Source organism: Streptomyces guryensis, assembly GCF_021261325.1.
Classification (GTDB): domain Bacteria; phylum Actinomycetota; class Actinomycetes; order Streptomycetales; family Streptomycetaceae; genus Streptomyces; species Streptomyces guryensis.
Genome location: NZ_JAJSBI010000032.1, coordinates 1 through 55,808 on the forward strand (window position 1 = coordinate 1; position 55,808 = coordinate 55,808).

The 55,808-nt window shown below is 71.1% G+C and carries 50 protein-coding genes and 8 pseudogenes (1 of these 58 running past the window's edge); 34 read left to right on the top strand and 24 right to left on the bottom strand.

What is annotated here, in order from left to right:
* Together LJ657_RS40500 and LJ657_RS40505 are read right to left on the bottom strand one after the other, a co-directional pair.
* Positions 1–606: maltotransferase domain-containing protein (locus LJ657_RS40500; protein ID WP_232654697.1), on the bottom strand; the 606-nt coding region annotated here is incomplete at its 3' end.
* 87 nt (positions 607–693) lie between these two features.
* Positions 694–993 (bottom strand): DUF5133 domain-containing protein, encoded by a 300-nt coding sequence (locus tag LJ657_RS40505; RefSeq protein ID WP_232654698.1) that lies wholly within the window; start codon positions 991–993, stop codon positions 694–696.
* Positions 994–1,313: 320 nt separating this feature from the next.
* Between LJ657_RS40505 and LJ657_RS40510 the strand changes: the two genes are divergently transcribed.
* A complete protein-coding gene (locus LJ657_RS40510) occupies positions 1,314–1,826 on the top strand; it encodes a pep a2 (RefSeq protein ID WP_232654699.1) in 513 nt (170 codons plus the stop codon).
* Entirely contained in the window at positions 1,823–3,967 is a 2,145-nt protein-coding gene (glgX, locus tag LJ657_RS40515; protein WP_232654700.1) for a glycogen debranching protein GlgX, read from the top strand. The genes LJ657_RS40510 and glgX overlap by 4 nt, the downstream gene beginning before the upstream one ends.
* A gap of 24 nt (positions 3,968–3,991) precedes the next feature.
* Here glgX and LJ657_RS40520 read toward each other — a convergent pair whose 3' ends face one another.
* Positions 3,992–4,795, bottom strand: a complete 804-nt coding sequence (locus tag LJ657_RS40520) for a VOC family protein (RefSeq protein WP_232654701.1) — start codon at positions 4,793–4,795, stop codon at positions 3,992–3,994.
* A 166-nt stretch (positions 4,796–4,961) separates the two neighbouring features.
* On the opposite strand from LJ657_RS40520, the gene LJ657_RS40525 reads away from it, so the two are divergent.
* On the top strand, positions 4,962–5,297 hold the full coding sequence (locus LJ657_RS40525) for an ANTAR domain-containing protein (RefSeq protein WP_232654702.1): 336 nt from the start codon (positions 4,962–4,964) through the stop codon (positions 5,295–5,297).
* A gap of 31 nt (positions 5,298–5,328) precedes the next feature.
* On the opposite strand, the gene LJ657_RS40530 is transcribed toward LJ657_RS40525, so the two are convergent.
* Positions 5,329–6,123: a SigB/SigF/SigG family RNA polymerase sigma factor gene (locus LJ657_RS40530; RefSeq protein ID WP_232654703.1), complete on the bottom strand. Its 795-nt coding sequence runs from the start codon at positions 6,121–6,123 to the stop codon at positions 5,329–5,331.
* A gap of 235 nt (positions 6,124–6,358) precedes the next feature.
* Here LJ657_RS40530 and LJ657_RS40535 point away from each other — a divergent pair, with 235 nt between their 5' ends.
* The 4 genes from LJ657_RS40535 (at position 6,359) to LJ657_RS40550 (ending at position 9,204) form a co-directional block, all read left to right on the top strand.
* Positions 6,359–6,811, top strand: a complete 453-nt coding sequence (locus LJ657_RS40535) for a MarR family winged helix-turn-helix transcriptional regulator (RefSeq protein ID WP_232654704.1) — start codon at positions 6,359–6,361, stop codon at positions 6,809–6,811.
* Positions 6,808–7,668: an ABC transporter ATP-binding protein gene (locus LJ657_RS40540; RefSeq protein WP_232654705.1), complete on the top strand. Its 861-nt coding sequence runs from the start codon at positions 6,808–6,810 to the stop codon at positions 7,666–7,668. Before LJ657_RS40535 ends, LJ657_RS40540 begins: the two co-directional genes overlap by 4 nt.
* A complete protein-coding gene (locus LJ657_RS40545) occupies positions 7,628–8,488 on the top strand; it encodes an ABC transporter permease (protein ID WP_232654706.1) in 861 nt (286 codons plus the stop codon). The genes LJ657_RS40540 and LJ657_RS40545 overlap by 41 nt, the downstream gene beginning before the upstream one ends.
* Before the next feature lie 194 nt (positions 8,489–8,682).
* Positions 8,683–9,204 carry a hypothetical protein gene (locus tag LJ657_RS40550; RefSeq protein ID WP_232654781.1) on the top strand — a complete coding sequence of 174 codons (522 nt, stop codon included), beginning with the start codon at positions 8,683–8,685 and terminating at the stop codon, positions 9,202–9,204.
* A gap of 12 nt (positions 9,205–9,216) precedes the next feature.
* Here the strand turns inward: LJ657_RS40550 and hemC are convergent, their stop codons facing one another.
* Positions 9,217–10,152: a hydroxymethylbilane synthase gene (hemC, locus tag LJ657_RS40555; protein WP_232654707.1), complete on the bottom strand. Its 936-nt coding sequence runs from the start codon at positions 10,150–10,152 to the stop codon at positions 9,217–9,219.
* A 78-nt stretch (positions 10,153–10,230) separates the two neighbouring features.
* On the bottom strand, positions 10,231–11,415 hold the full coding sequence (locus LJ657_RS40560; protein WP_232654708.1) for an MFS transporter: 1,185 nt from the start codon (positions 11,413–11,415) through the stop codon (positions 10,231–10,233).
* A gap of 120 nt (positions 11,416–11,535) precedes the next feature.
* Between LJ657_RS40560 and LJ657_RS40565 the strand changes: the two are divergent.
* The 6 genes and pseudogenes from LJ657_RS40565 to LJ657_RS40590 all read left to right on the top strand — a co-directional run.
* Positions 11,536–12,222: pseudogene (locus tag LJ657_RS40565) on the top strand (DUF5937 family protein); the annotation flags it as partial.
* 300 nt (positions 12,223–12,522) lie between these two features.
* Complete coding sequence (locus LJ657_RS40570) at positions 12,523–13,317, top strand: ANTAR domain-containing protein (RefSeq protein ID WP_232654782.1); 795 nt, start codon at positions 12,523–12,525, stop codon at positions 13,315–13,317.
* 204 nt (positions 13,318–13,521) lie between these two features.
* Positions 13,522–15,684, top strand: coding sequence for a SpoIIE family protein phosphatase (locus tag LJ657_RS40575; RefSeq protein WP_232654709.1), 2,163 nt, complete (start codon positions 13,522–13,524; stop codon positions 15,682–15,684).
* 129 nt (positions 15,685–15,813) lie between these two features.
* Complete coding sequence (locus LJ657_RS40580; RefSeq protein ID WP_232654710.1) at positions 15,814–16,515, top strand: nucleotidyltransferase family protein; 702 nt, start codon at positions 15,814–15,816, stop codon at positions 16,513–16,515.
* Positions 16,512–16,796 carry a BON domain-containing protein gene (locus LJ657_RS40585; RefSeq protein WP_232654711.1) on the top strand — a complete coding sequence of 95 codons (285 nt, stop codon included), beginning with the start codon at positions 16,512–16,514 and terminating at the stop codon, positions 16,794–16,796. The genes LJ657_RS40580 and LJ657_RS40585 overlap by 4 nt, the downstream gene beginning before the upstream one ends.
* A complete protein-coding gene (locus LJ657_RS40590; protein WP_232654712.1) occupies positions 16,793–17,545 on the top strand; it encodes a metallophosphoesterase family protein in 753 nt (250 codons plus the stop codon). Before LJ657_RS40585 ends, LJ657_RS40590 begins: the two co-directional genes overlap by 4 nt.
* A gap of 23 nt (positions 17,546–17,568) precedes the next feature.
* Here the strand turns inward: LJ657_RS40590 and LJ657_RS40595 are convergent.
* Both LJ657_RS40595 and LJ657_RS40600 read right to left on the bottom strand, forming a co-directional pair.
* Positions 17,569–18,932, bottom strand: a pseudogene (locus LJ657_RS40595) (FAD-dependent oxidoreductase).
* 77 nt (positions 18,933–19,009) lie between these two features.
* A complete protein-coding gene (locus LJ657_RS40600; protein ID WP_232654713.1) occupies positions 19,010–19,294 on the bottom strand; it encodes a DUF3040 domain-containing protein in 285 nt (94 codons plus the stop codon).
* Positions 19,295–19,450: 156 nt separating this feature from the next.
* Between LJ657_RS40600 and LJ657_RS40605 the strand changes: the two genes are divergently transcribed.
* Positions 19,451–19,927: an SRPBCC family protein gene (locus tag LJ657_RS40605; protein WP_232654714.1), complete on the top strand. Its 477-nt coding sequence runs from the start codon at positions 19,451–19,453 to the stop codon at positions 19,925–19,927.
* Between the two features lie 65 nt (positions 19,928–19,992).
* The gene (locus LJ657_RS40610; protein WP_232654715.1) at positions 19,993–20,472 is read left to right on the top strand and encodes a flavin reductase family protein; all 480 of its coding nucleotides are present in this window, start codon (positions 19,993–19,995) and stop codon (positions 20,470–20,472) included.
* A gap of 164 nt (positions 20,473–20,636) precedes the next feature.
* On the opposite strand, the gene ligD is transcribed toward LJ657_RS40610, so the two are convergent.
* Positions 20,637–21,617, bottom strand: coding sequence for a non-homologous end-joining DNA ligase (ligD, locus tag LJ657_RS40615; protein ID WP_232654716.1), 981 nt, complete (start codon positions 21,615–21,617; stop codon positions 20,637–20,639).
* Between the two features lie 576 nt (positions 21,618–22,193).
* On the opposite strand from ligD, the gene LJ657_RS40620 reads away from it, so the two are divergent.
* Complete coding sequence (locus tag LJ657_RS40620) at positions 22,194–22,370, top strand: hypothetical protein (RefSeq protein WP_232654717.1); 177 nt, start codon at positions 22,194–22,196, stop codon at positions 22,368–22,370.
* A 68-nt stretch (positions 22,371–22,438) separates the two neighbouring features.
* Here LJ657_RS40620 and LJ657_RS40625 read toward each other — a convergent pair whose 3' ends face one another.
* The gene (locus LJ657_RS40625) at positions 22,439–23,122 is read right to left on the bottom strand and encodes a response regulator transcription factor (RefSeq protein WP_232654718.1); all 684 of its coding nucleotides are present in this window, start codon (positions 23,120–23,122) and stop codon (positions 22,439–22,441) included.
* A 227-nt stretch (positions 23,123–23,349) separates the two neighbouring features.
* Between LJ657_RS40625 and LJ657_RS40630 the strand changes: the two genes are divergently transcribed.
* From LJ657_RS40630 to LJ657_RS40650, 5 genes are all read left to right on the top strand, one after another.
* On the top strand, positions 23,350–23,658 hold the full coding sequence (locus LJ657_RS40630; RefSeq protein ID WP_232654719.1) for a hypothetical protein: 309 nt from the start codon (positions 23,350–23,352) through the stop codon (positions 23,656–23,658).
* Positions 23,659–24,246: 588 nt separating this feature from the next.
* Positions 24,247–24,987 carry a response regulator transcription factor gene (locus LJ657_RS40635; RefSeq protein WP_232654720.1) on the top strand — a complete coding sequence of 247 codons (741 nt, stop codon included), beginning with the start codon at positions 24,247–24,249 and terminating at the stop codon, positions 24,985–24,987.
* A gap of 356 nt (positions 24,988–25,343) precedes the next feature.
* Positions 25,344–26,576, top strand: coding sequence for a cytochrome P450 (locus LJ657_RS40640; protein ID WP_232654721.1), 1,233 nt, complete (start codon positions 25,344–25,346; stop codon positions 26,574–26,576).
* Between the two features lie 70 nt (positions 26,577–26,646).
* On the top strand, positions 26,647–26,841 hold the full coding sequence (locus LJ657_RS40645) for a ferredoxin (protein ID WP_232654783.1): 195 nt from the start codon (positions 26,647–26,649) through the stop codon (positions 26,839–26,841).
* Positions 26,838–28,022, top strand: a complete 1,185-nt coding sequence (locus LJ657_RS40650) for an NAD(P)/FAD-dependent oxidoreductase (RefSeq protein ID WP_232654722.1) — start codon at positions 26,838–26,840, stop codon at positions 28,020–28,022. The genes LJ657_RS40645 and LJ657_RS40650 overlap by 4 nt, the downstream gene beginning before the upstream one ends.
* A gap of 3 nt (positions 28,023–28,025) precedes the next feature.
* Here the strand turns inward: LJ657_RS40650 and LJ657_RS40655 are convergent.
* Positions 28,026–28,586, bottom strand: a pseudogene (locus LJ657_RS40655) (DUF3152 domain-containing protein); the annotation flags it as partial.
* Between the two features lies 1 nt (position 28,587).
* Between LJ657_RS40655 and LJ657_RS40660 the strand changes: the two are divergent.
* From LJ657_RS40660 to LJ657_RS40675, 4 genes and pseudogenes are all read left to right on the top strand, one after another.
* A pseudogene (locus tag LJ657_RS40660) lies at positions 28,588–28,827 on the top strand (winged helix-turn-helix domain-containing protein); the annotation flags it as partial.
* 44 nt (positions 28,828–28,871) lie between these two features.
* On the top strand, positions 28,872–30,356 hold the full coding sequence (locus LJ657_RS40665; RefSeq protein ID WP_232654784.1) for a sensor histidine kinase: 1,485 nt from the start codon (positions 28,872–28,874) through the stop codon (positions 30,354–30,356).
* On the top strand, positions 30,353–30,853 hold the full coding sequence (locus LJ657_RS40670) for a GerMN domain-containing protein (protein ID WP_232654723.1): 501 nt from the start codon (positions 30,353–30,355) through the stop codon (positions 30,851–30,853). Before LJ657_RS40665 ends, LJ657_RS40670 begins: the two co-directional genes overlap by 4 nt.
* Before the next feature lie 39 nt (positions 30,854–30,892).
* Complete coding sequence (locus LJ657_RS40675; RefSeq protein WP_232654724.1) at positions 30,893–31,423, top strand: MarR family winged helix-turn-helix transcriptional regulator; 531 nt, start codon at positions 30,893–30,895, stop codon at positions 31,421–31,423.
* Positions 31,424–31,436: 13 nt separating this feature from the next.
* On the opposite strand, the pseudogene LJ657_RS40680 reads toward LJ657_RS40675, so the two are convergent.
* Positions 31,437–32,179: pseudogene (locus tag LJ657_RS40680) on the bottom strand (MFS transporter); the annotation flags it as partial.
* 1 nt (position 32,180) lies between these two features.
* Here LJ657_RS40680 and LJ657_RS40685 point away from each other — a divergent pair.
* The 4 genes and pseudogenes from LJ657_RS40685 to LJ657_RS40700 form a co-directional block, all read left to right on the top strand.
* Positions 32,181–32,371 (top strand): annotated as a pseudogene (locus LJ657_RS40685) (helix-turn-helix transcriptional regulator); the annotation flags it as partial.
* A gap of 31 nt (positions 32,372–32,402) precedes the next feature.
* Positions 32,403–32,780 (top strand): DoxX family protein, encoded by a 378-nt coding sequence (locus LJ657_RS40690; RefSeq protein ID WP_232654725.1) that lies wholly within the window; start codon positions 32,403–32,405, stop codon positions 32,778–32,780.
* Complete coding sequence (locus LJ657_RS40695; protein ID WP_308117124.1) at positions 32,781–33,248, top strand: peroxiredoxin; 468 nt, start codon at positions 32,781–32,783, stop codon at positions 33,246–33,248.
* Positions 33,249–33,326: 78 nt separating this feature from the next.
* Positions 33,327–35,660 (top strand): SpoIIE family protein phosphatase, encoded by a 2,334-nt coding sequence (locus LJ657_RS40700; protein WP_232654726.1) that lies wholly within the window; start codon positions 33,327–33,329, stop codon positions 35,658–35,660.
* On the opposite strand, the gene LJ657_RS40705 is transcribed toward LJ657_RS40700, so the two are convergent.
* The 3 genes and pseudogenes from LJ657_RS40705 to LJ657_RS40720 all read right to left on the bottom strand — a co-directional run bounded on the left by LJ657_RS40705 (position 35,661) and on the right by LJ657_RS40720 (position 38,380).
* Positions 35,661–36,095, bottom strand: a complete 435-nt coding sequence (locus LJ657_RS40705; protein ID WP_232654727.1) for a cupin domain-containing protein — start codon at positions 36,093–36,095, stop codon at positions 35,661–35,663.
* A 785-nt stretch (positions 36,096–36,880) separates the two neighbouring features.
* A complete protein-coding gene (locus tag LJ657_RS40715) occupies positions 36,881–37,492 on the bottom strand; it encodes a DNA polymerase ligase N-terminal domain-containing protein (RefSeq protein ID WP_232654728.1) in 612 nt (203 codons plus the stop codon).
* A gap of 56 nt (positions 37,493–37,548) precedes the next feature.
* Positions 37,549–38,380 (bottom strand): annotated as a pseudogene (locus tag LJ657_RS40720) (aldo/keto reductase).
* Positions 38,381–38,458: 78 nt separating this feature from the next.
* On the opposite strand from LJ657_RS40720, the gene LJ657_RS40725 reads away from it, so the two are divergent.
* Entirely contained in the window at positions 38,459–39,541 is a 1,083-nt protein-coding gene (locus tag LJ657_RS40725; protein ID WP_232654729.1) for a LacI family DNA-binding transcriptional regulator, read from the top strand.
* Between the two features lie 166 nt (positions 39,542–39,707).
* Here the strand turns inward: LJ657_RS40725 and LJ657_RS40730 are convergent, their stop codons facing one another.
* From LJ657_RS40730 to LJ657_RS40745, 4 genes are read right to left on the bottom strand one after another with little or no spacing between them, the layout of a single operon-like run.
* A complete protein-coding gene (locus tag LJ657_RS40730) occupies positions 39,708–41,087 on the bottom strand; it encodes a glycoside hydrolase family 32 protein (protein WP_232654730.1) in 1,380 nt (459 codons plus the stop codon).
* Positions 41,084–41,938: a carbohydrate ABC transporter permease gene (locus tag LJ657_RS40735; protein WP_232654731.1), complete on the bottom strand. Its 855-nt coding sequence runs from the start codon at positions 41,936–41,938 to the stop codon at positions 41,084–41,086. The genes LJ657_RS40730 and LJ657_RS40735 overlap by 4 nt, the downstream gene beginning before the upstream one ends.
* Before the next feature lie 14 nt (positions 41,939–41,952).
* Positions 41,953–42,906, bottom strand: a complete 954-nt coding sequence (locus LJ657_RS40740; RefSeq protein WP_232654732.1) for a carbohydrate ABC transporter permease — start codon at positions 42,904–42,906, stop codon at positions 41,953–41,955.
* On the bottom strand, positions 42,903–44,312 hold the full coding sequence (locus LJ657_RS40745) for an extracellular solute-binding protein (RefSeq protein ID WP_232654733.1): 1,410 nt from the start codon (positions 44,310–44,312) through the stop codon (positions 42,903–42,905). The genes LJ657_RS40740 and LJ657_RS40745 overlap by 4 nt, the downstream gene beginning before the upstream one ends.
* Positions 44,313–44,562: 250 nt before the next feature.
* Here LJ657_RS40745 and LJ657_RS40750 point away from each other — a divergent pair, with 250 nt between their 5' ends.
* A complete protein-coding gene (locus tag LJ657_RS40750; RefSeq protein ID WP_232654786.1) occupies positions 44,563–46,122 on the top strand; it encodes a glycoside hydrolase family 32 protein in 1,560 nt (519 codons plus the stop codon).
* A gap of 51 nt (positions 46,123–46,173) precedes the next feature.
* Positions 46,174–46,498: pseudogene (locus LJ657_RS40755) on the top strand (TauD/TfdA dioxygenase family protein); the annotation flags it as partial.
* 9 nt (positions 46,499–46,507) lie between these two features.
* Here LJ657_RS40755 and LJ657_RS40760 read toward each other — a convergent pair.
* The 3 genes from LJ657_RS40760 to LJ657_RS40770 all read right to left on the bottom strand — a co-directional run bounded on the left by LJ657_RS40760 (position 46,508) and on the right by LJ657_RS40770 (position 50,360).
* Positions 46,508–47,551: an LLM class flavin-dependent oxidoreductase gene (locus LJ657_RS40760; RefSeq protein WP_232654787.1), complete on the bottom strand. Its 1,044-nt coding sequence runs from the start codon at positions 47,549–47,551 to the stop codon at positions 46,508–46,510.
* Positions 47,552–47,650: 99 nt separating this feature from the next.
* Entirely contained in the window at positions 47,651–49,156 is a 1,506-nt protein-coding gene (locus LJ657_RS40765) for a metallophosphoesterase family protein (RefSeq protein WP_232654734.1), read from the bottom strand.
* A gap of 280 nt (positions 49,157–49,436) precedes the next feature.
* Entirely contained in the window at positions 49,437–50,360 is a 924-nt protein-coding gene (locus LJ657_RS40770; RefSeq protein ID WP_232654735.1) for an MHYT domain-containing protein, read from the bottom strand.
* 414 nt (positions 50,361–50,774) lie between these two features.
* Here LJ657_RS40770 and LJ657_RS40775 point away from each other — a divergent pair, with 414 nt between their 5' ends.
* The gene (locus LJ657_RS40775; RefSeq protein WP_232654736.1) at positions 50,775–51,299 is read left to right on the top strand and encodes a hypothetical protein; all 525 of its coding nucleotides are present in this window, start codon (positions 50,775–50,777) and stop codon (positions 51,297–51,299) included.
* 263 nt (positions 51,300–51,562) lie between these two features.
* Positions 51,563–53,956: a M4 family metallopeptidase gene (locus tag LJ657_RS40780; RefSeq protein ID WP_232654737.1), complete on the top strand. Its 2,394-nt coding sequence runs from the start codon at positions 51,563–51,565 to the stop codon at positions 53,954–53,956.
* A 58-nt stretch (positions 53,957–54,014) separates the two neighbouring features.
* Here the strand turns inward: LJ657_RS40780 and LJ657_RS40785 are convergent, their stop codons facing one another.
* The gene (locus LJ657_RS40785) at positions 54,015–55,214 is read right to left on the bottom strand and encodes a glycoside hydrolase family 64 protein (RefSeq protein ID WP_232654738.1); all 1,200 of its coding nucleotides are present in this window, start codon (positions 55,212–55,214) and stop codon (positions 54,015–54,017) included.
* A 159-nt stretch (positions 55,215–55,373) separates the two neighbouring features.
* Positions 55,374–55,808, bottom strand: partial view of a dienelactone hydrolase family protein gene (locus LJ657_RS40790; protein WP_232654739.1) — the 3' portion only. Its footprint extends 321 nt past the window's final position; only the last 435 of its 756 coding nucleotides appear in the window; the start codon falls outside the window, past its right edge; the stop codon is at positions 55,374–55,376.

A 55,808-nucleotide genomic window follows, 5' to 3' on the forward strand; every position in this document is an offset into this window, starting at 1 on the left:
GGCGCCGTACAGGGCGCGTTCGCGTTCCACCAGCAGGGGCAGGGTCTGTGAGGCGGTGACGAACTCCCGCAGCGGATGCCGGGCCAGCACCTCGTCCACCTCCGGCGTCAACGCCGCCGCCAGACGGGTGGCCACCGGCAGCGAGTCGTCGCGCAGCGTCTCCGCCGCAGCCAGCACCGCGGCGCGCCCCGGTCCCTCGGGCACCCCGGCGGCCAGCTTCTCGTGCAGGTCGCCCCCTTCCTCCAGCACCAGTCCGGTGTCGATGCCGGCCGGGATCTTGATGCGGGCGGTGCGGCGCCACGTGGCCACCGGGTCGCTCCAGGCCTCCACCCGGTACGTCCAGTGGCCCACGGAGGTCGGCATGACCTCGGCGGCCCAGCGGTCGGAACCGGGGGCCACCTCCCGCATCGGCGTCCACGGGCCGTGCTGGCCCTCCGGATCGGTCAGGACGACGTTGGCGGCGACCGCGTCATGGCCTTCGCGGAACACGGTCGCGGTGACCTCGAACGCCTCTCCCGCGACCGCCTTGGCCGGGCGCCTTCCGCACTCCACCGCCGGGTGGACGTCCCGCACCGGGATGCGGCCGATGGCCGGAATCGCACTCATGGGTCTCACCTCCGCCGTGCTGGAGACCGGGCCCGGGGCCCGGTCGAGGGATACAAGCTGCGCGATACGCGCTGAGCCGCAGGGGGTCTACCTCCCTGCGGCGAGATGCTGTTGTGCCTTGGGGGGCCCGCGCCGGTCGGCCGCACCCGTACGGGGCCGCTCGTTCTGCTCCCGGAGATAGGCGCCCAGGGTGGACCCCAGATAGCGCTCGGCGGCGTCCGCGGCCTCGCGGGCGCAACGCTTGCCCATCAGCACGCACAAGGTGTAGCCCGAGTCCTCGAAGGTGGCGCGCACCGCGCGGTCGGCGGGAGACGCGAGCATGACGCGTTCCCAGGCCCGGTACCGCCGCAGTTGCCGGGCCACTTCGGCTTTGGCCGGTAGCAGCATGACGCTCTTCACTTTCTCCGGGGCTCGATCGCACGTCTCCCGACCGTCGGGCGGTAGCCGTGCGTGGGCACGCACGGATCCGTTACGGCTATCGAGTTCTTCACACATGGTGCACGGGCGGCGACTCAGCGTCTTGTTGGATCTTCAACCATGTCGGGCGGGCCTTCGTCACCCCGGGTGTGCGCTCGTGTTGCACGAATGGTCTAGTTCGCCCACTCTTGAGGTGACTCAGAAGCGATCAACGCTCACGCTTCGCGTTCGGGGCTCGTCCCACAGGGGCGAGAAGGAGCGGGAGCTTCGCGGGTGAGGAGCCAACGAAGATGAAGACCGCAGTGCCCTGCTACTACCACCTCGACGTGGAAGTCAGCCCCGAACGGGTCGGACAGGTACGGCGCATCCTGGCCGCGCATCTCCGCCTCTGGGACCTCGAGACCCTGGTCGAGCCCGTCACCAGTGGCGCCGAACTGCTGCTGAAGGCCATCGACGAGCACGCGACGGACAAGAACACATCGATCGAGATGTGGTGGAACGGACAGCATCTGATCACCGCCGTGGGAGAGAACGACTGCGACCTGCGCCCCGACCAGGACCTGAGGGCCTGTCTCCAGCGGATCGCCGCGATGAGCGACGGCTGGGGCTGCTGCGCCACCGACACCGGCAGCAAGGTCATCTGGTTCTCGCAGCGCGCCAGGGCCGGCGAACGGATGCCCCTGGTGCCCGTGGCCCCCGCGCCGAGCCTGCGCGAGGTGCTCCAGGTACCCCGCGAGATGCCGGCCGTGGCTCTCGCCGGGCAGGTGCGCGAGCCGGACGGCATCCTTGAGGATGCCCGGTGACGGCGAAGCGCCGCCGCAAGCCAGGGGTGCCCGTCTGGAGCGGGCACCCCTACCCATTGGGTGCCTCCTACGACGGGAAGGGCACCAACTTCGCGCTCTTCAGCGAGGTGGCCCAACGCGTCGAACTCGTCCTCGTCGACGACACGGGCGAGCGCCGCGTCCCGGTGACCGAGGTCGACGGCTTCGTCTGGCACTGCTACCTGCCGGACATCGGACCGGGACAGCGCTACGGCTACCGGGTGCACGGCCCCTGGCACCCGCAGCTGGGCCACCGCTGCAACCCGGCGAAGCTGCTCCTCGACCCGTACACCAGGGCGGTGGACGGGCAGGTGGACAACCACGCCTCCCTCTTCGAGCGCGCACCGCACGGCCGCTCCCGGCCGGACAGCGCCGGACACACCATGCTCGGCGTGGTCACCGACCCGGCCTTCGACTGGGGCGACGACCGGCCGCCGCGGCAGCCGTACGCCGACAGTGTCATCTACGAGGCCCACGTACGGGGCCTGACCCGCACCCACCCCGACGTCCCGCCCGAACTCCGCGGTACCTACGCCGGCCTCGCGCACCCCGCGATCCTCGACCACCTGACGGGACTGGGCGTGACCGCGGTGGAGCTGATGCCGGTGCACCAGTACGTCCAGGACGGGGTGCTCCAAGGCCGGGGCCTGTCCAACTACTGGGGCTACAACACGATCGGCTTCTTCGCCCCGCACAACGCCTACGCCGCCCACGGCACCCGCGGTCGGCAGGTCACCGAGTTCAAGTCGATGGTGAAGGCGCTGCACGCGGCCGGCCTCGAAGTGATCCTCGATGTCGTCTACAACCACACCGCCGAGGGCAACGAGAAGGGCCCCACGCTCTCCTTCCGCGGCATCGACAATGCCTCGTACTACCGTCTGGTGGACGGCGACTGGGGCCACTACTACGACACCACCGGCACCGGCAACAGCCTGCTGATGCGGCACCCCTACGTACTGCAGCTGATCATGGACTCGCTGCGGTACTGGGTCACCGACATGCACGTCGACGGCTTCCGCTTCGACCTCGCGGCCACGCTGGCCCGCCAGTTCCACGAGGTGGACCGGCTGTCGGCGTTCTTCGACCTGATCCAGCAGGACCCGGTGATCAGCAGGGTCAAGCTGATCGCGGAGCCGTGGGACGTGGGGGAGGGCGGCTACCAGGTGGGCAACTTCCCGCCGTTGTGGTCCGAGTGGAACGGCAAGTACCGCGACGCCGTACGGGACTTCTGGCGCGGCGGCGAGCACACGCTCGGCGAGTTCGCCTCCCGGCTGACCGGCTCCGCGGACCTCTACGCGCACAGCCGGCGCCGCCCCCGGGCCAGCGTCAACTTCGTCACCGCGCACGACGGATTCACCCTGCGCGACCTGGTCTCGTACAACGACAAGCACAACGAGGCCAACGGCGAGGGCAACCGGGACGGCGAGAACGTCAACCGGTCCTGGAACTGCGGCGCCGAGGGCGACACCGACGACCCGGGCGTGCTGGAGCTGCGCGCCCGGCAGCAGCGCAACTTCCTGGCCACCCTGCTGCTCTCGCAGGGCATCCCGATGCTGAGCCACGGCGACGAACTCGGCCGCACCCAGCACGGCAACAACAACGCCTACTGCCAGGACAACGAGGTCTCCTGGATCGACTGGGAGCTGACCGAGGAGCAGCGGGACCTCGCCGGGTTCACCCGCCATGTCGTCGCACTGCGCGCCGCCCACCCGGTGCTGCGCCGCCGCCGGTTCTTCCGCGGCGAGACCGCGACCCACCCGCGCCAGCCGCTGCCCGACCTGGTGTGGCTGGCGCCGGACGCACAGGAGATGACCGAGGAGGACTGGCAGCGCTCCGACGCGCACTCCGTCGGCGTGTTCCTCAACGGCGACGCCATCGCCGAACCCGACCCCTGCGGCCGCCCCGTCGTGGACGACTCGTTCCTGCTCCTGCTGAACAGCTACTGGGAGCCGGTGGAGTTCCGGCTGCCGGACGTCACGTACGGCGAACGCTGGACGACCGTGATCGACACCGCCGTCCCGCAGGGCGGACCCGACGAGACCGAGCACAAGGCCGGCTCCCGCATGTCCGTCGAGGCACGGAGCCTGGTCCTGCTCACCCGTCCCTCCCGCACGGCCCGCTGAACCCCGGGCGGCCGCCGGCGGCGCTCAGCGTTCGGGGTACGAGGTCACCGTGAACTGAGCGCCGTCGGCATCGCGCAGCACGGCCTCGTCGCTGCCCTTCGACAGGACGCTGCCGCCATGCACTTCGGCGGCCCGTACACAGGCCGCCACGTCCTCTACCGCGAAGTGGATCTGCCAATGGGGCCGGATGGTGGGATCGGGCGCCGCTCCCAGGGCCCCGGACTCGATGCGCGCCACGATGTCGCCCTGGCTGCGCAGCACCACCTCGCCGCCCTCGTACTGGACCTCGCAGCAGCCGGACCGCTCGGTGGCCCAGTCCAGCACCTCACCGTAGAAGATCGCGGCGTCGAAGGCGTCGCGGGTGTGCAGCCTGATGAAGGTCGGGGCCGCGTGCCGCCACTTCTCCCAGTCGGCGACCAGCGCACCCTCCCAGATCCCGAACGTCGCTCCGTCCCGGTCGGCCAGCAGCGCCGCCCGGCCCGGCGGGAAGGAGAGCGGCCCGACCGCGGCCGTACCGCCCCGCTCCTGGGCCCGCGCCACGGCCTCGTCCGCGCTGGCCACGGCGAAGTACGGCGTCCAGGCCACCGCCATCTGCCACATGTCGGCGACGGCGGCGATCCCGGCCACCGGTGTTCCGTCCACCAGTGCCATCCGGAAGCGGTCACCGAGCTTGGCGGAGCGCCACTCCCAGCCCAGTACGGCGCGGTAGAAGTCCTCGGTGGCGTCGACGTCGCGGCTGGTGAGGCTCACCCAGCACGGCGCCCCGGACACGGAGGCCGAGCTGACGATGCGCGTCGCGCCGCGAGGGCGTGAGGTGTCGTGGTTCATGGCAGTTGCGTCCTGGTCTCGTCGACCGGCAGCCACCGGTCTGGTTCCAGTGTCCAACCGGAACCGCACGATGCGCCTGCCGAGTACCCCGTGAGTGGGGCCGAAACGGGTGGCGTGGCCGTCTGCCGCCGGTGGCAGCGGGCACAGTCGGTGCCACTATGGATGAGTGGCACAGGTACCGCATGACCCTGCCGACGAGACCGATCGCATCTTCGCGCTGCAGGAAGAAGTCGATCAGCTGAAGGAGGCCGTCGTCTCGCACGCCGTCGTGGACCAGGCGATCGGGATGATGGTCGCGCTGGGCCGGGTGACGCCGGACCAGGGGTGGGCCGTGCTGAAGGACGTCTCCCAGCACACGAACATCAAACTGCGCAACGTCGCCGAACTCATCCTCATCTGGGGACGCAACGGAGACCTGCCCCCCGAGATCAAGGCCGGACTCGAAGACGCCCTCGACCGCTACGGCCCCACGCAGATCCCCGAGGCACCACCGGAACGGTGAGCCGCCGGGGTGCGGCCGAACGGCGCAACGGTCAGCCGGTCTCCGCGAGGAGTTCGTCCCTGAGCTGGTCGAAACAGCCGCTGAGCAGCCTTGAGACATGCATCTGCGAGATGCCGAGCTGCTGGGCGATGCGGCTTTGCGTCATGCCCCCGAAGAAGCGGAGGTACAGGATGGTGCGCTCGCGCTCCGGGAGCGCCTGGAGGCAGGGCCGGACCGCCACCCGGTCGACGACGACGTCGTAGGCCGGATCGGGGCCGCCGATGGCGTCCGTCAGGGCGTACCCGTCGGTGCCGGGCATCTCGGCGTCGAGCGAGAGCGCGGTGAAGCACTCCAGGGCTTCCATCCCCGTACGCACCTCGCCCTCGCTCAGATGCGCGTGCCGGGCGATCTCGGCGACGGTCGGTCGGCGTCCCGGGGTCGTCTGGGACAGCTCCTTGGCGGCCTGCCGCACCCTGTTGCGCAGGTCCTGGACCCGGCGCGGCACATGCAGCGTCCACATGTGGTCGCGGAAGTGCCGTTTGATCTCGCCGGTGATGGTCGGCACCGCGTACGCCTCGAAGGCATGGCCGCGGCCCGGGTCGTAGTGGTCGACGGCCTTGACCAGTCCGAGGGCCGCGACCTGGTACAGGTCCTCCAGGGACTCTCCGCGCCCCTTGAACCGGACGGCGATCCGCTCCGCCATCGGCAGCCAGGCCTGGACCAGGTGGTCCCGCAGCTGCCTGCGTTGCGGCCCTTCGGACAGCCGCGCGAGCCGGGCGAAGTCTTCGGCGGTGTCGGGGGCGTCGTCGTGCGGGTGGGGTTTCGTGCTGGCGGTGGCGACACGCATGGTGCGCACCTCCCTGAGGCGGTGCATGGGGGGGACGGGCGCCATGGGAGATGCGGACTCGGACCTGTGAAGACATCCGGGGCCGACCGGCTCCCACGGACGTGCCTCCTGTCCGAAGCACTTCCTATTGGTGCCCGGAATATGCACATCACAAACAAAGGGGGCATTACGGAAATCCTGTGCGCTTGACCGTTCCTTGGGTTCATTACCTCTGCTAAAGAGTTAATCTGCCGATGTGGAAACGGACACCTTCCCGGACGAGCTGATCGACGCCCTCGTCGGAGTCCAGCGGCTCGTCCGCCGCCGCCTGCGCCCGCAGATCGCCCCACAGCTGCGCGGCGCCGAGGTCGAGCTGCTGCGCCTGGTCGTCACCCGGCCCGGCATCGGCATATCCGACGCCGCCAAGGAGCTGTATCTGGCGGGCAATTCGGTCTCGACGCTGGTCAACCAGTTGTCCCGGCAGGGCTATCTGGTCCGGGAGACCGACCCCGCCGACCGGCGTGCCGCCCGGCTGATGCCGACCCCCGCGGCCGAGGCCCGGCTCGCCGAGTGGCGCAAACGGCGCGCCGAACTCGTACGCGGCGGGCTGTCCCGTCTCGACGACACGGACCGGGACGCACTGCACACGGCGATCCCCGCCCTGCGCAGGCTGGCCGACACCCTGCACGAGGAGGCCGAACAGACATGACGCGGAACGCCGACACCGGGCAGGCCGGGGCCGTCACCTGCACCGGACTCGCCTACGCCTTCGGTGAGACGAACGCGGTCGACGGACTGGAACTCTCTGTGGCAGAGGGCGAGGTCTTCGGCCTGCTCGGACCCAACGGCGCCGGAAAGACGACAGCGATCCGCTGCATCACCACCCTGCTGCCCGTCCCCGCCGGGATGGTCCAGGTGTTCGGCCATGACGCCGCCAAGGACCGGATGGCCGTACGGCGCCTGCTGGGCTACGTGCCGCAGCAGCTGTCCGCCGACGCCGGACTGACCGGTCGCGAGAACGTCGCCCTGTTCGCCCGCGTCTTCGACGTGCCCCGCGGCGAACGCGCCGAGCGCGTCGGCCAGGCCCTGGCGGCCGTCGGCCTCACCGACGCCGCCGACCGGCTGACCGGCACCTACTCCGGCGGCATGGTCCGCCGCCTCGAACTCGCGCAGGCACTGGTCAGCGCGCCCCGGCTGCTGATCCTCGACGAGCCGACCATCGGCCTCGACCCGATAGCCCGCACCGGAGTGTGGGACCACATCAACGCCGTGCGCGCCGCCACCGGTATGACCGTGCTGGTGACCACCCACTACATGGACGAGGCCGACCAGTACTGCGACCGGGTCGCCCTGATGCACCGCGGCCGCATCCGGGCCCTCGGCACCCCGGACGAGCTCAGGGAGGGGCTCGGCGAGCGCCGGCGCGCCGAGGGCGCGGCGGCCACCGACCCGCTGCCCACGCTGGAGGACGTCTTCCGTGACGTCGCGGGCAGCGGACTCGACGACCAGGCAGGAGGTTTCCGCGATGTCCGAAGCACCCGCCGCACCGCGCACCGCGTCGGCTGACCCCCACCCCGCACCCGGCATCGACCTGCTGCTGCGGCCGCCGCGGCCCCGTGCGGGCTGGCGGCTGCTGCCCGCCCGCGTGATCGCGATGTGCGCCGTCGAACTGCAGAAGCTGCGCCACGACCGCACCGAGCTGTACACCCGCGCCGTGCAGCCCGCCCTGTGGCTTCTGATCTTCGGTCAGACCTTCACCCGGATCAAGGCGATCCCCACCGGCGGCATCCCCTACGTCGACTACCTGGCACCCGGCATCATCGCCCAGTCCGCGATGTTCATCGCCATCTTCTACGGCATCCAGATCATCTGGGAGCGCGACGCCGGCATCCTCAACAAGCTCCTGGTCACGCCTACCCCGCGCTCGGCCCTGATCACCGGCAAGGCGTTCGCGGCCGGAGTGAAGTCGCTGATCCAGGCCGTCGTCGTCATCCTCATCGCCGCACTGCTCGGCGTGGTGCTGACCTGGAACCCGCTCAAGCTGCTGGGCGTCGCCGCGATCGTGGTCCTCGGGTCTGCCTTCTTCTCCTGCCTGTCGATGAGCATCGCCGGAATCGTCCTCAACCGCGACCGCCTCATGGGCTTCGGGCAGGCCATCACGATGCCGCTGTTCTTCGGCTCCAACGCCCTGTACCCCGTGTCCGTCATGCCCGGCTGGCTCCAGGCCGTCAGCAAGGTCAACCCGCTGAGCTACCAGGTCGACGCCCTGCGCGGCCTCCTCCTCGGCACCCACGCGCATGTGGGCCTTGACTTCGCGGTGCTGCTCGTGGCCGCCGCGCTCGGCATCACCGCGGCCTCCTCGCTCCTCGGCCGGCTGGCCCGCTGAGCACGGCCCTCGGAACGTGATGTGCCCCACGCACGCGTGCGCGTATGTGGGGCCCGTTCCCACCGTTGTTCCTGCGCACGGCTTGATCAGTGATCAAAGGGGGTGAATGCGCTGGCCACAGCGCATTCTGCTCATTTGACAGTGCACTGAGCCCACAGATAGGAAGCTGCTCTCTGAAGTCGATGAGGTGGACTGTGTACGAGCCGAACGTGGTCGGGGACTGGCAGGAGTACGACGAGCATGCCGGTCTGCGTGTCCGCGTCCACCGTCTGGAAGCCGCCGAGCCCCCGCGCGGACGGGACGACGCGGCGGACGGGCTGACGTACTTCAGCCTCCGGGTCACCGTCGAGAACCGCGGCAGCGGCCACTCCACCATCCACCTCGACGACGGCCAGATCGACGTGCGGATCGGCCCCGAAGGCGAGGCCGCGTTCATCGACTGGCGCAACTCGCAGTTCATCGAGGGCTACGACGTCTACCCGCTGCGCCGCGCCACAGCCGTACTGTTCGCGGCCGCCCCCGAGGCATCCCTCAGCCAGGTCGACATCCAGATCCAGTTGCGGGTCGACGACGAGTGGGCCGACCGCCGGCTGTGGGCGGGCGGCATCGGGCTGCACGAGGAGCCCGTCGGCACCCACCCGCCCTCGACCCGGGACGTCCTGGCCCACCAGGTGAGCAACTTCCTGCGAGACCAGGCGGAGGAGGGCACGGCCTGAGCTGTGGCGGCCTCAGTGCGGGATGCCGTCGATGATCTCGCGGGCACCCTGGCGCAGCAGCGCCACGGCCACCGACGTGCCCAGGGTCGCCGGATCGAGCCGGCCGGCCCACTCGTGGGCGTTCAGGCGGATCTTACCGTCCGGGGTGAACACACAGGCCCGCAGGGACAGTTCGCCATTGGCCTCCACGCGCGCGTACCCGGCGATCGGGCTGTTGCAGTGCCCCTGCAGGACATGCAGGAACATCCGCTCCGCGGTGGCCTCCCGGTGGGTGTCCGGGTCGCCGAGCCCGCTGACCGCGTCGATCAGGTCGGTGTCGCCCTCCCGGCACTGCAGGGCCAGGATGCCGGCGCCGATCGACGGCATCATCGCCTCCGGTGACAGCACCTCGCTGATCACGTCCCCGCGCCCGATGCGCTCCAGCCCCGCCGCCGCGAGCAGCAGCGCGTCCGCCTCACCGGCCGCCAGCTTCGCGAGCCGCCGGTTGGCGTTGCCGCGGAACGGCACGCACTCCAGGTGCGGGTGGGTCGCCGCGAGCTGGGCGACGCGACGCACCGCGGAGGTGCCGATCCTGGTGCCCTCCGGAAGCCTGCCCAGCGTGAGGCCGTCCGGGTGCACCAAGGCGTCACGCACGTCGTCCCGCTTCAGGAACGCGGCGAACGTCGTGCCGGCCGGAAGCGGTCGGTCGGCGGGCACGTCCTTGAGGCAGTGCACGGCGAGATCGGCCTCGCCCGCGAGCAGCGCGGCGTCCACCTCCTTGGTGAACGCCCCCTTGCCCTCCACCTGGGACAGCACACCCATCCACTTGTCACCGGTTGTCTTCACCGGCACGACCTCGGTGCGCACACCGGGATGCAGGACGGCCAACTCGGCGCGCACACGCTCCACTTGGGCCAGCGCCATGGGGGAGTCGCGGGAGACGATACGGATCAGTTCGGGGACGGACATGCCGACACGATAGACCGTCGCCAGGGGGTGCCCGACCGCTACTGCCCCATTGGAGGCCCGAATCACCGATCCCCTCGATCACCCCGGCTCCACGACACCCGACGACCCCGCGGACTCCGGCCAGGTCAGCAGCGCCAGGGCCCCCGCCGTGAGCAGCCCGCCGGCCAGAAAGGCGCCGCGCACTCCGACGAGGGGCAGGAGAACGCCGCCCAGCAGGGACCCGGCGGCCACGCCCACATTGAACGCTGCCGAGTTGGCCGCCAGCGCCGACTCGGTACGGCCCGGCGCCACCCGCAGCACCTGGCTCTGCGTCGCCATGAAGACGGGCGCCACCGAGGCGCCCAGCAGCATGAACAGGGCGACCGTCGCCCCCCGGCTGCTCCCGGCCGCGTACAGGCCGAGCAGCGCCGCCGCCTGCGCGGCCACCGGCACGGCGAGCGTGGCGCGCGGGAGACGCTCGAGGAGCGGCCCGGTGAGCGCGACACCGGCCAGAGCGGCCACCCCGAACGCGAACAGCACGGCGCTCACCGCGTCCTCGCCGAACCCGCTGACGTCGTCGAGGAAGGCGCCGACATACGTGAACCCGGCGAACACCCCGGTCACCGACAGCGCGGTGGTCGCGACGACGACGAGAAACCGGTGCCGGTCCGGACCGGCACCGTACGCCGCGTGACTCTCCTGGGGACGGGAGGCCGGCAACAGGGCGGCGATGACGACGAGTGAGACGAGCGCGAGCGCCCCGAGCACCGCGAACGGCGCCCGCCAGCCGCCGTGTCCGCCCAGCCACGTCCCGGCCGGCACGCCGAGTACCGTGGCCAGCGAACCACCGACCGACAACAACCCCATGACGCGGCCGCGCCGTTCGGGCGGGAACAGACCGACCGCGACCGGTCCCACCAGCACCCAGAACGACGCCTGCGCCACCGCGGTGACCATCCGCGCGGCCATCAGCAGCCCGTACGAGACGCTCCCCAGCGCCGACACCCAGCTGGCCGCGGCAAGCAGCCCCAGGAGTCCGGTGAGCAGATACCGGCGCGGCACCGAGCGAGTGATGCGGGCGGCCGGCAGCGACACCACGGCCACGGTCAGGCCGTAGCCGGTGACCAGCGCGCCCACCGCGCCGAGCGAGACCCGCAGATCGGCCGCCATGAACGGGAGCAGGCCCACCGGGAGGTTCTCCGCGGTGTTGAAGGTGAACGCCGCCAGCATCAGCGCCGCGACGACGGCGGCCCTGCGCCGAGCTGTGAGACCTACGCTGCCCATCCAGGTGCCCTCCGGGGTGTCGGGAAACAGCCGGGCAAGCGTGCCGGGGCCGGGCGAGCGCTTCTACTGTTTCGATCCGGACCGAATCGGATCCGCCGGGAACCGCTCACGGAGGCCGTCTTGCCGCTGATCCTGCACCTGGGCGCCGTCGACCTGACACGCTGCCGGTTCGCGATCTCGCCGCTGTGCCAGACCCACGAGGCCCTGCGCATGCTGCGCCGACCCGCCCGGCACGGCTACCACCACGCCTGGCTGCGCCGTCTGCGCCGTACGCTCGCCGGGCTCGACCTGTCGCCCCTGTGGCTGTTCGTCTCACGGGTCGGCGGCTACACCCCGGACTTCCTGGGCGCGCCTCCCGACGAGCCGTACCCCTCCATCGAAGACGAACTGGCCCGGATGCGCGCCACCGACCCGGCTCTGGCCCGCGTGGAGATGGTCCGCTCGCTCGCCGGCACGCCGGGCCTCGCCGAGTCACCGCAGGGCCGCGCCGCACTCGACGACCCCGCCCAGGCCGTGCGCCGCCTGGCCGACCTCACCGAACTCGCCTGGCACGCCCTGATCGCCCCGGACTGGCCCCGCCACCGTGCCGTCCTCGCGGCCGACATCGCCCATCGCTCACGGGAGGCGGCCGACGGCGGCCTCGACGCGCTGCTCGCCGGCCTGCACCCCGGCATCGGCTGGGCCGGCCACCGGCTCACCCTCAGCATGTACCGCGACCACGCGGACGCACAACTCCCCGACGGGCGGGGCATCCTGCTCATGCCCAGCGTGTTCGTCTGGCCGGACGTGGTCAGCGGTTTCGCCCGCGCCGCGCGGCAGCGGCAGCGACTCGTTCTCGACTTGACCGACGTCCAGTTGGTGAGCGCCGCCGCCCGCCGAACCCTCCGGATCGCCACCGACCATCTGGCCCACGAGCCGCTGGCCGTGGTCGCCGCGACGCCCTCGATCCGCGGTGTGCTGGAGCAGTCGAACCTCGCCGGCATCCGCCTGTACGACACTCTCGCCGACGCGCTGGCCTCCCCGCCGCGGCCGTCCCCCACCCGCAACGAGCCGACGGCGAGCGGGACCGGCAGGACGCCCGCGGAAGCCGGGAATCTGCCACGAGAGGTGTTCGGACTGCGCGCCAAGGCCCGCTCCAGCGGCCTCATCGGTATCGCCCAGGGCATCCTGATCGAACGCTATGACCTGCCGGACCCGCCTGCCGCGTTCGCCCTGCTGCGGGAGGCATCCCAGAACCTCAACGTGCCCCTGCGCGTGCTCGCATCCGCCGTGATCACGGCCCCGCCGCCCCAGACGACCCGAAAGTGGTTCACCGGACGCACCACCCACGCCGCGCCCCCCGCCGCCGCGTTGCTGCACACCTACGGCGTCGATGCCTCCGACCGGCGGCGGGTTCTCACCTCCGCTCTCGACGAGGCGGTGGCTCTGTCCGACGCGGACGCGGGCGAACTGCATCTGACCGACCTGGCCCAGGACGACGCGCTCGTCCTCGAGGAGCATCAGGGGCTCGACGCCCCCTACTGGGACCAGGTCTCCCTCGTCACCGAGCCGCCGCCCGTGTGCGCCCAGGCACAACGGCGGGGCGAGGCCGTCACCGTCGTCGACGTTGCCGAAAGCCCCGACCTCTCGGCCCACCCGGCAGGCCGCGCGCTCCTCGAGGCCGGCAGCCACGCCGTCCACAGCAGGCCGCTGACCACCGCCGACGGACGCTGCACCGGCACGCTGACCCTGCACCGGGACCCGACGGGCGCCTGGCTGACGGGTGAGCAGGAGCGGGCCCTCGGCACCCTGGCGGCGGAGGTGGCGGCCTGGCGCTCCTGGTACCGACGGGCCGTGGTGCTGGACGCACTCGAATACCTCCACCAGCACCGAGGAACGGTTCTCACACAAGACGAAAGATGACGGCGGCAGCACACGTCCTGTGTCTGATCGCCACAGAAGGCAGGACACGGGCGGATCGATCAGCCGCGAGCGGCGCCCGTCGGCACCCTGCTTTTGTGTGGCTCCACCTGGGAACTCGTCGAACGCAAGAAACGCCGACCCGGCACGGGTCGCAGACCGACCCGACGGGCACCTCGGGCACCGGATGTTCGACAGGAGGGCGCGGTGAGCCAGAGCGACGCCACGACGGATACCGCATCCGAGCCGGTCGACACGGTGCTGCTGGACGTGGTCCGGGAGTGCGGTGCGTCCAGGGGCCTGCTCTACGTCCTGCCGAGGAACGGTGACGCCCTGTGGCTGGTGGCGCTGACGGGGACGCCCCGCGAAATGGCCGTTCCGTGGACCCGGGTGGGCCTGGCGGACACGATTCCGGTGGCGGACGCCGTGCGGGCCGGCCGCCTCGTGTGGATCGGCGACATGGAGGACATGGCCCGCCGCTACCCGCGCACCTCACTCGTGCTGCCGTACGCCTTCGCCCTGGCGGCCGCCCCTCTCGCCGCACGGGGCTCGGTCGTGGGCGGGCTGGTGCTGCTGTGGCCGGCCGCTCATCCGGCGCGGCTCAGCGGTGCGGAGCGCGCGGCCATCGATGCCGGTTGCCGGCGACTGGGGCCCCTGCTGCACCGCGCGGCCGACCGCGACGGGCTGCGTCCGCGGGGTGAACCGCGGATCCTGCCGCACCCTTCGCGGGCCCGTGCCCTGCGGGTCGAGGGGAGCGAGCAGGCGGCGTTCATCGCCCGGTTGCCGGGCGGTGCGTGCGCGTTGGACGACACCGGCCGGTTCACCTTCGTGACGCCCGAGGCGTCGCTCCTCCTCGGTGCCGACGCCGACACCCTGCTGGGCGCCCTGCCATGGGAAGCGCTGCCTTGGATGGACGTCCCCGAGATCGAGGACCACTACCGGGCGACGCTGGTGAGCGAACGGCCCACCACCTTCAGCGCGGTGCGCCCACCGGACACCCGCCTGACCTTCGCGCTGTACCCGGACCCGTCCGGCATCAGTGTGCGGATCACCCGCAGCGACCTGCGCGACGAACTGTCGCCGACCGCGGGGGGTTCCCAGAGTCCCCCCGCCAGGACGACAGAGCCGACCGCGGGTGGACCCAGCCGGGCCGGCTCCCTCTACCACCTGATGCACATGGCCGCCACACTCACCGAGGCTCTCGGCGTGCAGGACGTGGTGGACCAGGCGGCCGACCAGCTCATGCCCGCCCTCGGCGCCACGGCCATGGCTGTGATGGCGCCACGCGGCGGCAGGCTGAGGATCCTCGGCCACCGCGGCTACGACGCCGAGCTCATGGAACGCTTCGACAACTTGCCCCTGAACGCCGACACGCCCGCCGTACGCGTGATGGAGACCGGCAGCCCGCATTTCTTCAGAAGCTTTTCCGCACTCCGGCGGTCGTATCCCGCAGCCGTCCAATTCGACGACAAGGCGTCCTGGGCGTTTCTCCCACTCATCGCCTCGGGCCGGGCCGTCGGTTCGCTCGTCCTCGCCTACGACCGCCCCCGGCAGTTCCCGGCGACCGAGCGCGCGGTGATCACCGCGCTGGCCGGCCTCGTCGGCCAGGCCCTCGAACGGGGTCGTCTCTACGACACCCAGTTCGCCGTGGCCCATCAGCTCCAGGCCGCACTGCTGCCCCGTCACCTGCCCTCCCTGCCCGGGCTGCGAGTCACCGCCCGCTACCGTCCGGCCGGTCATGGTGTGGAGGTCGGCGGTGACTTCTACGACCTCATCCGCCTCAGCGACACCACCGTCGCCGCCGCGATCGGTGATGTCCAAGGGCACGACATCGACGCGGCGGCCCTGATGGGACAGGTCCGCACCGCAGTGCACAGCCAGGCGGCGGCCGGTGCCTCCCCGGGAGACGTGCTCGGCCGGACCAACCGGCTGCTCGTCGGGCTGGACCCAGGTCGGTTCGCCAGTTGCCTCTACGCCCACCTGGATCTCGGCCGCCACGGCCTCTGCCTGGCCAGCGCAGGCCACCCGCCCGCCGTACTGCGGCACCCGGACGGCCACACCGACGTACTGAGCCCCCCTCCCGGACTGCTCCTCGGCATCGACCACCAGGCCGACTACCTGGCCGCCGAATTCCCCCTGCACCCCGGCTGCGACCTCGTCCTGTACACGGACGGGCTCATCGAACGGCCGGGCGTCGACCTGGACGACGCCATCAGCGCACTCGCGGAGCTCGTCGCACGCACCGATCCCCGAGATCCCGACGCCCTGGCCGACGCACTCATCCGGCACGCCTCCGATCCAGCCGACGACCTCGCCCTGCTCATCGTCCACCTCAACGGGCCCCCGCCTGACCAGGCCGGGGCCGACTGACACCGTCCGCCGACCGGGATCCGGACCGTGTCGCGCCGTGGCCCGGGGGTACCCGGGCGTACACGCGAGCAGGGGCAGAGAATTCTGCTCGTGCCCTGCCCGACGCCGGGAAGTGCGAAGGGAGCGCCCATGGTGCACAACGCGCACGACACGGCCCGCACCGACGACTCGGGCCCTTCCGACGTGCGGCTCGCCCCGGGAAAGCCGCCGCCTGCCCCGCCGACCGAGAATGACCTGCCCCCTGACCGCACCCAGGCGATCCTGGAAGCGGCCAAACAGGTCGCCGCTCTCCTCAAGCGGAAGGACCACGGATTCGCGCTGGCCGGGAGCGTGGCGGCCTACGCCCACGGCAGCAGCGGAAGGCTGCAGCACGACGTCGACTTCTGCGTCCTTCCCGACGACGCCGACGCCGTGGCGGCCACGCTGCGCGAGGGCGGTCTCACCGTTCGCGCGGCTCCGGAGGACTGGCTGCTGAAGGCCGGCTGCCTCGGCCAGAGCGTCGACATCATCTTCGAACTGTCCCACCGGCCCGTCACCCCGGAACTGCTCTCACGCGCCCGGGAACTGCCCGTCGACTCGGTGCACATGCCGGTGCTCTCGCCGACAGACGTGCTGGTGAGCCTGCTCAACGCCTTCTCGGAACACCACTGCGACTTCGGGGCCGTACTCCCCGTCGCCCGCTCGCTGCGGGAGAAGGCCGACTGGAAGGAGGTACGGCGAAGCTGCGGGGACCAGCCCATGCCCGCGGCCTTCCTGTTCCTCCTGGACCGCCTGAGCGTCATCGATCCCGAGCCGGAGCATCGACCCGGATCCTCGAAGGTACAGCCATGAACGAGCACACGGTCCGGTCCCGATCCGGCGCGCCGACCGTGGGCCTCGACTACCGCGTCGCCCACCTGACCGAATGTTTCGCGGCCGGCCTCCCCGGCGAACTCGGTGTACGAGCCGAACTGCGCGGCGAGGCCGTCCTGCTCACCGGCACGGTCCCCTCGGCCCGGTGCCGTGAGGACATCATGCGCATCGCCCGTGAGGCCTTCCCGGACGTGCCGCTGCACTGCGACATCGTCACCGCGCGAACCGCCCCGCCCGACGACGCGGAGGACCTCGAATGACCCGCGTGGCAGCCGTCGGGGACATTCACCTGGGGCCGGAGAGCCACGGTGTGCTCCGCCCCGCGTTCGAGACGCTGCCCGGCTGCGCCGATGTCCTGCTGCTGGCCGGCGATCTCACCCGCCACGGCACACCGGAAGAGGCGCTGGTCGTGGCCCAGGAGCTCAAGGAACTGGCGGTCCCGGTCGTCGCGGTCCTCGGCAACCACGACCATCACGGCGGATGCCCGGACGAGGTGACAGCCGTCCTCGAGGACTACGGCGTGCGGGTCCTGGAAGGGCGCTCCACCGTGGTCACCAGCGGCGGCACCCGGGTCGGGATCGCGGGGACCAAAGGGTTCGGGGGCGGATTCGCGGGCAGGTGCGCGGGAGAGTTCGGCGAGCCCGTCATGAAGGAGTTCGTCCGATACTCACGCCGGTGCGCGGACGGCCTGCGGGCCGGACTGCGGGAACTGGCCGCGGCGGAGTGCGACGTGCGGATCGCGCTGACCCATTTCTCGCCCGTACCGGACACGCTGGCGGGAGAGCCTCTGGAGATCTATCCGTTCCTCGGAAGCTATCTGCTGGCCGAGGCGATAGACGCCGAGGGCGCCGAACTCGCCGTCCACGGACACGCCCATTCCGGCACCGAGCACGGGATGACCAGCGGCGGAGTGCAGGTGCGCAATGTGGCACAGCCCGTCATCCGGCGGGCGTTTCACGTCTACAACCTCCCGGCGCGTGAAACGTACCGGGAAGCGGAGCGCCTCTGACCGGCTGTGCGCCTCACGCGGTCTCAGATGTCGCGCTGCTCCAACGGACGTACGGCCGGGCCCTGCAGGAGCCGCCCGTCCGGGGCGAAGCGGGAGCCGTGGCAGGGGCATTCCCAAGCCTGTTCCGCGCCGTTGAAGGCCACCAGGCAGCCGAGGTGGGTGCAGCGGGCCGAGACCGCCTGCAGCTGACCGCTCTCGTCTCGGTGGACGGCGAGCTGCCGCGCGCCCACCCGCACCACGGCCCCGCCGCCCCGCGGAATGTCCGCCGCCGCAGGCCCCGAGATCCTGGGCAGCCGGTCGCCGACGAAATGCCGGGCCACATGCGCCTGATGCTTCAGGAACGACGGTCCCTCGCGGACCACGGAGATCAGGCGGCGCGGATCGTAGAGGCCGGCCCACGGAACCTCGCGACCGTCGATGAGGTCGCTGAGCAGACGGCTCGCCATGATGCCGCCGCTCAGCCCCCAGCCGCCGAAGCCGGTCGCCACGTAGGCGTGGCGGCTGCCCGGCCGGAACGGCCCGACGAGCGGCACGGAGTCGGTGTCGTCGTTGTCCTGCGTGGCCCGGCGGTGGCTGGCCTCGGACCTCCGGGAAGTGGCCGTCGGCCCACGCGGAGAGCCGCGCGAATAGCTCCTCGACATCGGGGGTGCCGGGAGAGAAGTGCTCGCCAGTGACGATCAGCAGGCGCTTTCCGTCGCGGTACGGCGCGCTGCGCACGGACCGCGTGTTCTGCTCCGGAGTGATGTACATGCGTCGCGGCGCCCGGTCCTGGTCGATGGTGCCGGCCACGACCAGCTCGCGGGGCGGGGAGAGCCGGGTGAAGAGCAGGGCACGGTCGAAGACCGGATAGCGGGTGGCGATCACGACCTCGGCGGCGCGCACCGACACACCCGCGTCCGTCGCAAGGACGCAGGGCTCGCCACTGCCAGGCCCGCCTCCCGCGCAGCTTCCGCCTCCGCCTGCAGCTCTCCCACGAGCCGGGGGTGCTCGGCGTAGGTGTATGCCGCAGCCTCTTCCCAGCCGCTGTCGACGCCGAGTTCCTCGACGATCTCGGCGGCATGCCGGATCGCAGCATTCTGTGAGTCCGCGTACAGGCGGGCCCCTGCGGGGCCGCGGGTGCGGCGCAGGTGGTCGTAGGCCAGCGTGTGCAGAGCGGTCAGCTTGGCGGTGGTGTGGCCGGTGGCCCCCGCGGCGAGACGGTCCGCTTCCAGTACGGCCACCTCGCGTCCCCGCTGGACCAGTTCCCATGCCGTACTCAGGCCCGCGATGCCGCCGCCGACCACCGCGACGTCGACGGTGACATCACCGGACGGCGGGGTGGAGCGGGCTCGCCCGGCGGCGCCGTCTCGAGCCAGTACGATCCGCGGAGTCCCGTCTCAGCGGTCATGGCCACCGAGTTCCCGCACGGTGCTTCGGACACGCAGGTCCGCACATCCCGCCGGGCGAGCGGCACGACCGACGTGCTCACGACGTGGTGCGCCCTCCGCCTCCGGTCGCACGGCGCAGCAGCCGGAAGGCCTGCAGCAGCGTGAAGGGCCACAGGCCGGCGAAGCACCAGATGACGACCGGGTCCGCGGTGCGGATCCCCATGACGGCGAGGAACAGCGAGCCGCACGCCAGCAGCGCCACCGAGAGCGGAAGCCGGAGCCGGGAGCCCGGGTGGCGGCGCATGCTCCGGACCAGGCGACGGTCGCAGCTCAGTTCCGTTTCGATGTTCCGCAGGGCAAGACGTTCGTGCGATGACAGCACGACGTCATGGGGTCTCGGTACTCAGCCATGACCCACCGGGTCCCCCGCACGGGCTGCCCGACGCCTTTCCGGGGTACCCGGTGCCACGCACACGCGCAGGAGGCCGGCCGCCCGGTGCGACCGGACTCCTGGCAGGGAGCGAGCAGGGAGGCATCGATGGGCGCGGTCAGGAAGGCAGTGGACGTGGAGGTTCCGCTGCGCATGGCGTACGACCAGTGGACTCAGTTCGAGGAGTTCCCGAACTTCATGGAGGGCGTCGACGAGGTCAGGCAGCTCGACGACCGGCACAACCACTGGACCACCAGCATCGGCGGGGTGCGGCGCGAGTTCGACACGGAGATCGTCGACCAGCTCCCGGACGACCGGATCACCTGGCGGTCGGTCGGCGGCGACACACAGCAGAGGGGGTCGGTCCGCTTCGAGCGACTCGACGACACGCACACCCGGGTGGAACTCGTGATGGAGGTCGAAGCCAGCGGGGTGGTGGAGCAGAGCGCGGACGCGCTGGGTCTGATCGACCGGCGGGTGAAGGGGAACCTGCACCGCTTCAAGGACTACGTGGAGCGTGAGGGCGGCGCCACCGGCGGCTGGCGTGGCCGCATCCGGCCCGAGAACCCCGGCACACCTCTCTGACGTCCGGCGTGCCGTGGCTCCGCCATGGCTCTCCGGCTCGTTGACGACGGTGAGGAGCGAGGGACATGACGGACGTCGATGCGTTCATGAGCCGGTTGAGTCCCGACATGTGCGTCGTCACGGCCGTGGCGGGCGGAGAGCGGTCGGGCTGTCTGGTCGGCTTCTCCTCCCAGTGCTCCATCCGGCCGGTGCGGTTCGTGGTGTGGATCTCCAAGGCCAACCACACCTACGCGGTGGCCCGTGCCGCGGACTGCCTGGCTGTCCATCTGCTCACCCGTGAACAGTATGCGCTGGCAGCGCTGTTCGGCGGGCAGACGGGCGACCGGACCGACAAGCTCGCGCACGTGCCGTGGACGCGTGGACGGGGTGGCTCGGTCATCCTGGACGAAGCAGCCGCATGGTTCGTCGGCAGTGTCGAACAGCGCGTCGACGGCGGCGACCACGTCGGATTCGTCCTGACGCCCGAGGATTGGGGCAGCCGCGCGGACGGACCTCTTCTCCGGCTCGACGACGCCAAGGACATCAGCCCCGGCCACCCCGCGTGACGACGCATCCACCGTCAACCGAGGGGCCCCGACAACGGCACACCGGCCAGGCGTAGGCGGTCGTCTGCGTTCTCAGCCGGCTGTCCAAGCCGGGCAGCACCGCCAGTGGCCGGTCGTGACGGCCTGCCAGGCGGAGGCAGAGGCGGAGGCGGAGGGGGAGGGGGTCAGACAGCGTCGTCCGGGAGGTCGGCCGAGGCGTCCTCAGGCGCCAGGTCGGGTCTCAGTCGCAGCCAGGACGGCTGGCGCAGCAGGCCTGCCCGGGTGCGGGTGCTGTAGCGGACTTCTCCGATCAGCCGCGGTACGACCCAGTGGGCTCCCGCGACCGGCGGCACCGGATCGAAGGGGCACACGTCGGTCGCGGCGGTCCGCAGCAGCGCGGCGAGCTGCGACCGCTCGGCCTCGCTCCAGCCGGTGCCCACATTTCCGACGTACCGCAGGCGTCCCGCGGCCCGCTGCCCCACCAGGACGGCGCCGGGCAGCCCCGACAGCCGCCCCTTGCCGGGCAGCCAGCCCCCCACGACGACGTCCTCGCTGTGCATGTTGCGGATCTTGATCCAGGCGCGGGAGCGTACGCCGGGCTCGTACGCCGAGTCCAGCCGTTTGCAGACCAGGCCCTCCAGACCGTGCTCCCGGGTGGCCCGCAGAGCCTGTTCACCGTGGCCGACCAGCGCGGCCGGGGTGGACCAGAACGGGCCGTTGAGCCCGAGCCGCACCAAGTGCCCGCGCCGCCGGGCATAGGGGAGCGCGGTGAGGTCCTGGCCTCCCAGGTGCATCACGTCGAACAGGACGAGGTGCACGGGCGCCTTCGCCGCCTGCCGTGCCGCCCTGCCGGGCGCGTGCGCCAGCCCCATGCGGGGCTGTAGCAACTGGAAGTCGGCGCGGCCCTGTTCGTCCAGCGCCAGCACCTCCCCGTCGAGTACGGCGGGCGTAGCACCGAGCGCCTCGGCCAGTGGACGCAGCTCGGGATAGGCACGGGTGATGTCCTCCCCGGACCGCGCGCGCAGCAGGACGCTGCCGTCCCCTTCGAGGTAGGCGACCACGCGCTGGCCGTCCTGCTTGGTCTCGTAGGCCCAGCGGGCGTCCTGCGCTGCGGGCGGAAGGGAACCGGGCGTGGCGAGCATGGGTGAGATCAGGGGGAGCGTCACGGGGTGAGTTGTCGACGGCGCGGCCTGCCGTCATTCGCCCCGGCGGCCGGGTTCCCCTGAACGGCGCTGCCCACGGCCCGGGCACTGACGGCGCTGACTGCAGACTGCTCGCCGCTGTCAGCAGATCGTCGAGGCCCACTCGGCGGAAGAACTCGGCGCGGATGCGGTCGGCCACTGCCGAGACGACATCGCTGCCGTCGCGGCTCGGATCCACATGGACCCGGAACGGCCGCCTGCCGGGCGGCAGTTCGACGGTCCGGACGACGGCCTCCGCCACATCGGCCACGTCGGCGTCCGGCGGTATCAGCCCGGCCAGCCGCGCATTCACGTCGTCCATCAGCGCCTTGTGGCGGTCGTCGTAGGCGGAGGCCCGGTCGGCGTCGGCCGGTGAGCCGGCATGCGCGAAGTGCTTGGTGCCCGAGGTGAAGGCACCCGGGACGATGATCGCGTCGGCCGGCTGGTCGGGGGTGAAGGCCTCGGACGGGCCCAGCACCATGTGCCCGGCGTTGTGGATCAGAACGTCGAGGCGCACCTGTTCGTCGAGGACGCGGGCTCTCCGACCGGTTGCGCGACAGCGTGCTCGATTCGCTGACCCGCCCGGGCGACACGGGTGAGCCGGGAGGGCCGGACAGCGCGGTCCCGGTCGCCGCCGCGACGCTCGCAGCCCGGCTGCGGGCCGAACAGTCCCCGGTGTTCACGCCGGCGGAGTCGGCTCTGCTCGAACAGTGGCTGGACAAGCTCTCCGCACGTTGAGCCTGCTGCCTGCTGCCTGCTGCCTGCTGCCTGCTGCCTGCTGCCTGCTCCCCGCTCCCCGCTGCCCCTCAGCGCTCCGCGGCCGGCGACGCCTGTACGAGCCCCGACTGGTAGGCGATGACGACGAGTTGGGCGCGGTCGCGCGCACCCAGCTTCGTCATCGCGCGGTGCACATGGGTGCGTACGGTCAGCGGGCTGACGAAGAGCTTCTCGCCGATCTCCTCGTTGGAGTGGCCCTCCGCCACCCAGGCCATCACCTCCCGCTCGCGTACGGTGAGCGCCCCGAGGCCCTCGGACGCCGCCGGCCGCGCCCCCTGCGCGGGGCCGGACAGGAAGCGCGCGATCAGCACGCGTGTGGCGAGCGGGGAGAGCAGCGACTCGCCCACCGCCACGGTCCGGATGCCGTCGAGCAGCGCGTCCGCGGTCACGTCCTTGCCGAGGAAGCCGCTCGCACCGGCCCGCAGCGCCTGGGCGACGTACTCGTCGATCTCGAACGTGGTGAGGATCAGCACGCGCGTGCCCGACAGTTCGGGATCGGCGCAGATCGCCGACGTGGCGGCCAGGCCGTCGGTGCCGGGCATGCGGATGTCCATCAGGACGAGGTCGGGGCGGTGCACGCGCGCGAGGGCGACGGCCTCGGCGCCGTCAGTGGCCTCGGCGACCACTTCCATGTCGTCGCAGGAGTCGATCAGGATCCGGAACGTGGCCCGCAGGAGGGCCTGGTCGTCGGCGAGCAGCACGCGGATGGTCATGGTGTCCGTTCTTGTCGTCTCATGGTTCCCGTTCCATGCGTCACGGGTTCTTGGCGTCAGGGAGCGGTGTGGGATGTGAGTCGCGGCGGCGGTGGCGGTGCCGTCGTCCGTGACGGCGAGGGACAGTTGCTCGTGGCCGTAGTGGACGTCCACCCCGGGCGCGTGCCGACTTGGGCGTGGTCGGGGCCACGTCGCGCGACTCGTGTGCGATACGTATGCCCTCCTCCGTGACCCGGTGCCGTGCCTTGTCCTCCCGGCTGCGCTCGGCGTACTCGGCGTGGGCCTGGACGGCTTTCAGGCAGGCCCCCCGCATCGGGACGGCGTTGCCGGTGGCCACCGGCGGCAGCAGTCAGGCGCCGGGGTCCAGCGTCTTGAGCGGCCGGGGACAGACGTGGGGACCGACGCGGACAGCCGTCGTCACCCCCAGCCCGAGCGTGGCGAAGAAGAACCACCGGATGGTCCCGCGGCCGGTGGTGACGGCAGGCCGCAACGGCGTGATCATGACCGGCGCCGACAGCAGTGGCGTGAGCAGATGACCCAGCGCGCCCGGCGTCGGCCGCCGTGAGCGCGGCCCCCGTCACCACGGTGCGGGGGTGGGTGCGCTGCCGGCACAGGGCCCGGCAGGAGGGCGCGGCCGGGACGATGGCCGGGCCCACGGCGTCCGGCCGATGCGGGCCGGGCACGCGGATCTCGCTGCCGAGCGGGAAGGCGGCGAAGAGGAACGCGACCGTCATGGTGTCGACGGTGCGCGCGTGTTCGTCCGCGTGTCGCTGCCAAGGGATGCTCATCGCGTCTCTCCGGTCGGGTCCTGGAAGCCATGGTGGGCGATGCCCGCCGGGAACGACGGGTGAGGGCCGGCCGTGTCCTGCGACACGAACCGCCCTCTCGGAGGAAGGGGACGAGGTCAGACGCAGGCGGACTCCCGCCCGACCGGCTCGGCCGCGGGCGGATCGCGCAGGCCCTTGTGGGTGAGCGCTCGTCCCGTCGTGGCGGGAGTGCGCTGGAGCCTTAGGCCTGGTCGGTGATCGGGTTGCTTGCGTCAGGCAAGCATAGATAGATTACTTGAGTCAAGCAATAGAAGAGATTTACTTGAGTTAGGCAAGCAGAACGGTAGGGTGAGTGACATGCCTCCCTCGTCCCCCGACGGCACCATCGGTGAGAGGCCGGCGCTCGCTCGCGGGGCCGGGCAGCATGTCCTGGTCGTCGCGGGTGAACCGGAGCTCGCCGAACTGCTGACGACCACCCTGGAGTTGGCGGGCTACCGCATCAGCCTGGCCGACACCGGTGCCGAGGCCCTGGCGCGGGCCATGGAGAACCGCTTCGACCTCGTGGTCCTCGACGCCACGCTGCCGGACCTGGCGGGCCTCGGCCGGGAGCGCCGCCCCCCGGCCGCGCACCGCCCCCCGGTCCTGTTCCTGACCGCGTACGACTCCCTGGATCGGCTTGTGCCCGAACTGGGCCTGGGGGAGAAGGACTACGTCACCAAACCCTTCCGGGTGGCCGAGGTCCTGACCCGGATGCAGGTACTGCTCCGTGGCAGGTATCGCGGCCCGCGCCGGGACGGTGCGCTGGCGTACCGCGACCTCGTCCTGGACGACGCCCGATGTCAGGCGCGGCGCGGGACGCGGGCGCTCGACCTCACCCCCGCCGAGTACCGGCTGCTGCGCCACCTCCTCGTCAACGCGCACGGGGTGCTGTCCAAGGAGCAGATCGGCCGCTACGTCTGGGGCGACTTCCGCGGCGGCAACGCCATCGAGCAGCTCGTGTCCCGTCTGCGCCGCAAGGTGGACCGGGAGACTCCAGCGCTGATTCACACGCGCAGGGGCTTCGGCTATTGGCTGGGGTCGGCGGACGGGGAGGCCTGACGGGGCGGTCCGGTCGGGGGCGGGGGCAAAGGGCCGGTGGTGCCTGCTCGGCCTCCTGTGAGGGCAGTGGTATGTGACATACCACTGCCCTCACAGGAGACCCGCGACTGTTCCCCCCCTTTGTCGTCGGACCAGTCAACTACACCTCAATGCAAGGAGGTTGGCATCCCCCGCTCGCGTCACGACACCGCCACCGACCCGTCAACCCGCGATGTGATCCGGGCCACGTCAGCTTTCTGTCAGGGAACTGACCGTAAGGCGTCAGCCCCCTCTGTTTGCATGTGCTCATCGAGGCCTCGACCCCTTCGCCCCGGCGCTCCGCCCAGATCGGAGCCCCCCCACCACCGAGGAGAACCATGGCCGACACACTGGCCGGACCCGCGCCCGAAGCGCCGGACGCCGCCCCGGAGTTCCCGATGCCCCGGGCGGGCCGCTGCCCCTTCGACCCGCCGCCCGCCCTCAAGGATCTGCAGGAACAGGCGCCGCTCACGAAGGTACGGCTGTGGGACGGCAGTGAGCCCTGGCTCGTGACTCGTTACGCCGAACAGCGGGCCCTTCTCGGCGACTCCCGGGTCAGCGCCGACACCGACCGGCCGGGCTACCCGACCAAGGCCTCGCCCGACGCCGGGGAGGGCAAGCTCAGCTTCATCATGATGGACGACCCCGAACACGCCCGGCTGCGCCGGATGGTGACGGCGCCGTTCGCCATCAAGAAGGTCGAGGCCCTGCGGCCCGCCGTACAGCGGATCGTGGACGGGCTGATCGACGACATGCTGGCCGGCCCCCGACCGGTGGACCTCGTCGAGTCGTTCGCCCTCCCGATCCCCTCGCTGGTCATCTGCGAACTGCTCGGCGTGCCCTACGACGACCACGCCTTCTTCCAGGACAACACCAAGACCATGGTCCACCGGGACGCCACCCCCGAGCAGCGCGGGCAGGCGAGCCGGGAGGTGGCCGCATATCTGGCCGCCCTCATCGGCCGGCGGCTCGCCGAGCCTGAGGACGACCTGCTGTCGAGCATCGCCAGACGCATCACGGCCGGTGAGATCGACCACCAGCAGGCGACGGAAATGGCGCTCCTGCTGCTGATCGCCGGTCACGAGACCACCGCCAACATGATCGCGCTGGGCACCCTCGCCCTCCTGGAGCACCCCGGCCAGCTCGCCCTGCTGCGCGAGACCGACGCCCCCGAACTCGTCGCCTCCGCGGTCGAGGAACTGCTGCGCTATCTGCACATCACCCACCTGGGACGACGCCGCGCGGTCACCGAGGACATCGAGATCGCCGGCCAGATCATCAAGGCCGGGGAGGGCGTCATCATGGTCAACGAGATCGCCAACCGCGACCCCGAGGTCTTCCCCGACCCCGACCGGCTCGACATCACCCGCGACGCCCGCCGGCACGTCGCCTTCGGCTTCGGAATCCACCAGTGCCTGGGCCAACCGCTGGCCCGGATGGAACTCCAGGTCGTCTACGGCACCCTCTACAAGCGCATCCCGACGCTGAAGCTCGCCTGCGCCCTGGAGGAAGTCAACTTCAAGAACGACGCGTTCATCTACGGCGTGCACCGACTGCCCGTCGCCTGGTGACCGTTCCGGATCCACAAACCGCGGCAGACACGCGGACGAACAAGAACCGCATGTGATGAAGGGGATCGACATGAAGGTGGAACTGGAAGCCGACAAGTGCGTCGCCTCGGGGCAGTGCGTGCTCGCCGCGATGGACGTCTTCGACCAGGACGACGACGGCATCGCGATCCTGCTGGAGGACGAGCCCGCGCCCGAGCTCCTCGACGACGTCAAGGAAGCCATCGCGGTCTGCCCGGCCGCGGCGATCCGTCTGGTCGAGCAGTGAGGCGGATCGCAGTGGTGGGTGCCTCGGCTGCCGGACTGGCGGCGGCCGAGACGCTCCGCCGCGAGGGCTACGACGGCACCCTCACCCTCGTGGGCGACGAGCCGCAGGCCCCGTACGACCGCCCGCCGCTGTCCAAGCAGGTACTGGCCGCGCAGTGGCAGCCCGCCCGGCTGGCCCTGCGCCCGCCCGCCGACCTGGCCGCACTCGACCTCGACCTGCGCCTCGGTGTGGCCGCCACCGGTCTCGAACTCACCGAGCGCACGGTGCGGCTGGCCGATGGCACCGAGGTGCCCTACGACGGGCTGATCGTGGCCACCGGTGTGCGTCCGCGGCGGCTGCCCGGTGCGGGCGCGCACGTACTGCGCACCCTCGACGACGCACTCGTACTGCGGGACCGGCTCGGGCCGGGAGTGCGCCTGGTCGTGGTGGGCGCCGGGTTCCTCGGGGCCGAGGCCGCCGCCGTGGCCTGGAGGCTCGGCGCCAAGGTCACGCTCCTGGAACCGGCGGCCGTGCCGCTGGCCCACGCCGTCGGTGCCGAGGTCGGCGCGCTGCTCGCCCGCGCCCATGTCGAGCGGGGCGTGGACCTGCGCTGCGGGGTCACCGCGAGCGAGGTGACGGAGGACGGGGTACGGCTCGCGGACGGCGAACTCGTCGAGAGCGACGAGGTGTTGGTTGCAGTCGGCTCACAGCCCAACACCGAGTGGCTGGAGGGCAGCGGGCTGGCCGTCGGCGACGGCGTGGTCTGCGACGAGTACTGCGAGGCCGCCCGGAACGTGTACGCGGCCGGGGACGTCGCCCGCTGGCACAACCCGCTGTTCGGCACGTCGATGCGGATCGAGCATCGCACCAACGCCGCCGAACAGGGCATGGCCGCTGCCCGCAACCTGCTCCGCCCCGACACCCGCAAGCCGTTCGCCCCGGTGCCGTACTTCTGGTCCGACCAGTACGACATGAAGATCCAGGCCTACGGCTATCTGCGCGGGCACGACGAAGTCGCCGTCGTGGACGGGGACTTGGCCGAGGGCAGGTTCGTGGCCGCGTACCGCACCGGAGGCGGACTGAGCGGTGCGCTTGCGGTGGGCATGCCGCCCAGGGTCCTCCGGGTGTGGCGGCAGGCGATCGCGGCCGGGGCCGCCTGGGGCGAGGCCGTGCGCACCGACGCGACCGTGGCAGGGGCGTGAAGCTCAAGGGGCGGCGGGGCCGGTGAGGTACCGTCCCCGCTCGTCGTACGGCCAGACGTTGGGCACGCAGCCGTGCATGCCCTTGATCTGCTGCATCATCGCCGGGGCCGGCTGTCCCGGGCCGGGGCAGGTGACGTGGCCGTGCCCGAGGAAGTGGCCGACCTCGTGGTTGATGATCAGTGCGTGGTAGGCGGTGACGTCCTTGGCGTAGACGGGGGTGGCGAGCAGCCAGCGTTCGAGGTTGGCCATCACCCGGTGACCGACGCTGCAGTTGTACCTGCCCTCGGTGTCCAGACCGCCCTCCGCGCATGTCTTGTCGACGGTCCCCGGAGTCGCGACCCGTACGACGAAGTCGGTGGTACCGCTGGAGACCCGCTGGAACGCCGAGCGGCCGTCGGCCGTCCAGCCCCGCGGGTCGGCGATTATGCGCTCCACCTCCTTGGCGACGGAGACGGCCGACAGGTCGGCGCCGTCCTCGACCTCGACCCGGTACCGCAGTGCCCTGCCGGTGCCGACCTTGGCGCTGCCGCCGGGCGCGACGGTGTACGTGCCCGGTCCAGTGGCCACGCTGAAGGGCGCACCGGTGGCGCTCGCCGCCTCCGAACTGCGGCTCCTGCTGACCCTGTCCGCCTCGCCCGGCCAGGTGTTCAGCCGGCAGCAACTCCTGGAGGCGGTCTGGGAGCACAGCTACCACGCGGACGCGCGGCTTGTGGACGCCTGCGTCAAACGGCTGCGCGCCAAGATGGGCGAACCGCGCTACATCGAGACGGTGCGCGGCTTCGGCTACCGGTTCGCCTCCCTGTGAGGCGTGCACCGAAGGCCCGGCGTCTGTTCGCGGACCGCTTCAGGGTGCCCCAACTGCGGGGTCTGCGCATCCGGTTGGTCGTGGCGTTCGCACTCGTCGCCGGGCTCACGGCCGCGGTCACCGGCGCGCTGACCTTCCGTGAGGCGCGCACGGGTGTGCTCCAGCAGAGCCAGGACGCGGTGATCACGCAGCTGCGCACCCAGGCCGACCGGCTGGCCCCCGGCCTCGTCGTGCCGCCGAGGCCGGCCGAACTGCGGCAGTTCGCCCTCGGTCTGGCGGCGACCCAGCCCGCCGGGAACTGGCGGGTGATGGTCACCTACGGCGACCTGATCGTGACCTCCGAGGCGGGCGACCGGTTCGCGGAACTCACGCCGGCTCTGCGCGCGGCCGTGGATTCCAGCCGGGCCACCGTCTTCCAGCGGGTGCGCACCCGGGGCCACACCTCGCTCGTCGTCGGTATGTCGGTCACCTTCGCCGACGGTGCGACCGACTCGGGCCTGCACGTCTTCCTGACGGTGCCGCAGACAACGGAACAGGCCTACGTGGACGCCCTGGTCACCGCCACGGAACGGGCCACCGTGCCCGCCCTGGTGCTGGCGGTGCTACTGGCCCTGCTCGCCGCGCGGGGGGTGCTCAGGCCGGTGCGGGCGCTGCGTACCGCCACCCGCAGCATCGCCGAGGGGCGGCTGGACACCCGCCTTGCCGTCGACGGCTCCGACGAACTCGCCGATCTGTCGCACACGTTCAACGAGGCCGCCGCAGCCCTGGAGGAGTCGGTGGCCGAACTGCGCGGGATGGAGGCCCGGGCCCGCCGGTTCGCCGCGGACGTCTCGCACGAACTGCGCACCCCGCTGGCCGCCATGTCGGCGGTCACCGACGTCCTCGACGAGGACGCCGCCCGACTCGACCCGGACACCGCCACCGCTGTGCGGCTGATCAGTGAGGAGACCGTGAAGTTGGCCCGTCTGGTGGACGATCTGATGGAGATCTCCCGCTTCGACGCGGGCGCGGCGGCGCTGCACCTGGACGAGATCGACCTCGCCGAGTCGCTGCGGCGCACCCTCGCCGCCCGCGGCTGGACCGACCTCGTGGACGCCGAACTGCCGCCGCCCGACGCCCTGCGCGGGCGCGTCGACCCCCGCCGCCTCGACGTGGTGGTGGCGAACCTGGTCGGCAATGCCCTGCGGCACGGCGCCCGCCCCGTCGTGCTGCGCCTGACCGAGGCGGGACGGCCCACGGCGGAGCGCCTGGCGGTCATCGAGGTCCGGGACAGCGGGCCGGGCATCCCCGACACCGTGCTGCCCCATGTCTTCGAGCGCTTCTACAAGTCGGACGCCGCCCGCACCCGCACCGAGGGCAGCGGCCTGGGCCTGGCGATCACCGCCGAGAACGTCCGTGTGCACGGCGGCACCGTGCGCGCCGCGAACCGGGCGGGTGGCGGCGCTGTCTTCACCGTCGAACTCCCGCTGCGCAACGAGCAGTTGTCGCGTGCTCAGGCCGACGCATCGGCACGAGGGGGCGGGCGATGAGGGCCGGGCGCCGTGCCGCCTTGCTGATGTGGCTTCCGGTGCTGGGGGCGCTCGCCTCCTGCGGCATTCCCACCACCGGCGTGGTGGAGGCAGGCGGGCCCGCGAGCGGGGCCGTGCCGACGCTGCGGGTCTACTTCGCGGACGGCGGTGCCCTGCGGGGCGTGGACCGCAGGGTTGCAGGGCCGGTCGATCCCGAGTCGGCCGTACAGGTGCTGTTGAGGGGACCGACCCGGGCGGAACAGGCCGAGGGCCTGTACACGCTGCTGCCGCCGGTGCCGTCCCTGATGTCCCAGGTGAAGGTGGCGTCCCGCGACGGCCGCGTGACCATCCGGCTCTCCGCCGTGCCGGGTGACTCGGGCGACCTCGCCGCGGCGCAGCTCATCTGCACGAGCGTCGCGGCACAGCGCGTCATCGCCCCGAGGGCCGACCCGCTGCCGGTGACTGTCACCGGCCCGGGGCTCTCCCTGCGGGGCACCGGAACGCAGTGCCCGCGGTAAATTACTTGAGTTACGCAACGATATGGTAAAGTGGATCGCATGCCCACTCCACCGCTCCCCGAAATCCCCGACACCCCTGCCTCGGACGAAGTGATCGAGATCGAGCGTGCGCTCACCCGCATCACCTACCTGAGCACGCGCGCCCGGCAGCACGACCGGCTGATGGCCCTGGCCGGTGTGCCGCTGGACCGCGCGGCGGTGGCGCTGCTGCGGCAGGTCGCCGATTCGGAGCCGCTGCGGCCGGGCGAGCTGGCCGCCCGGCTGGGAGTGGAGGCGTCCCACGTCACCCGCACCGTGCAGCAGCTGCAGAAGTCCGGCTACGTCACCCGCGTCCCGGACCCCGACGACCGTCGCGCCCAGCGCATCGAGCTGACCGAGGCCGGGCGGCAGGCCATAGACCGCATCCGTGACGCCGGTTCGCGCGGCATGCAGGTGGCCCTGTCCCACTGGGAGCCGGAGGAGCTGCGGCAGCTGGCCACCCTCTTCCACCGCATGGTGGACGACTTCCTCGCCGCCGCCGTCGAGGTGGACGCACAGGAGCAGACGGTCGCCCAGGCGGGCACCGCCTGACCCCACGCCGGGTTCATGCCGGCGTCGCGCGGGGGCGCCGGCCGGGTGGCCGCCGCACGGCCGCCGACTCCACCGCGACGGCGGGCTCCCGCAGACCGCACAGCAGAATCCGACCCAGGGCGGGCAGCACCATCAGCGGAACCGGGCGGCCCGCAGGGAGGTGGCGTCGGCCAACGCCCCCAGGGCCGGGGCCACGAGCCCGCCGACGCTCACCGTCAGCCCCAGGGTGACCCCGCTCGCCGTGCCGGGCCGCCGGGGCGGGAAGTCCTGGCCGAGCGTGATGTGCAATGCGAAGGGGACTTGCAGGCCGGCCGAGGTGAGCGCCACGAACAGGTAGACCGCCGGACCGGCTATCAGGATCAGGCCCGCGACGGCCAGGACGGTCAGCGCGTACGGCCGCCGCACCACCGCGACCCGCCCGAACCGGTCGGCGAGCCGGCCCCCGGCCACCGTGCCCAGCGCACCGCCCCCGTACAGCACGAACAGCGCTGCCGTTCCGGCCGCCTCCCCGCCGCCGACCCGCTCGCGGACGTGGAGCGACACGACGGCGCTCAGTCCGACGAAGACGACCGAGCGGCACACGATCGCACCGGACAGCCGCAGGAACGAGGCCCAGTCGTCCCCACCGATGGCCGCGGTCGCACGGACGGCCGCGCCGCGGCTGCGTGATGAACGCACCGCGGCCGCGCACAACGCCGCGCCGATCACCGCCGGAATCACCAGCAGGGGAGAGGCGCCCAGACCACCGGTGGCGACCCTGCGCATGCTGGCCGACGGCACACCCGTCACGACCGTCGCCCACCGTTGCGGTGGTCCTCCACCGGCGCCTTCATCGACGTCTTCCGCCGCTCCTTCGGCCGCACACCGGGAACCCACCACCGCCGCACGCAGGGCCCCACTTCCGGACGGGACCCCGCCGCCCGAACCACCCCCTCTACCCTCGGGTAACATCCGACAGCAGGTCATCAGAGGAGGAACCGTGCCACGGTCCGAACGCTCGCCCCTGCTGCTCGCCGGCCTACTGGCCGCCGCGGGTGTCGCTCATTTCGCCTCGCCGCGCAAGTTCGACGAGACCATCCCGGAGGCCCTGCCGGGCAAGCCCCGGACCTGGACGTACGCCAGCGGCGCCGCCGAACTGGCCCTTGCGGCGGGCATCGCACTGCCCCGCACCCGCAAGCCCGCGGCCCTCGCCGCCGCCGCGTTCTTCGTCGGCGTGTTCCCCGCCAACGTGAAGATGGCCGTCGACTGGCGGCACCGCCCCACCCCGCAGAAGGCCGCGGCCATCGGACGGCTGCCGCTGCAGCTGCCGCTCGTGCTGTGGGCCCGCAGCGTCGCGAGGAACGGGGAGGGCCGGTAAGTGACCGAGCGTGTGAACGTCGGCGACAAGATCGACGACTTCGAGCTGCCGGACGAGACCGGCACCACCCGCACCCTGTCCGAGCTGCTCGCCGACGGACCGGTCGTGCTCTTCTTCTACCCCGCCGCCCTCACCGCGGGCTGCACCGCGGAGGCCTGCCACTTCCGTGACCTGGCCGCCGAGTTCGCCGCCGCCGGTGCCCGGCCCGTGGGGATCAGCGGGGACTCCGTCGAGAAGCAGCAGGAGTTCACCGGTCGCCACAGCCTCGGCATGCCGCTCCTGTCCGACACCGACGGCACGATCCGCGAGCGCTTCGGCGTGAAGCGCGGCTTCACCCTGGCCCCCACCAAACGGGTCACCTTCGTCATAGCGGAGGACCGCACCGTCCTGGAGATCGTCCGCAGCGAGCTGCGGATGAACACCCACGCCGACCGGGCCCTCGCCGCCCTGCGCGACCGGCGGAAGTGACATTCAACCGAAACGGAGGGCCAAGCCGGCCCTCCGTTTCGGTTGAAGCGGTGCGACAAAAGAACCATCCTGAACTATATGGAGCACGCCCCCGCTGCGGCGATCGTCGATGCCCGGGGCATCGTGACCGGGTGGAGCGAAGGTGCCCGCCGACTGACGGGATACGCGGCCGAGCAGGCCGTGGGCCGTGCGGTGCGGGACCTGCTCGCCGAGGAGCCGCCGGCCGCAGTCGTGGCGGCGCTGACCGGCACGGTCGTACTGCGACACCATGACGGTTCGCCCGTCGAACTCGCGCTCACGGCGACCGCAGTACTCGGCGAGGACGGCGAACCCGACGGTTACATGATCACAGCCGAACCCCCCGGCGAGTCGACCCTGGCCGGCCACGCCTTCCAACAGGCGTCCATGTCGATGTCCGTCTTCGACACCCGCCAGCGCTATGTGCGCCTCAACGGTGTGGCCTGCCGGGTCATGGGCGTGGGGGAGGACGCCCTCCTGGGGCGTTTCTTCTCGGACACCGTCGAGGACGCAGTACACAGCCGCGGCTTCCTGGCCCATCTGCGCCAGGTGGCCGAGACGGGCCGGCCGGCCCGGTACGAGAGCTACACGGGCGCCCCGGCCCTGAACCGGGATCATGCCTGGACCACCGAGATGTGGCCGGTGCGCGACGCCTCCGGCGAGGTGAGCGCGGTCGCCCTGGCCGCGTTCGACAGCAGCGAGCAGTACTGGGCCCGGGAGCGTCTGGCGCTGCTGAACGAGGCGGCGGCCTCCATCGGCACGACACTGGACGTGGTCCGCACCGCAGAGGAGCTCATCGAACTGCTCGTGCCCCGCTACGCCGACTTCGCCAGCGTCGACCTGCTCGACTGGGTCCTCGGCGCCGATGAGCATCCCGCGTTGCCGGAGAGAGACATCGTGCTGCGCCGCGTCGCCCACGGCTCGGTCACCGGGGGCACGCCCGAAGCCGCCGTGCATGTGGGCGACACCGACTTCTACCCGTCGTTCTCGCCGCCCGCGAAGGCACTGAGAACCGGGCGGGCCGTCCTCAGCCACGCGGGCGAGCCGGATTTCGTGCGCTGGGTCGCCGAGCGCAACGCGCGGGCCCCCGTGGGCCGCCCCCACCGCAGGGGTGTGCACTCGATGCTCGCGGTGCCGCTGCGGGCCCGCGGCACCACGCTGGGCGTCGCGGTCGCCGTCCGCATCGCGAATCCGGACGACTACGGCGACGACGACGCCGTCCTCGCCGAGGAACTCGCCAGCCGCGCCGCCGTCTGCATCGACAACGCCCGCCGCTTCTGCCGCGAACGGACCACGGCGCTCGCGCTCCAGAGCAGCCTGCTGCCGAGAGGGCTGCCCGGACAGGCGGCGGTCGAGGTCGCCCACCGCTATCTGCCCTCCGATTCGCTGGTCGGCATCGGCGGCGACTGGTTCGACGTGATCCCGCTGTCCGGCAGCCGCGTCGCCCTGGTCGTCGGTGACGTCGTAGGACATGGCATCGCCTCCTCGGCGACCATGGGACGCCTCTGCACCGCCGTACGCACCCTCGCCGACGTGGACCTGCCGCCCGACGAACTCCTCACCCACCTCGACGACCTGGTCACCCATCTGGCGTCGGACGACACCGGCGACGAGGTCGCGGAGCTCGGCGCCACCTGCCTTTACGCCGTCTACGACCCCGTGTCGCGCCGCCTGGGCCTCGCCGCGGCCGGCCATCCGCCGCCCGCCCTGCTGCTGCCCGACGGCAGCGCGAGCCTCGTCCCCATGACGGCCGGACCGCCGCTCGGCGTCGGCGGCCTGCCCTTCGAGGCAACCGAGCTGGAACTGCCCGAGGGCTCCGTCGTGGCCCTGTACACGGACGGCCTGATCGAGGCCCGCGACCGCGACGTCGACCACGCCCAGGCCGAACTGTGCCGCGCACTGACCGCACGCGCCGACACCCTCGACACCCTGTGCGACACGGTCCTCAAGGCCGTACTGCCGGAGGAGCCCAGCGACGACGTGGCCCTGCTGCTGGCCCGCACCCGGGCACTGGGCGCGGACCGTATCGCCACCTGGGACATCACTCCCGATCCGGAGCGGGTGGCCGCGGCCCGGCAGGCGGCCACCGAGCAGTTGACCGCCTGGGGCCTGGACGAGGCCGCCTTCGTCACCGAACTCGTCGTCAGCGAGCTGGTCACCAACGCGATCCGGTACGGCGCACCCCCCGTGCAACTGCGGCTGATCCGCGACCGGAGCCTGATCTGCGAGGTCTCCGACGGCAGCTCCACCTCACCGCATCTGCGCCGGGCCCACGCCTTCGACGAGGGCGGCCGCGGACTGCTGCTGGTCGCCCAGCTCACCCAGCGCTGGGGCAGCCGCCAGACGGGCCGGGGCAAGACCATCTGGGCCGAACAGACGCTGCCCCCGGTGTGATCACTGGAAGGAGCAGCCCGGGTTGGGCACGTCCTCCGAGTACGGCGAGCCGTGCGGAAGGATGTACAGCACGTCAAGGACCAGCGGGGTGTCGCCCTCGTTGCGCCCGAGGTGGACGTCGCCAGGCCCACCCGGCTCGCGCACCGTGGTCCCCTGCGGGTACACGCCGTCCTCGGCGCAGTCCGCGTGGTAGTGGCTGAGCGTGCCCTGCTGGACGAAGCCGTAGACCGGGCCGTCGTGGTAGTGCCAGCCGGTGGCCTGCCCTGGCGGGACGGTGATCTCCCGGAGGACGTAGTCGGTGTTCCCGACGGTGGTGGTGCTGATCAGCTTGGCGGTCACCCCCGGCCCGGGAGGAGTGGCACCTGCGGTGCCGCAGGTCAGGACGGTGCCGGCGACGACTGTGCCGACGACTGCGGTACGGAGCGCGTTGCGCATGCGGAAAGGCCTCCCGGGACGAGGGACGAGGGACGAGACGAGGGACGAAGATCGAGTACCGCCGTGAACATAGAGGTCCGGGCGGCCCGTTGGGGCCGGAACGAGTCAATCCGTCTCGGGATGACGCGAGTTGGGCCCGGTCCGTGATCTCGTCCTGCCCCTGATGGCCAACGCCGGCGTGCCCAGCGCCACCAGCGGCGCCGCGCCGGACGCCTGGCGCCGCCTCGTGGCGTGGCTGATCCAGTCCTTCCAGGCCCCAGCCCGCGGACCGCTCCCCGACCCGCCGGAGGACACCGCTCTGCACGAGGCCATGCGCCGCGCCAGCCACGACATGAACTCCCCGGCGACGGGCAAACAGCACCGAGCGACCGGCCGGTCCCGCGGCTTCGGCGGCACACGCGTTACCGGCTGGCACGAAGTCGGCTGCCCCCGGCTGTCACATGGGCCAGAGCCGCCGTCTGCCGTCTGCCGTTTGCCGTCTGCAATGGGGAAATGGACAACCCGGTGAGACGCACGTACTGGGCAGCATGGCGGGACGGACAGCACAGCGCCAGGTCGACGATCTCCCTCATGCCGTCGAACGCGAGGCGAGAACCTGCAGCTCCTGCCGACCACGCTGACACCCCTGCACGCACAACGCGCTGGGATCACCCCGACCACGGCCTGGACGCCGCCGGCCATCACCCCGACCGCGGCAGGTCGGCGCGCTGCGGTCCCGGCCGTGTCGTGTGAAGCAGCCCATGCTGCTTTTCGGGCAGCGAGTCCAGCAGGCCGGACCCAGCTGCTCACCGCTCCCCGGCGGCCGCCGCGACCTGGGCGAGCGTACGGCCACTGCTGACCGAGCGGGCCCGGCGCGGATCAGGCGTCCCGTGTCCGTGGGCCCCTCCACCGGCCTTCACCAGCAGCCAGGCCTCCTCGGTGTCCCCGTCGTTCCCGCCGCGGAACCGGGTGAGGGCGTACTCGCCACGCAGTTTCGACCCCTTGAGGCGGAAGCGCGCATGCCCGCGCTCGAGCGACTCCCCGAAGTCGACGGAGCGCCCTTTGCGGTCGTGGCTGAGGGGCTCGTAGCTGCCGTGGTCCCACACGATCACCGTGCCGCCGCCGTACTCGCCCGCCGGGATCACGCCCTCGAACTCCTCGTACTCCAGCGGATGGTCCTCCGTGGGCACGGCGAGCCGCTTGTCCTGCGGATCGTCCGAGGGCCCCTTGGGGATCGACCACGACTTCAGTACGTCGCCGACCTGCAGCCGGAAGTCGAAGTGCATGGTGCTGGCGTCATGGATCTGGACGACGAACCGGGGCTCCGCACCCGAGGAGTCCGACCGCCCCTGCGGCTCCTTGGTCCGCCGGAAGTCCCGCTTGCCGCGATAGTCCCGCAGCCGGTCCCTCTCACCCACCTCGGCTCCTTCCCTGCGTCCCGCCTGTCAGGGCCCCCGAGTACCCCGCGGGCGGCTCAGAACTCCTCGTGCGCCTCGGGGTCCCCGCCGAGGCGCCGGTGGGCCCGGTCGGCGATCGCGCCGAGCTGGGAGGGGTCCAGTTCGAAGCCGAAGACGTCGAGGTTCGCCCGCTGCCGCTCGGGGTTCGACGACTTGGGGATGGGCACCCGCGCCCAGTTGGGTGTGCCAGCGCAGGACGACCTGGCCGGGCGTCACTCCCAGGGCCTCGGCGACGCCCAGGACCGCGGGGTCGTCGAGCAGGCTCGTACCACGGCCGAGGGGGCTCCAGCTCTCGGTGAGGATGCCCTTGGCGGTGTGGAAGGCACGCAGCTCGTCCTGCGGGAAGAACGGATGGAGTTCGATCTGGTTGACGGACGGAGGAACTCCGGTCTCCTTCTCCAGCCGCTCCAGGTGCTCGACGGTGAAGTTGGAGACGCCGATGGAGCGGACCAGGCCGTCCTCACGCAGCTTGATCATGGCCCGCCACGAGTCGACGTACTTCCCGACCCGGGGGAGCGGCCAGTGGATCAGATACAGGTCGACGTACTCCAGGCCCAGCCTGCTGCGGGACTCCTGGAAGGACGCCAGGGTCTCCTCGTAGCCGTGGTGCCGGCCCGGGAGCTTCGTCGTCACCACGACCTCCTCCCGCGGGACGCCGCTGCGGGCGGCACCGCGGCCGACTCCGTGCTCGTTGCGGTAGTTGGCTGCCGTGTCGACCAGGCGGTAGCCCATGCCCAGGGCCTCGGACACGGCCCGTTCCGCCTCCGCGTCGCTCATCGGCCAGGTGCCCAGGCCGAGCGCGGGGAGAGTCGGACCGTCGTTGAGCGCGTGCGTGGGGATGCTGACCACGGTGGGACCTTTCCTCGACTGTGCCGTACCTCCAGCGTCACGGATAGGGTGAGCTGTGATCAACCGGACGGGTGGGGGATGAAAGCAGCGCACGGGACGGGCAGCACCGGCGGCAAGGGGCCGCAGGGATCCGGACGCCCCACGTCACGCGACGTCGCCCGGCTCGCCGGCGTGTCACACACCGCGGTCTCCTTCGTGTTCAACGGCCGCGCCGAAGGCAACCTCTCGCCCGCCACGCAGGAGCGCATCCGCCAGGCCGCCGCCCAGCTCGGCTACCGCCCCGACCCCGTCGCCCGCGGCCTGCGCCGCCGTCGTACCGCCGTGATCGGACTGGTCACCGATGAGATCGCCTCCTCGCCCTTCGCGGGCCGGCTGCTGCGCGGTGCCATGGAGACGGCCTGGGACAGCGAGCACCTCGTCCTGACCGTCGACTCCGGTGGCGACCGGGCCAAGGAGGACGCGGCCGTGGCCGAACTCCTCGACCGTCGCGTCGACGGCATCATCTACGCCGCCATGTCGTTGCGCCGGGTCCGCGTCCCCGAAGGCCTGCACCGCACCCACTCCGTCCTCGCCAACTGCCTGCCCGAGGACGACTCCCTGCCCGCCGTCGTCCCCGCCGAACGCGCCGGGGGCCGCACGGCGGCCCGGCTCCTCCTCGACCAGGGACACCGACGCATCGCCGTGGTCGGCGGTCTCGACGACATCGCCTCGGTGGAGCGGCTGCGCGGATTCCGGGATGCCCTGCGGGCCGGGGGGATCACCGTGCCCAAGGAGTGGGTGGTACGGACCGGCGGGGAGATCTCCGCCGGCTACCAGGGCGCGACGCGTCTGCTCGCCGAGGTGCCCGCCGACCGCCGACCCACCGGGATCTTCGCCTACAACGACCGGGTCGCGGCGGGCATCCTGCATGCCGCGACCCGCCTCGCCATCGCCGTCCCGGACGATCTGTCGGTCGTGGGCTACGACGACCAGGAGCACATGGCCGCGTTCCTGACCCCGCCCCTGACCACGGTCGCACTCCCGCACCGGGCCATGGGCGAGGCCGCCGCCCGCCTGCTCCTCGACACCATCGACTCCGGCCGCACTCCGGCCGCCACGGTACGGCGCCTGGCCTGCCCGGTGATCACCCGCGCGTCGCTGGGGCCGGCTCCCAGCCGGTGACCTCGCGCGGCGAACGGTGATCAGATCAGTCGAGCGTCGGCGGGGCCAGTTCCCGGCCGGTGACCTCGCCCGGTCCCGTGACGAGCGGACCGGGCAAGGTTGTGCGGGCGTCGGTGGTTGCGGTCGCTGTCGTGGTGCGAGCGTGGTCGAGGGCTGGGAAGGGTGATCAGTCGAGCGTCGGCGGGGCCAGTTCCCAGCCGGTGACCTCGCCCGGTCCCGTGACGACGAGCTCGGACACGTCGTCCGGGCGCCGGTAGACCCGCTCGGTGAGCGTGGCGCGGTCGTCGACGAACAGCTCCAACAGTGAACCGTCGACGAGGATCCGCACCTGCCCGCCCGGCGCCCGCACCACGATCGGCGCCGCCCCGTCGGGCCGCGTGCGGGGCCAGCCGCCGCGATCCAGGGTCACGGTGCCCTCGTCCGGATCCAGCCGGACCGTCAGCTCCGCACCGGAGGCGGACCGCAGCAGGCGCACGGTGGTGAAGCCGTGTGCGGTGACGGTCAGGTCGTACGATGCCGGGAGCGGAACCCGCGCGGGTGCCGTGACGAACGGCTCGGCCGCGCGCAGGAGTTGGAGCTCCGGGGCCGGGACGACCCGCAGCGTGCCGTCCGGATGCGTGTCCACGACCCTCGGCGCGGTGAGGATTCCCGCCCAGCCGGCGCGGTCCACCTCGCTCTGCCCGCGGGACTCCCAGGACCAGCCCCACATCAGGGTCCGATCCGGCTCCTGGAGCACGGCGGGCGCGTAGAGGTCCCGCCCGTGGTCCAGCCGTCCGCCGGTACGCGCGACGAAGCGCAACCCATCTTCGCCATGTGGTTGGAGACGGCCCGTCAGGTACCCGGCGGCGCAGGGATCTCCGTCCCACAGCGACAGCACGAGCACCCACTCCCCGCCCGCCGTCGCGAACATCTGCGGGCACTCCCAGCCGACCGCCTCGTCACCGAACACCTCCGACGCCACAGGGTCGTTGCCGTCGAGGAGCACCGCGGCGAAGCGCCAGTCGAGCAGGTCGTCGCAGTCGTACAGCAGGACCGAGGGGGTTCCGTCCGCGTGACCCGCACCGACCAGCGCCCACCGCCGCCCGCCTCTCGTGAACACGAAAGGGTCGCGGAACATCACCGCGTCCAGATCGGCGGGCGGGCCGGTCACCACAGGTGTCGGCAGCGGCTTCCAGTCGGTCAGGGTCTCGTCGTCCGGCACCACCGCCCGGGCCAGACAGATGGTGCCCAGGCCGGTGTGGTGCCGGTCGACGCCGGTGTACACGGCGGTCGGCACCCCGTCGTCGTCGACGACGCAACCGGACCAGCAGCCCGCCTCGTCGGGGCCGCCGGGTGTCGGGGTGAGCGCGATCGGGTGGTGCTCCCAGGAGGCGAGGTCGGCGCTGGAGGCGTGACCCCAGTGGACGTTCGTGTGCACCGGGGCGTCCGGGTTGTGCTGGTAGAAGAGGTGATAGCGGTCCCGCCAACGGAAGGGCCCGTTCGGGTCGTTGATCCAGCCGGTGGCCGGACGGACCCTGAAGCGCGGCGCGTTGGGGTCGTGGTTCAACGGTTGACTCCTGCGGACGTGATGCCCTCGCGCAGAGGGCGCTGGCCGACGGCGAACACGGCGACGGCGGGGATCATGGAGAGGACGACTCCGGCGAGGACCACCGAGATGGAGCCGGTGCCCAGGTTGCCCTGGAGGGAGACCAGGCCCAGGGGCAGCGTGTAGTTCTGCCCGGAGGTCTCCAGGATGAGCGGCCGGAAGAACTCGTTCCAGTGGTAGTTGAAGGCCAGGACGCCGACGATGGCGAGGCCGGGCGTGGCCAGCGGCGCGTACACCGACCGGAAGATCCGCCAGGGCCCGGCCCCGTCCAGCATCGCCGCCTCCCCCAGATCCCTGGGCATGCCCAGGAAGTACTGGCGCATCAGGAAGGTGCCGAACGCGGTCGGGAAGGCCGGAATGATCAGGCCGAGCAGCGTGTCGGTCAGGCCCATCGACTTCAGTACCAGGAACACCGGCACGATGGTCACCTGAAGCGGCACCATCATCGTCGCCAGCACCAGCCCGAACAGCGGCTTCTTGAAACGGAACTCGAGGCGCGCGAACGCGTACCCGGCAAGACCCGCCGTGATCATCTGGCCGACCGCGATCAGCGCGGTCACCAGCGTCGAGTTCAGGGCGAGCAGCCACACGTCGATCTGGCTGAACACACCGCGGTAGGCCTCGGCCGTCGGATGCGTCGGGATGATCTTCGGGGGCAGGTCGAAGGACTGGGCCGGGGTGCGCAGCGAGGTCGACACGGTCCAGATGACCGGACCGAGGGTCAGCAGCGCGCACACGGCCAGGGCGGTGATCCGCGCCCACGGCCCGAGGGAGTAACGGGCGCGGCTCAGGGACAGGGTTGCTTGGCTCATGGAGGTCACCCGGCTCACTGGTAGTGGACGAAACGCCGGCTGAGCCGGAACTGGAGAGCGGTGACCGCCATGATCAGCACGAACAGCAGCACGCCCACCGCGGACGCCTCACCGAAGCGCAGCTGCTCGAACGCGGTCTCGTAGATGACCATCACGACGGTGCGGGTGGAGTCACCGGGCCCGCCGTTGGTCAGCACATACGGCTGCTCGAAGACCTGCAGGGCGTTGATCACACCGACCACGGTCGCCACCAGCAGCGTCGGCGACAGCAACGGCAGCGTCACATGCAGGTGCTTGCGCAGGCCGGTCGCACCGTCGAGGGAGGCAGCCTCGTGGACCTCCTTGGGGATGTTGTTCAGACCGCCGATGAACAGCAGGAACGAGAAACCGAACTGCTGCCACACATAGACGATGATCACGGTCGCGAGCGCCGCATGCTCCGAGGTCAGCCAGGGCACCGGCGAGATCCCGACCAGCCCGATCAGCCAGTTCACCACCCCGAAGTCCTGGTTGAACAGGTACTTCATCACCACGGAGATCGACGCGGCGGACAGCACCAGCGGGAAGAAGAACGCCGAGCGGAACACCGAGCGCAGCCACCCCGGCATCCGCCCGTTCAGGGTCAGGGCCAGCGCGAGGGCGATCAGCAGCTGCGCGGCGACCGCGAACACCATGAACACGAGCGTGTTGAGGAAGGAGACCCGCACGGTCGCATCGGTGAAGACCTCACGGTAGTTGGCCATCCCCGCGAAGCTCGGCGAGTCGATCACGTTCCAGTGGAACAGGCTCAGCACCACCGAGCCGACGATCGGCACGACCGTGAACACGACGATGCCGACGACCGTGGGCGCCAGGAAGAGGGCGGCGAGCAGCCGGGTGCCGCGGGTCCGCAGAGGCGAGGGCCGCGACACGTCGGCGGCCGGCGTGGCGGCCCGCGGCCGTACGGCGGGGACCTGGGTGTTCGTCATACGTCACGCTCCATGGCCTTCTCCAGGTCGCCCTGCATCCGGCGCAGTGCGGGGCGCACCGAACGCGGGGAGGCAAGAGCGGTGCCGGTGTACTTCAGGAGCACCTCGGTCACCTCCGCGACCTGCGGCGGGGCGGGGATCGGTCCGGTGTCGGGGAACTTGTCGAGGGTGTCGTAGAAGACCGGCCAGTGCTTCGGGCCGCTCTCGGCGTACCGGGCGGCGGTCAGCATCGAGCGGCGCGCCGGGGTGGTCTGGTTGGTGTCGAACAGCCGCATCAGGGTGTCCCGCCGGGCGGCGTACTTGATGAACTCCCAGGCCTCGTCCTGCTTCTTGGAGGTGCGCAGCAGCGCGTAGCCCGCCGCGCCGAACTGGTGGCGCTGGGTGCGCCAGCGCGGGAAGTACTGCACGTCGAAGCCGCTCGCCTGCATACCTGCCAGATGCAGGCCGCCCGCCCAGAAACCGCCCGCCGGTGTGACGCCGACCCGTCCGGTGGAGAACACGCCGACGAGGTTCTGTCCGTTGCCGCCCTCGGGGCGGGTGCACAGGCCCTCCTGGATCAGGGAGGCGAGATAGTCGTACGTCTCCTCCACGCGCCCGTCGGTGGCCTGCGGGGTCGTCCAGCGGAAGCCGCCGCCGCGGCCCTCGCGCTCCGCAGCCGGGTAGAAGGAGTCCCACAGCCAGCTGCCGCCGGGTGCCTTGGACTCGCTGAGCAGATTGGTGCCGCCCGCGAACAGCCAGGGCACCACACCGCCCCACAACCGGTTGGTCCAGAAGTACGGCGTGAACTGCGAGCCGCTGGACTTCTTCATGGCCCGCAGCAACGCGGTGAAGTCGTCCCGATTCCAGTCCGGCGCGGGGAAGTCGGCGCCCGCCCGCCGCAGCACCTGCCGGTTCAGGTACATGTCGGCCGCGTTGAACTCGACGGGCAGCTGGTAGAGGTGCCCCTCGTACATCATCGACTCCACCAGCGAGGGGTGGACGTCGGCGAAGTACTCCTTGAGCTCGGCCGAGTCCCGCTTCACCCAGCGGTCCAGCGGGACCCCGAGGCGCTGTGCGAACAGCTGCACGCCCTCCGTGGCCACGTAGACGAGGTCGGGCGCGGTGCCCGCCGCGATCTGGGTGAGGATCTTCGCGAAGAAGTCCGACCAGTCGACGGCCTGCACCGCGTTGATGCGGAGCTTGATGCCGGGGTGGACTTTGCGGAAGCCCTCGGTGAGGGTGCGGATGGCCTCCGGGCCGTAGGCGGGGCCGAGGGTGGCGACGACGAGGGAGCCGTCGTCGCGGCCGGGGATGTCGGCTCCGGTGAGCCGGTCCCAACTGGCGGCGGTGCCGGCCAGGGCGGCGGCCCCCGCGCCGTAGGCGCCGTACCGCAGCAGGGTGCGGCGGGCGAGATGCGAGTCGGTCATACAGGTGGGCCTAACTCGTGTTAGCAAAAACTGATGCTCAGATGATGTGAAGCCGGTCACGGGCCTGTCAAGACCTCTGAATGCCTTGACCTTTAACGAGTTAGGCGCCACAGTTCCGAACCATACCGACGGTCCGGGAATGAACAACTCCGGTTCTGGGCGGGCCGGTTATGAGCCATACGAGCCGCAGTCCTGACGACGACGTCAGGGAGGGAGCCGCACCATGCGTGACACATCCGGTACCACCGGCATGCTCGGAATGTCGAGAAGGTCATTGTTCGTCGCCTCGGTCGCGGGTGCGGCCGGTGCATTGCTGCCGCCCGGTTCGAGGCCGACGGCACAGGCGGCGGAGGCGGCCGCCGCGTGCACGGGCAGTTACCGTGCCGAGTACCACTTCACCGTCCCCGACCAGTGGATGAACGACCCGCAGCGGCCGGTGTGGATCGACGGCGAGTACCACTACTACTACCTGTACAACCGGGACTACTCGACCGGCGGTACGACGGCCGGCACCGCCTGGCGCCTGGCCACCAGCACGGACCTGGTGTCCTTCACCGACCGCGGGATCGCCGTGCCGAAGGACACCACCCCCAACGGCGACGTCTGGTCCGGCTCGGCGGTGATCGACACCGGCAACACGGCGGGCTTCGGGGCGGGCGCCGTGATCGTCATCGTCACCATGTCGCCCGACGACAACGCCGACACCCAGGCGCAGTACCTGTACTACTCGACCGACAGCGGTCGTACGTTCACGAATCACGGCACCGCCCCCGTGCTCCCCAACCCCGGTGTACGGGACTTCCGCGACCCCAAGGTCATCCGCGACGAGGAGCGCGGACGGTGGGTGATGGCTCTCGCCGAGAACGACAAGGTCGGGCTCTACCACTCGGACGACCTCAAGTCCTGGACGTACGTCGGAGGCTTCATCAAGGGCGGCATCGGCGTCCTGGAGTGCCCGGACCTCTTCCGCATCCAGGCCGAGGACGGCACCTGGAAATGGGTGCTGGGCGCCAGCGCCAACGGCAAGAGCTCGGGGCTGCCCAACACCTACGCGTACTGGACCGGCTCCTTCGACGGCACCACCTTCACCCCCGACGCCGCCGACCCGCAGTGGCTCGACCACGGCTGGGACTGGTACGCGGCCGTCACCTTCGACAAGCGGGACCCGAACGGCACGCTCGACCCGGCGGCGCGGTACGCGATCGGCTGGCTGAACAACTGGGACTACGCGAGCACCACGCCCACCATGGCCTGCGACGGCTTCAACGGCACCGACTCGATCGTCCGCGAGATCACGCTGAAGACCGACACCTCCGGCACCCACTACCTAGCCTCCCAACCCGTTTCCGGGCTGGACGCGTACGTCTCCCGCACGGTGAACCTCGGCGACGTGACCGTCGAGGGCAGCAGAACGCTCGACTACACGGGCGTCGCCTACGAACTGACCACCGAGATCACCTGGGACCAACTCACCGGCGCCGGGCTGCAGTTGCGGCGCTCCGCCGACGGCGGCCGCCACATCGACGCGGGCATCTACGGCGACTACGCCTTCCTCAACCGCCGCTACACCGTCAGCCCCGACACCTCCGGCAACTGGCAGGAGAGCCACACCCCGTTCGACGCGGCGGCGGGCACGGTGAAGCTGCGGATCCTCGTCGACCGTACGTCGGTGGAGATGTACGTCGACGACGGCCGGTACGTCCACTCCAGCGAGGCCTTCCCGGACCCGGCCGACACCGGCCTCGCCCTGTTCACGATCGACGGCCCGGCGGTGTTCCGGAACACCGTGATACGCGAGTTCACGGTGTGAGACCGAGCCTCTCCTCACCGAAAAGGGTTGGAGGAGCGGGGTGTCGGGCGCCCGGAGACGGGGGAGCGGGTGCTGTTCGTCAACGGCTACTACCTCGAGCACCTCACCGACGTCTCCCGCCCGGAGAGCCGGGCGCTGCTGGACATGCTGCTGGAGCAGGCGGTCCAGGCCCGAGTACACGGTGCGGTTCCGCTGGGAGCCGGGCAGCGTGGCCTTCTGGGACAACCGGGCCACCATCCACCTCGCTCCCAGCGACAACGCGAACCTCGTTCTCCCGCGGATCATGCACCGGGTGATGCTCACGGGAGTCGTGCCCGTCGGCGTGGACGGCAGGCCGTCGGAGCCGGTTGTCGGGACCGAACCGGGCCGCTGGTGACGCCGGCCCTCAGCCGGCGGGCCGCCAGCCGAGCGCCGGGCCGAGCTTCGTGGCCATGTCGGTGAGGATCTGTACGTAGTCCTCGTGCTCGAAGGTGAAAGGCAGCGCGAACGCCACCTCGTCCACCTCGCGGAACGCGGCATGGGCGTGGAGGCGTTCGGCGATGTCTTCTGAGCTGCCGACGATGTCCGGCGCGAACATCAGTCGGGCCGGGCCCTGCGGCGAAGCCGTGCGAGGGGTGCGCTTGGCGGCGAACTCCTCGTATTTCGCGCGCTGTTCGGGCGAGGCGGAGTCGGTGGGGATGACGACCAGACCCTGTGAGACGCGGGCTCTGTCGCCGTCGGGGTGATGGGCGCGGAAGGCGCGGATGTGGGACAGCTGGATCTCCGCGAAGTCGACGGCCGCCTCCCCGTCCGCCGCCTCCCGGCTCTCCGCCTTGACGACACTGCTGGTGAGGAAGTTCATGCCGTGCTCGCCGGCCCAGCGTGCCGAACTCAGGCTCCCGCCGCCGTACCAGAGGCGACTGCCCAGCCCGGGGGAATGCGGCTGCACTCGGTCCGAGAACACCTCGAATCCCTCGACCCCGCTGAAGTCCGTGGCGCTCCTGCCGCGCACGAAGTCCAGCAGCCGCCGCACCCGCTCGTAGGAGAAGTCCTCGGTGTCCGCCGTGTCGGGGTACAGTGCCTCCTTCACCTGGTCGTAGTGCATCGGCGGGCCGACGCTGACGCCCGGGTTGATGCGGCCCCCGGACAGGATGTCGACCGTCGCCAGGTCCTCGGCCAGCCGCAACGGGTTCTCCCAGCCGAGCGGGATGACCGCGGTGCCGAGCTCGATACGGCTGGTGCGCTGCGAGGCCGCCGCCATGACGGCGACGGGGGACGAGATGCCGTACTGGAGATGGCGGTGGCGCAGCCACGCGCTGTCGAAGCCGAGCTGCTCACCCAGCTCGATGATCTCCAGCGTGGACTCGTGGCCCCGCCGCGGATCCGCCTCGTCGAACAGGCCGATGGTCAGGAAACCGAGCTTGCGCAGGGGGCGTGAGGTCGGCGGCACGGACTCCTCCATGGTTGTTTGATGTATCAAGTATTACGGCGGTGCCAACCAGGCGGTCGCGGGAACTGTTCCCCCTGCGCGGGTCAAGATCGGGTCATCTCAGATCAGAGGAATGGTGACCTCGTCCTCGACGGGCGGTTCGATCTCCTGCGCCCGGCTGCCGGTGGCCGCGTAACAGCGCAGACGGATCGCCTCCGGGGTGACGTCCAGCCGCAGGAACTGCTTGAAGAACGGAGGGCTGTACGTCGCCGAACTCGGCGAGAACAACTGCGTGTAGATCTTGCGTACCGGGAGGCGGAGGCGTGACGTGCGGTCGGGGCGGCCCCCGGCGCCCAGCAGACCGGCCACGATGCGGATACGGCGGGTGACGCGCACCGCTCCGCCCGGGGTGCGGGTCGGCGGGATGCCGAGCCGCTCGGCGATCACGGCCATCGCCTCGTCCTCGGTGAGGGTGAAGAAGCGGCCCAGCCGCAGTCGCCGCCCGTAGAGCCTGCTGTAGAAGGCCAGGGAGTCGCCGCGCAGCGGATAGCAGCGGAAGTCCTTCTCGGTCACATCGGCGATGTCGACGCGGGGGATGGTGTGCGTGGCGTGCATGAACGCCCCGCCGCCGCCCGAGACGACGTACTGGATGGTGCGGCCGTCCACCTGGACCGGATAGCGCTGGTAGTTGTGGATGTCGCCACCGATCGACGCCACGTAGTGGTGCTCGGGGTCGCGGACGATGTCGTCCACGGTGCCGTTGCCGCCCTCGATGGTGCAGGGGTGGTGCTCACCGTCGACGTACAGGGGTGATCCGGTGATGAGGATCTTGGGGCGGTCGCCCTTGGACACCTCGCGCAGCCAGGCGCCCTGTTCGGCGTCGATCGTGCCGAGCAGGCCCGTGTCGATGCCGATGATCCGCAACGGTCCGGCGTCGATGGCCCAGTACGGACCCGGCTGGACCGCCTGTTGGGCCTGGCCGGACCTCAACTTCCTTGCTTCGTCCAGGCGTTGACCGTCGGCGGCGCGCGGCCGGTGCCACAGGAGTGAGCGCATCCAGGCCCGGCTCAGGGGGCGTGGTGCCGGCTCGGGGGCGAGGGGCGGGGCGTCCGCGCAGAAGACGCGCATGAAGGCGCCGAGGTCCTCGTACCAGTCGTGGTTGCCGGGTATCGCGTAGATCGGTGCCCGGTAGTCCTGGTAGGGGCGGAAGAACTTCGTGGCGTAGTCGTCCGCGCTGCCCACCGGGTAGATCACGTCACTGGCGACGACGGCGAAGTCCGTGCCCTGACTGATCTTCAGGAAGCCCGGTACGACGGCGTACTGGGGATCGTCGCCCTCGCCGGTGTCACCGATGACCATGAAGGAGAACCGGTCCGTCTCCGCGCGCCGGATCACCTTGTCTGCGGGCGCGCCGACCGCCTCGCGCTGTGCCACCCACCTGCTGCGGGTACGGCCCGTGGGATCGCCGAACCAGGAGGCCAGTACGCCGTTGCGGGCGGCCCACAGCGTCCTGGGATTGAGCCAGGAGAGCTTCTCGACGTGCTGTGGCATCAGCTGCTTGTAGTCGCCGCGTTCAGCGGTTCCCCAGCCGGCGCCCTGGGCGGTATCGCGTGAAGAGTCAGACACCGGTGAACCGTAACAACGATCAATTGGCGGACGGGAAGTGGGTGCGGGCGTCCGGTGCGGCGGATCGTCCGTGCCCGCGCACCTCAGGGTTGTACAAGGAGGTGCACGGTGCCCCGCCGTAACTCGCCGCGGGGCCGCAGCAGTCGGGCGCCGAGGACACGCCGTGCGAAACGGTCGCCTGATCAGCGGCGCTCCGGCCGACCCCGGCTCGGTGCGCCTGGAACCGCCGCCGCGGGTGCCGCCCGGCGCGGTGAAGCCACCGGCGGCTCCGGGCGCCGGGTCACCACTCGCGGCTGGGCGGCGGGGCCCACTGCGGCGCGGGCGGCGCTGCGGTCCCGTACTGGTCCTGCCGGGGTCGGGCAGGAGAGCTGCGGCCGCCGAACTGGGCGATGCTGTGCTGCGGAGCGGGTTCTGCCGCCTGGTCGGTGTCGGATGCCCGCCGCGAGGGCGCCGACTTGTTCCACTCGCCGTCGCCCAGCACCAGAAGCGGGTCGAACATGACCACCACACCGGCCAGCAGCAGGAAGACGGTCGGTCCCAGGAGCATGGGCAGCAGCAGGGAGCTGGGCGAATCCCCCGCCCAGGCCCCACTGTTGTTGCCGTGCACATGCACGCTGACGGCGGCCATGGCCGTGTAGTGCATGCCGGAGACCGCCACGCCCATGACCAGACTGGCCCCGAGACTCGTCATGAAGCCCCGGACGGTGACGGCAGCCCACAGGGCGGTGGTCGCCGCGACGATCGCGATGGCGACCGACAGGGCGACGGCGAGGGGGGCGTACTGGAAGTCCCCGTTGACCTGCACCGCAGCCATGCCCAGGTAGTGCATCGCGGCGACGCCGAGACCGGTGACCACGCCCGCGACGCCCAGCGCGGCCTTGCCGGCGCCCAGATAGCCGACGATGAACACGCCGATGCCGACCACCACGATCGACACGGCAAGGCTCAGCAGAGTGAGCCCGGTGTCGTAGCGGATCCCGGTCTCCTCGACCTGGAACCCGAGCATGGCGATGAAGTGCATCGTCCAGATCCCGCAGCCGATCGAGGCGGCGCCGAGCGCCAGCCAGCCGGGCTTCCAGGACGCCTCGTTGAGCAGGGACCGGACGATGCAGCGCAGTCCCAGCGCCCCTCCCAGACAGGCCATCAAATAGGCCGCCACCGGGGTCACCGCGCCATAGCGGAACCCGTCAATCGTGCCTTGCATGTGCCAACTCCCCCCAGAGCCAAGGCGATTTGTGGAGCCAAGGTCTACGGGTAAGAGTCGCGTAAACGCAAGGGCTTACCTTTGGTAACTGAATAACTCTCAACTCTCAGCGGTCAACTTCAGTCACACAGGGGCGAGTTCCGGCCATTCGGTGATCCCTTCGTCGACAGTGGTTCCGGGGGCGGGCTGCCCCGCCGAGGGGCAGCGTGATCGACCAAGGGTCGAGGCGCGAGTTTCCGCCGTGTTATCGAACACCCAAGCGCATGCCAGGCGTTGGGCAGCCGAAAGTCAAGAGGTGGCAAGGAATCAGTGAGGTCACTGATTCTTCACTTCGTATTTCTACCCGCATAGACCCGGTGGTGCTGTCATGCACACACCCGCCCGGAACCCCGGGCCCATCGCGGGAGAACCCCCATGCGCGCCATGCGCCGCCTCACCGCCACCACGGCATCCCTCACCCTCTCCGTCGCCGGCCTCATCATCGGCACCGGCTCGGTCGCGCACGCGGCCAGTTGCTCGCAGTCCTACCTGCCGCTGCCGGACCCGACCTGCCAGCCCGGCGCCTACAACCCCGACGTCACCCAGTCCACGATCGACACGACCATCTGCGTGTCCGGCTGGACCGCCACCGTGCGCCCCTCCACCTCGTACACCAACGCCCTCAAGGTCAAGCAGATAGCGGAGTACGGCTACTCGGACACCAGCACCTCGGACTACGAGGAGGATCACCTCGTTCCGCTCGAACTCGGCGGAGCCCCCAAGGACGCGGAGAACCTGTGGCCCGAGCCGCGGTACGGCGACGAGACCGCCGCCAGCAAGGACTCGGTGGAGAACAAGCTCAAGAAGGCCGTCTGTGCCGGCACCGTCAGCCTCGACGACGCCCGCAGCGCCATCGCCAGTGACTGGACCACCGCCCTGTCCTCCGTCGGCCTCAGCTGACCCTTCGGCGACACCACCCGGCGGTCTGCCCGTATCCCCAGCGGGCAGGCCGCCCCGTCGTACAGAGGGATAACCCTCGAATGGCCGCCCTCGTCTTGGCATGACCCGGTCAATCCTGTCATCCTCCTCCCCAACTGCCGCGCACCCCCCACGTTCTCATCACGCAGTGACGGTTCCGCACAGCTCGGCTCGTCCCGGTCAGCACACCCGTCTGCCCGGTCTGTCACCGGCCGCCCCACGCGGCCGCAGCAGTAGGAGAACGAGTGAGACGCATCCCCCGCAAGCGGACAGCGGTCGGAGCCCTGGTCTCCACCGCGGCCTTCCTCGCCGTCGGCATCCAGTCGGTCCCGGCGGACGCGAAGGCCGCCACCCCCCATCCCAGCCCCCTCCGCGCCGGGGGACTGGAGGCAGAACTGACCCCGGCGCAGCACGGCGCGCTCATCAAGAGCGCGAAGCAGCGGACGACCGCGACCGCCCGCACGATCGGGCTCGGCGGCAAGGAGAAACTGGTCGTCAGGGATGTCGTCAAGGACAAGGACGGCACCCTTCACACCCGCTATGAGCGTACCTACGCGGGTCTCCCCGTCCTCGGCGGCGACCTCGTCGTGCACACCCCGCCCGCCTCCCTGGCCACCGGCACGGTGAGCACGACCTTCAACAACAAGCACACCATCAAGGTCGCCTCCACCACCCCCGCCTTCACCGAGGCGGCCGCGCAGACCAAGGCACTCAAGGCCGCCAGGTCCCTCGACGCCCGGCGGCCCACCACCGACAGCGCCCGCAAGGTCATCTGGGCCGGCACCGGGACCCCGAAGCTCGCCTGGGAGACGGTGGTCGGCGGCCTGCAGGACGACGGCACGCCGAGCCGGCTGCACGTCATCACCGACGCCACCACCGGCAAGGAGCTCTACCGCTACCAGGGCATCAGGACGGGCACCGGCAACACCCAGTACAGCGGCACGGTCACGCTGAACACCACGCTGTCCGGTTCGACGTACCAGCTGTACGACACCACGCGCGGCGGCCACAAGACGTACAGCCTCAACAACGGCACCTCGGGCACCGGCACCCTGATGACGGACTCCGACGACGTCTGGGGGACCGGGTCGGGGTCCAACACGCAGACCGCGGGCGCGGACGCGGCCTACGGTGCGCAGGAGACCTGGGACTTCTACAAGAACACCTTCGGCCGCAGTGGCATCAAGAACGACGGCGTCGCCGCGTACTCCCGCGTCCACTACAGCACGGCGTACGTCAACGCCTTCTGGGACGACAGCTGCTTCTGCATGACCTACGGCGACGGCTCCGGCGGCACCCACGCGCTGACCTCGCTGGACGTGGCCGGCCATGAGATGAGCCACGGCGTCACCTCCAACACGGCAGGGCTCGACTACACCGGTGAGTCCGGCGGCCTCAACGAGGCGACCTCCGACATCTTCGGCACCGGTGTGGAGTTCTACGCCAACAACGCGTCCGACCCGGGCGACTACCTCATCGGCGAGAAGATCGACATCAACGGCGACGGCACGCCGCTGCGGTACATGGACAAGCCGAGCAAGGACGGCGGTTCCGCGGACAGTTGGTACTCCGGCGTCGGCAACCTCGACGTGCACTACTCCTCGGGCCCGGCGAACCACATGTTCTACCTGCTGTCCGAGGGCAGCGGCACCAAGACCATCAACGGTGTCACCTACGACAGCCCGACCTCCGACGGCGTCGCCGTCGCCGGCATCGGGCGGGCCGCGGCCCTGCAGATCTGGTACAAGGCGCTGACGACGTACATGACGTCCAGCACCGACTACGCCGGAGCCCGCACCGCAGCCCTCAACGCCGCCGCCGCGCTGTACGGCACCGGCTCCACCCAGTACGCCGGCGTCGGCAACGCCTTCGCGGGCATCAACGTGGGCAGCCACATCACCCCGCCCTCGTCAGGCGTCTCGGTCACCAACCCGGGCAGCCAGTCCGCGACCGTCGGCACCGCGGTGAGCCTGCAGGTCTCGGCGAGCAGCACCAACAGCGGCTCGCTGGCGTACGCCGCGACCGGACTGCCCACCGGCCTGTCGATCGACAGCTCCACCGGCGTGATCTCCGGAACGCCGACGACGCCCGGCACCTACAGCACCACCGTCACGGTGACCGACTCGACGGGCGCCACCGGCACCGCCTCCTTCACCTGGACGGTGAGCGCCGGCGGAGGCGGCACCTGCACCTCCGCCCAGCTCCTCGGCAACCCGGGCTTCGAGTCGGGCAACACCACCTGGACCGCGACCAGCGGCGTCATCACCAACGACAGCGGTGAACCGGCCCACGGCGGTTCCTACTACGCCTGGCTGGACGGATACGGATCCACCCACACCGACACGCTGTCCCAGTCGGTGACCATCCCGAGCGGCTGCAAGGCGACGCTCACCTACTCCCTGCACATCGACACGTCGGAGACCACCAGCAGCGTCGCCTACGACAAGCTGACGGTCACCGCCGGTTCGACGACCCTGGCGACGTACTCGAACCTCAACGCCGCCTCCGGATACACACAGAAGTCCTTCGACCTGTCGTCGCTGGCAGGCTCGACCGTCACCCTCAAGTTCAGCGGTGTCGAGGACTCCTCGCTCCAGACCAGCTTCGTCGTCGACGACACCTCGCTGACGACCGGCTGACCCCGCCCGCACGAATCCGGGCCTCATCCCGTCCGTCGCGGGGTGAGGCCCTTCGTCGTCAGTTGGACGGGTCGAGGGTCAGGTCCGCCTGCTGCGGGCTGCCGTCATGGACGAGCGACTCGTGGTTGCCGACGTCGTCGAAGGCGAACGCGTAGGCCTTGCCGTCGGCCATCTGCGCATGGATCGCGCGGGCGTACTGGTTGGTCACGGTGTCCTGGTAGAAGTTGGCCGAGGACGTGTCCGGCTGGTTGGGGTCGACGAGCAGCGTGGAGCGGTTGAAACCTGCGCACAGGGTGCGCGAAATGGGGCCGCGCACCCGGTCGTTGGGCGCATCGAGCAGTTTGTGGCAGCCGAAGACGCTGTCCGCGTCCGGTTTCTGGAAGGTCGTCACCACGTTGCCGGAGCCGTCGGTGAAGTTCATGACACCCCCGGCGACCTTGCCGTAGTACTTGGTGTCCGGGTGGTCGCCGAACGGTGTCACGGTGAGTGTCGACGATGCGTACTTCTGCCAGACGCGGTTGACGTAGTCGTCCATCACGGATGCCGGCAGCGCGCCGGACTCCAGTCCGTGGCCCGGTGCCAGCGCCCGCAGCACCGTCCCGTCGGAGCGGGTCTGGATCAGTCCGGCCCAGCCGCCGGGCTTCCCGCGCAGATCGTTCAGGACGCCGTTGTAGCCGCCCGACTTGAGGTGCCCGGTGGTGGCAGTGTTCCCGTCGGCCCCCTTCACGCCCACCGCGTAGGGCGCGGAGAACATGTCCACCTGTGTGCTGTTGAGCCACAGGCCGGAGTCGTTGAGCGTGTACTCGGACCAGTTGAACAGGATGTCGTGGTTCGGGTCGCTCGGGTTCTGCACGGCGGGCTGCACGAGACCGCCGGTGGTCAGCTTGAACACGAGCTTCTGCCCGTAGGAGAAGTAGATCCGCCCGGAGAACTTGGGGATCCGGATCGTCTTCGACCGGCCCGCGGCGGGTCCCGCGATCGACGCGTCCGGCGCGGGTGTCGGCGGGTTGCCGCCGGCCGGCCACGCGTGGAACGTGCCGTTCGCGTCCGCCCACCCCTGCTGTCCCGTCGAGAGCAGGGTGCCGATCGTGTAGACGTAGACCGCGTCGCCGCGGCCGGAGTTGTTGGTCACCTGCAGGGGGATCGTGTCGGGTACCGCCGCCTTGGCGGACGACGGCGCCTGGATCGCGATCACCGCGGCGATCAGTGCCGCTGCGGCTGTGGGGGCCGTCAGCCGGCGTGTGAGCTTGTGGTGCACGCTCCACCTCCGTGTGTGGGGTCACTCGAGGGGTTGGTCCGTACCTGTTCTTGAGAGCGCTCTCAAACTGGCACTAGGTTGCGTGCATGTCAACAAGTGAGACGTGGGCAAAAGGAAGGGCGCCCCCGGGACGAACCCGCGGGCGCCTGCGGCGACCTCTCAGAAGGTCCGCTGAAGAAGGTCGAGGAGCGCGTCCCAGTGCCGCTCGTCGGCCTCCTTGCCGTAGGAGGCGGTGTCCGCCTGCGTGTACCCGTGGTGCGCCCCCGGGTAGACCTCGCAGCGGTGCCGCACCCCTGCCGCGGTGAGCGCGTCCTCCAGGCGCTGGATCTGCTCCGGGGGCAGCGACGGATCGTTGTCGGCGTGGCCGAAGTACACCTCGGCGGTGATGTGTTCGACCACCGCGTGCGGGCTGTCCGGCCCCTCCGTCGCCAGCTGGCCGCCGTGGAACCCGGCAGCGGCGGCGACCCGCTCCGGGTAGGTGCCGGCGGTGAGCAGGGACAGCCGTGCGCCCATGCAGTAGCCGGTCAGCGCGACCGGGCCGTCCATGACCAGGGGGGAGTCGGCCAGCCACTGCAGATACGCTGCCGCGTCCCG

What these genes read in the sequence shown, in the direction of transcription:
- LJ657_RS40505 (WP_232654698.1), bottom strand. Translation starts at nt 993, where the DNA reads ATGCTGCTACCGGCCAAAGCCGAAGTGGCCCGGCAACTGCGGCGGTAC.
- LJ657_RS40510 (WP_232654699.1), top strand. Translation starts at nt 1,314, where the DNA reads ATGAAGACCGCAGTGCCCTGCTACTACCACCTCGACGTGGAAGTCAGC.
- LJ657_RS40520 (WP_232654701.1), bottom strand. Translation starts at nt 4,795, where the DNA reads ATGAACCACGACACCTCACGCCCTCGCGGCGCGACGCGCATCGTCAGC.
- LJ657_RS40530 (WP_232654703.1), bottom strand. Translation starts at nt 6,123, where the DNA reads ATGCGTGTCGCCACCGCCAGCACGAAACCCCACCCGCACGACGACGCC.
- LJ657_RS40540 (WP_232654705.1), top strand. Translation starts at nt 6,808, where the DNA reads ATGACGCGGAACGCCGACACCGGGCAGGCCGGGGCCGTCACCTGCACC.
- LJ657_RS40545 (WP_232654706.1), top strand. Translation starts at nt 7,628, where the DNA reads ATGTCCGAAGCACCCGCCGCACCGCGCACCGCGTCGGCTGACCCCCAC.
- hemC (WP_232654707.1), bottom strand. Translation starts at nt 10,152, where the DNA reads ATGTCCGTCCCCGAACTGATCCGTATCGTCTCCCGCGACTCCCCCATG.
- LJ657_RS40560 (WP_232654708.1), bottom strand. Translation starts at nt 11,415, where the DNA reads ATGGGCAGCGTAGGTCTCACAGCTCGGCGCAGGGCCGCCGTCGTCGCG.
- LJ657_RS40580 (WP_232654710.1), top strand. Translation starts at nt 15,814, where the DNA reads ATGGTGCACAACGCGCACGACACGGCCCGCACCGACGACTCGGGCCCT.
- LJ657_RS40585 (WP_232654711.1), top strand. Translation starts at nt 16,512, where the DNA reads ATGAACGAGCACACGGTCCGGTCCCGATCCGGCGCGCCGACCGTGGGC.
- LJ657_RS40590 (WP_232654712.1), top strand. Translation starts at nt 16,793, where the DNA reads ATGACCCGCGTGGCAGCCGTCGGGGACATTCACCTGGGGCCGGAGAGC.
- LJ657_RS40605 (WP_232654714.1), top strand. Translation starts at nt 19,451, where the DNA reads ATGGGCGCGGTCAGGAAGGCAGTGGACGTGGAGGTTCCGCTGCGCATG.
- LJ657_RS40610 (WP_232654715.1), top strand. Translation starts at nt 19,993, where the DNA reads ATGACGGACGTCGATGCGTTCATGAGCCGGTTGAGTCCCGACATGTGC.
- LJ657_RS40625 (WP_232654718.1), bottom strand. Translation starts at nt 23,122, where the DNA reads ATGACCATCCGCGTGCTGCTCGCCGACGACCAGGCCCTCCTGCGGGCC.
- LJ657_RS40635 (WP_232654720.1), top strand. Translation starts at nt 24,247, where the DNA reads ATGCCTCCCTCGTCCCCCGACGGCACCATCGGTGAGAGGCCGGCGCTC.
- LJ657_RS40640 (WP_232654721.1), top strand. Translation starts at nt 25,344, where the DNA reads ATGGCCGACACACTGGCCGGACCCGCGCCCGAAGCGCCGGACGCCGCC.
- LJ657_RS40645 (WP_232654783.1), top strand. Translation starts at nt 26,647, where the DNA reads ATGAAGGTGGAACTGGAAGCCGACAAGTGCGTCGCCTCGGGGCAGTGC.
- LJ657_RS40670 (WP_232654723.1), top strand. Translation starts at nt 30,353, where the DNA reads ATGAGGGCCGGGCGCCGTGCCGCCTTGCTGATGTGGCTTCCGGTGCTG.
- LJ657_RS40675 (WP_232654724.1), top strand. Translation starts at nt 30,893, where the DNA reads ATGCCCACTCCACCGCTCCCCGAAATCCCCGACACCCCTGCCTCGGAC.
- LJ657_RS40700 (WP_232654726.1), top strand. Translation starts at nt 33,327, where the DNA reads ATGGAGCACGCCCCCGCTGCGGCGATCGTCGATGCCCGGGGCATCGTG.
- LJ657_RS40705 (WP_232654727.1), bottom strand. Translation starts at nt 36,095, where the DNA reads ATGCGCAACGCGCTCCGTACCGCAGTCGTCGGCACAGTCGTCGCCGGC.
- LJ657_RS40725 (WP_232654729.1), top strand. Translation starts at nt 38,459, where the DNA reads ATGAAAGCAGCGCACGGGACGGGCAGCACCGGCGGCAAGGGGCCGCAG.
- LJ657_RS40735 (WP_232654731.1), bottom strand. Translation starts at nt 41,938, where the DNA reads ATGAGCCAAGCAACCCTGTCCCTGAGCCGCGCCCGTTACTCCCTCGGG.
- LJ657_RS40740 (WP_232654732.1), bottom strand. Translation starts at nt 42,906, where the DNA reads ATGACGAACACCCAGGTCCCCGCCGTACGGCCGCGGGCCGCCACGCCG.
- LJ657_RS40745 (WP_232654733.1), bottom strand. Translation starts at nt 44,312, where the DNA reads ATGACCGACTCGCATCTCGCCCGCCGCACCCTGCTGCGGTACGGCGCC.
- LJ657_RS40750 (WP_232654786.1), top strand. Translation starts at nt 44,563, where the DNA reads ATGCTCGGAATGTCGAGAAGGTCATTGTTCGTCGCCTCGGTCGCGGGT.
- LJ657_RS40770 (WP_232654735.1), bottom strand. Translation starts at nt 50,360, where the DNA reads ATGCAAGGCACGATTGACGGGTTCCGCTATGGCGCGGTGACCCCGGTG.
- LJ657_RS40775 (WP_232654736.1), top strand. Translation starts at nt 50,775, where the DNA reads ATGCGCGCCATGCGCCGCCTCACCGCCACCACGGCATCCCTCACCCTC.